Origin of the sequence: Flavobacterium restrictum, from assembly GCF_007097245.1 — a bacterium.
In the GTDB taxonomy this organism is placed as follows: Bacteria; Bacteroidota; Bacteroidia; order Flavobacteriales; family Flavobacteriaceae; genus Flavobacterium; species Flavobacterium restrictum.
In genome coordinates, this window is the sequence record NZ_VJZT01000006.1 from 1 (window position 1) to 57671 (window position 57671).

The following is a 57671-nucleotide window of genomic DNA, read 5'->3' on the forward strand; positions in this document are numbered from 1 at the left end:
CTAATCATCCCAAAAAAATATCCCGAAAATTTATTGTGCAAGAAACTCCGTAGTCTAATGCCAATTGCGCCCAACGTCTTGGCACTACAGCGGGTTTGGGACTAAATTAAGCTCTATTTTCGGATTTGCTAAATTATCCAAATACAAAACCATATTTCCATTAAGCTCAATGCCCAAATCCGTTGTAGTGGCTGTTATGCGGGGGTTATTTTGTCGGAATTACAATTAAACCGCCAATTTTCACGCTTGTGCTTTTCGTTAGCAATTTTCAATTGTTGTTTTAATTTTTCGTTTCAATTTCTCCTAAAAGCTTATTAAGTTTGCTTCGCCTGTTCGCTGTCTCTCGAGTCTGTCGGCAGATTTTAACTTTCACGCTTTTGCTTTTCAAGTTTCTACTTTTCACACTTCAGTTTTTCGTTTGTCAATTGTCAGATTCCAACTTTCCAACTTCTTTTGGCGATTCCAACTTTCACGCTTTCGCTTTTCAAGTTTCTACTTTTCACACTTCAGTTTTTCTTCTGTCAATTGTCAGATTCCAACTTTCTGACTTCTCTTGGCGATTCCAATTTTCACGCTTCTGCTTTGTATACTTCTTGCGGAAACAAATATTTTTTCAAATTGGATTTACTTGCGTAATTTCGGCATAACTCCCGCATAACTAGTTTATACCCCTGACAACATCCGACTTATCAACCCAAAATTGGGTTGCTTTGTCTGACAAGTGTCAGTGTTTATTTCTTTTCAAATATAAGATATTTATTTCATAAATCAACATAATGACTTTTATTAAAACAACAACTTAAAGACTCATTTTCAATTGCTCGGGTAACAACCGGAAACTCATTCTATGGTATTTGGTGACCCCATATTTCTGTATGGCTTGGCGATGTTCATGAGTAGGATAACCTTTGTTTTTTTTCCAATTGTACATGGGGTATTCCTCATGAATGGCGTTCATGTACTCATCCCGATAGGTCTTGGCCAGTACCGAAGCGGCTGCAATACTCAAGTAAGTAGCATCTCCTTTTATGATGCTTTGATTGGGAATGGATTGTAGTAATGTGATCTCGGCTTTCGAAAATTGTTTGCCATAAGTGTGTGGCAAACCCAGTTTTGCGTTCAAGGCTCGATTGCCGTCTACGATAATAAATTCTGGTGTTGGGCGTAATTTTAAGATACTTTCCTGCATGGCTTTCATGGATGCGTTTAGGATATTGATTTCGTCAATTTCTTGGGGATACACATGGGTTACGGCAAACGAAAGTGCTTTTTGCTCAATTAGGGGGCGTAATTTCTCTCTGATTTTCTCGGATAATTGCTTGCTGTCGTTTAGGATTTCATTCTCGAAATCCGGCGGGAGGAGCACGGCAGCTGCGGTTACTGGGCCAGCGAGACAGCCACGACCTGCTTCATCGGTGCCTGTTTCTAGGAGGTAATGCGAAAAATGGGTTAGCAACATATTCTGGTGGTTTGTGGAGGCAAATATTGTGATTTTTTTTGGATGTGGCGATTTTTTTGGGATACTGTTTTGCGTTAGGGATGGAAGCGGCATCCTTTTGTGCAGCGGTAGCGGAATAAAAGATATAGCGTACAGCCCGACCCGTAGTTTTTACGGAGGGTAACGCCCAAGGAATTCTCATTGTTTTTTTAATTATATGGTTTTATCATTTACCTTTGCTTTCTTGAAACTGTATCTAAATGCCTAATCATATACTACTCCAAATGAGGATTTTCTTTTATTTAATTTGTTTGTCGTTTTCGGCTACCCTTTTTTCGCAAAATAGAAGTGCCAAAGAAATGGATTACAATACCAAATACAATAGCTCCGATTCGATAAAAAAGAAAAATCAGCCCATTGCTACGTATGATATGTATCGCTTTATTACTTTGGATCGGGATACGACGTATATTGATACTTCATTGACTATAAAAAAGGAGTACAGCCATAACTTTTTGCGCAAAGATACCTTTGGACTCTTGGCTTTTCCTAACGAAGGGCAAACCTACAACACGTTGCAATACAGCTTGACCGATTTTTCGCCCTTGCCAGAAATTGGGTTTCAAGCCAAGCATTTTAATTTCCTAGAAGCCAATCAAATTAGGTACAGCTCTGTGGCTACACCTGTTACCGAGTTGTATTTTAAATCGACCCTAAAGCAAGGGCAATCCGTTGATTCGTTTTTTGCCATAAATATTACCGAAAACCTTAATTTTTCTATAGCTTACCGGGGTTTGCGTTCCTTGGGGCAATACATTAATCAGCTTTCGAGCACTGGAAATTTTAGATTTACAACGAGTTATAACACCAAGAATAAACGCTATTTTGCCAATATGCATTACACGTATCAAGATATTTTGAATGAAGAAAACGGCGGTATTACCACAATTGATGATTTTGAGAGTCAAGATCCTAATTATGATAATCGGGCGCGATTTGAAGTGTATTTAACGGATGCCAAGTCTTTTTTGAAAGGAAAAAGAGTGTTTCTAGACCATTCGTTTCGAGTAAATCCAACCAAAGGCAGTAATAATTTATATGTTACCCACCAGTTTAATTACGAAAATAAATTCTTTGAATACAACCAAGCCACAGTAGCTTCTAGTGTAGGTGGCAACTCGATATATCGTTTTGGGGATTCGTACCTCACCTCTGGTATTAATGATCAAACACATTATAACAAAATGTACAATAAAGTGGGGTTGGAGTATGAAAATACGACTTTGGGGAAATTTCAGTTTTTTGTAGATGATTTTAGAAGCAATTATTACTACAACCAAATATTGATTTTTGATGATAAAATCATTCCAAGTGCCTTGAATTTAAAAATCAATAGCGCGGGTGGTCAATATGAATATCAACAAAACAAATGGAACGGTAAATTTCTCTATGCTAGATCCCTAACCAATCAATCCTTGTCGAATTTAGACGCCAGACTAAAGTACGATTTCAACAACGATAATCAAGTCTCTTTTGAGTACCAAAACATCAATAAGTTGCCTAATAATAATTATAATTTGTACCAAAGTAGTTATGTAAACTACAACTGGTCAAACGATTTTAAGAACGAAAAAATAAATTCTCTGGCGGTTAATGCCACTACACAATGGGTAACGGCATCGATGCAATACACTATTTTGAAGGATCATTTGTATTTTTCGGATGAAGCAAATGCCACCCAAAAGCTAAATTTGCAGCAAATAATTGCGCCAAAACAGTATGGTAACGCCATTAATTATTTGTCGGTTAAAGTGGGTAGGGAATTTAGGTTTGGCAAATTTGGATTGGATAATACTTTCCTGTATCAAAAAGTAACGCAAAGCGAATTGGTCTTGAATGTGCCGGAACTTGTAGCGAGAAACTCGGTGTATTATACCAATTATTTTTTCAAAAAAGCCTTGTATTTGCAAACAGGATTCGTGTTTAATTATTTCACAAAATTTTATGCCAACGATTACAATCCCGTAATTGGAGAGTTTTTTGTACAAAAAGAAAAAGAAATAGGTGGTTTCCCGAATTTAGATTTTTTTATAAATGCTAAAATTCAGCGCACCCGAATCTATTTCAAAGTAGAACATTTCAACTCCTCGTTTTCGGGGAACACATTCTACTCGGCTCCTAATACGCCGTATCGCGATTTTACATTGCGTTTTGGATTGATTTGGAATTTCTTTAATTAAATCCAAAAGGTGAGAAATAGTGACAATGAATTGATTTAGACTTTTTGCATTTAAGCGAAAATTTAGGATTTTGTGCCCAATTTTAGTCTTTTTCAAGATGCATAGCTGGGCTACGGAACGAAAAAAAGGCTGAAATTGGGTGCAAAAGACAAATTTTTTAGCAAATGAAAAAGTCTAAATCACTTCAATTAGAGTGAAACTATTTGTCTCCTTGATTTTGGGAATAATCTATAATTTAGGGGATTAATAAGTGGAGTGGTTTATCAAATGAATGTGTCTTATCCTAATTTCTAGTATTAATAAATTCCGACGGAGACATTGCAAAACTCTTTTGAAAATTTCTACTGAAGCTGGATTGCGAGTTGTAGCCTACAATTTCGGAAATTTCATATACTTTGTATTTGCCTGAAAGCAACAATTCGGCTGCTTTTTTTAAACGGGCATTATTGATGAGTTCATTAGGACTAAGATTGGATATGTCTTTTATTTTGCGATATAAAGTGGAACGACTCATACTCAAAATATCGGCTAATGATTCCACACTTAAATTGGTATCTGCCATATTTTGATCTATAATTTCATCTAGTTTTTTTATAAATTCTTCGTCAATTTTATTGTGAGCAATGGTTTTCAAGTGCGATAATGGCGAACTTGCATAATATTCCATAACATGGCGTCTGTTGGACAATAAATTATCGATTTGCGCCAATATAAAATCCATCGAAAATGGTTTGGATACATAGGCGTCGGCACCTGATTCCAATCCCTGAATTCTGGATTGAATGGCACTTAAGGCGGTTAACAAAATTACTGGAATATGACTCGATTCGATATTTGATTTGATACGGTCGCATAATTCGATTCCGTCCATAATGGGCATCGTAATATCGCTAATGACAAGTTGTATGCTTTGGTTGTGAATTACTTTTAAGGCCTCTTCTCCATTAGTAGCTTTAAAAACTTTATATTCTTTTGCAAGTTCTTTGCTCATAAAGTTAAGTAACTCCAAGTTGTCCTCTACAACAAGCAATTGTGTTTTGGTGTTTTTGGCTACAATCTCATTTTCAAATTCTTCATTACTTTCTTTTTCAGTTGTTTCGGAGGTGTTTTTATACAAGTGGAATTCACTTTCCTGACGCAATGGTAACTGCAAAACAAAAGTATTTAGGGTATCGTCCAGAAATTGCAATTTTAAAGTCCCCTTATGCAATTCGGTCAATGAGTGTGCGAGAGACAAGCCAATTCCAGTACCTGTTTGCGTCTCGGAGCTTACTATTCTGAAAAAAGGTTCAAAAATTTTGTTTTTAAGAGCTTTCGGAATCAAATTTCCATCATTCTTAACTATAAATTCCAACGAATTTTCGTCTCTAAACATTGTAATTATCACTTCGCTTTTGGCGTATTTTATAGCATTACTAATTAAATTACTTAAAATTTTTCTAAAAGCCTCTTCGTCTACAAAAGCATAAATGTCTTTTTCGCCTAATTCTAATTCCAAATGAATGTTTTTTTCTTCAATTAGCGGCGTAAATTGTGACTGCAAATGTCTAACCAACACGGATAGGTTTGTTTCTACAAAAGTCAATCTCAAGTCTTCCATTTCGGTCTTTCTAAAATCAAGTAACTCATTGACCAAATTCAATAAACGAGAGGTATTTTTTTCCATTATTGATAAATTCTCCAAAATTTCTGGTGACTCATACGTCCTTTTTAGTAAACTCTCTAACGGACTCTTGATTAAAGTCAATGGAGTTCGGATCTCATGAGCAACATTGGTAAAAAATTCAATTTTTGCGTGATAAATTTCTTTCTCTTTCTCGTTATTAAGATGGGTAATCTTTCGATTATTTTCCTTAATATTCATATTATGATACCTGCGTAAAAGCCAATAGAGAACACCCGTTATTAGTAAAAAATAGCAAAAAAAGGCATAACTACTAGCCCAAAAAGGCGGTAAAATGGTAATAGCAATACTAGCTTCTTGGCTCCAAATTCCATTTACACTTACTGATTTTACTCTGAATTTATAGTTTCCAGAAGGAAGCTCCGTAAAAAAAACTTTATTGTTTTTGTTCAAAGAAACCCAATCATCGTTGATGCCATCTAGTTTATACCAGTATTGCGTGAGTTCTGGAGCTGTGTAACTTAATGATGCAAAATCAATATTAAAATTGGATTGATGATTATTTAAAGTTATTTTCTCGATGTATGAAATAGATTCGTCCAATGGGGAGTCCTCATCATTGACTACTACATCTTGATTGTTTATTTGAAGCCCAGTAATAAATATGGGAGGATTGTATTTATTTGTACTGAAATTTTTAGGGTTAAAACTAATCATACCATTAAGGTTCCCAAAATACATATCGCCATTGGAATCCTTAAAAGCCGAATTGTAATTAAACTGATCACTCAATAAGCCGTTAGCGGTAGTGAAAATTTTAACTGATTTTGTTTTATAATTAAACCTGACTAATCCTTTTGAAGTTGTAATACATAAATTCTGGTTTGCATCCTGCAAAATAGAATATATTACGTTACTAGGAAACCCATCCTTGGTGGTAAATTTACGGAACTCTTTTTTTCGGGTGTCCAATACATTCAAGCCATTTTCGGTTGCAATCCACAAATTATTTTGTTGGTCTTGAAAAATAGAAGTTATAAAGTCGTTACTGATAGTGTTATCATTTTTAAAATCATGCCTGTAAACAATTTTTTCTTTCGTTTTTGAATTGTAGTAAAACAAGCCGTCACGATACGATCCAGCCCATAAATTTCCGACCTTATCTTTGAACATACAGGTATAATGCGTAGTTTCCGAAAAACTATCACAAATTTTAAAACTATCATTTTCTTCGTCATATAAATAGATTCCCAAAGAAGTCACTACATATAATTTTTTTTCGGGAGTTTCATAAAAAGTAACAATAAAATCACTTTTCAAGTTGCTCGAAGTATGGTCATAATGTTTTACAACTTTCCCCGAGGTAGCATCCATGATGTCCAATCCGTGCTCAAAAGTTCCTATCCAAATTTTATTCCCTCTTGGCAAAACGGCGTGTATATTATAGAACGAAAGCCCCGATTTTGTTCCGTTGGGCTGGTAGTTTACAAACTTTTTTGTTTGTAAATTGAATTTATTAATCCCAGCATCTTCGGTGCCAATCCAGAGATTGCCCTGATTGTCTTTATGAATTTCACGAACCGCACTTCCAACAATTGCATTTTCGCTCTTGCGAGGAAAGTATTTTTTGAACTGATCGTATTGTTTTTGATGGTAATTTACGCCCCCAAAATAAGTGCCAATCCAGACACCATTTTCCTTGTCTATGGTTATACAATAGGCGGCATTATCCGAAATAGCATAAGGGTCACTTGGGCTCTTACGGAGGTTTTTGATGGTTTTATTTTTTAAATTATAAATCGAAACTCCTGATTCGCTGGCAATCCACAATTCATTTCGATTGTTTTTTCTGAATTGTCTAACAAAAATAGGGCGTTCAGCACCATTTATAAAAGGTGCTGTTTTTCCAGTTAAAACATCATATTTGTAAACGCCATGGTCTTTGGTACCTATTAAAACCGAATTGCTATCCAATGCGTAAATGACGGAAATAGAAAAAGTACTACTAGGTAACTGGACTTTAATTTTATCAAAACTTTGAGTAGCCTCGGAATAGCGATATAAATCATCATAGGATGATGCCCAAATTACTCCATTTTTGTCACAAGTAATAGAGGTGGCATAAAAGGAATTGCTGCCTTCAAACAATTTAGTCTCTTTGGTGTCCACATTATATTTGACCAATGTTCCAATAGAAATAAACCATAAATTGTTCTTCAAATCATTTTCAATAGCATTGATACGGTTATTAATTGCTTCGTTCAAAAAAGTAAATTTCTCTAACTTTTTGTCATACCAATACAATCCTTTGTCCGTCCCTACCCAGATATAATTTTTGAATTCATGTAACGATTGAATGTAGTTGATTCCTAATGACGTTTTAGGATTTGCCCCACTGCGAAATGTTTTGAAATGATACCCATCAAAACGATTCAATCCATCCTTGGTACCAAACCACAAAAATCCATCTTTGTCTTGAATGGAAGCCAAAACAGAATTGTTGGACATCCCATTTTCTACCTTATAATGTTTAAAATAATATTCCTGACTAAAAATGGTAGTTGACAAAAATAAGAGACAAACTAATGCCCCTTTTTTGATAAAACTTTGCATGGTACTGTTTTTATTAATTTTTTTATAAAAATAACTTTTTCAATTGTGTCATAAGCATTCATTTTGATTCGAAATGCATATTTTCAAAGTTTTTATAGATCAAATGAATCATTTGAGCATAATTGTGAAACAAAATGGGCTTAAAATTAGGCTATCAATGCCTTAATTTCGTCAGGAAATAAAATGATATTTTTTTGACGTATAAATTATGGTATTCGTAAAAAAAATCATAAATATATCAACAAGCTTTAAAATAAGTACCTTTGAATCGTTGCAATAGTACTCATATTTTTATAAATACAATATGAAATCATCAAAATTTGACTTTATTAATCTTGATGTAGTTAGTTTCTAAATTTTAATTCTCAAAATCTTTTATAATGAAAAATAAGAATAAATTAATAGCGATTGCTTTATTTTCGCTACTAACAATTGGCTGTAACAAAATCAAAAACGAAGCAAAAATCGAGCAAATTCCAACAGGAATTTCAGCTGCCAAAAGAACTATTTGGACTAAAGAAAAAGCGAATGAATGGTATGTAAAACAACCTTGGTTAGTAGGAGCCAATTTTACGCCCAGCAACGCCATTAACCAGCTAGAAATGTGGCAAGCAGACACCTTTGACCCTAAAAAAATAGATCAAGAATTGGGTTGGGCAGAGGGTATAGGTATGAATGTAATGCGTGTTTATCTGCATGATTTGTTGCACAAAGAGGATCCAAAGGGATTTTACAAAAGAATGGATGATTATTTGACCATTGCAAATAAGCACCATATCAAAACATTGTTTGTGTTATTTGATTCGTGTTGGGATCCGTTTCCTGTATCTGGAAAACAAAGAACTCCCCAGCCTTTTGTTCACAATTCGGGTTGGGTGCAGTCGCCAGGGCAAAAAGCACTTTTGGATGAAAAACAAACGCCACGGTTAGAGAAATACATCAAAGAAACGGTGGCACACTTTAAAGATGACAATCGAATTTTGGGTTGGGATGTTTGGAATGAGCCAGATAATACAAACAGACCTGCTTATGACAAAGTAGAAACTACCAATAAAGAAGCACTGGTGTACAAACTCTTGGCAAAAACCTTTGAATGGGCACGTTCCAGCAACCCTTCGCAACCGTTGACCTCGGGAGTTTGGGCTGGCGATTGGTCAGAAAAAGGTATGAAACCTATCCTGAAATTACAATTAGAAAAATCCGACGTGATTTCGTTTCACTGTTATGACAAACCAGCAGATTTTATAAATCGTATAAAAGAACTCCAACGCTATGGCAAACCCATGTTGTGCACCGAATATATGGCAAGACCCAACGGTAGCACCTTTGAAGGTTTTTTGCCAATTGCCAAAGAATACAAAATTGCAATTATCAATTGGGGATTGGTTGACGGAAAAACACAAACCAAATTTCCTTGGGACAGTTGGACCAAAAAATATACGGCCGCACCGCTGGTATGGTTTCATGAAGTATTCAACGCCGATGGAACACCTTATATAAAATCTGAAACCGATTTTATCACAAAAATCACTGCCCAATAAATACCCTTATTCGTATCATTTGGGCGTGGCGCTCCCAAAAAGGTCGGGTCGGGCTGTACGTTTCCGCTTTTTTTCTTTTCAATTGCCACGGGTTTAAACCCGTGGCAATTGAAAAGAAAAAAGAGCTCCACTGCCATCCCTCACGCGAAACAACTGCACCAAAAAAACATTGAAATGAAAAACACACCATTAGTAATCCTTCTTTTTTTAGGATTGTTACTTCAGACTTCTTGTCAAAAAAGACAGCAAAACAACATTCAGACCTCAAGTAAAACCCTAACAGAAACTAAAAAAATGCAATCAAAAGTTCTTGATTCAAGCAATTTTGCAACAGAAATCGGAGGTAAAAAAGTAAGCCTTTATTGGATAAAAAACGAAAACATACAGGTCGCTTTTACCAATTACGGAGGTCGTTTAGTTAGTTTATTAGTACGAAACAAAAACAACGAATTTGTAGATGTAGTGGTGGGTTTAGGAAGCATCAAAGACTATCAAAATTCAACAGAACCTTATTTTGGAGCTACAATAGGTCGTGTAGGCAACAGATTTGCCAAAGGAAAATTTAGTTTGAACGGCAAACAGTATAGTATTCCCGTTAACAACGGCGAGAATGCTTTGCACGGTGGCACAAATGGATATCAAAATGTGGTTTGGGATGCCAAAAAAACAAACGATCAAACTTTGGTTTTTACCTATCTATCGCCAGATATGGAAATGGGATTTCCTGGAAACTTGAACGTAAAAGTTACGTATAGCGTAATGACCGACAACGAAGTACGAATGGAATACGAAGCTACAACCGACAAAACAACGATTGTCAATTTGACCAATCATGCCTTTTTTAATTTGAATGGAGAAGGAAATGGGACAATATTGAATCATCTTGCACAATTCAATGCCAAAGAATATACGCCTGTTGACAAAGGTTTGATTCCAACAGGAAAAATTGAAACAGTTGTGGGTACGCCATTCGATTTCACGTCACCTCACACCCTTGGGGAACGCATCAATTCCAAAAACATTCAATTAGAAAATGGAGGCGGATACGATCATAATTTTGTGTTATCGAATACAAAAGTAAACGGTATGATTCACGTAGGCTCCATAACAGGCGATTTATCGGGAGTGGTAATGAATGTATATACCCAAGAACCCGGTTTTCAGTTTTATAGTGGCAATTTTATGCAGGGCAAAAACACATTCAAATCGGGTGCAAAAGACGATTATAGAACAGCCTTTGCACTAGAAACACAACATTTTCCGGATGCTCCAAATCAAGCCAATTTTCCATCAATAATAGTAGAACCAAAAGCCGTTTATCATACGGTTTCGGTGTATAAATTTTCAAAATAGTTGTACCAATTCTAATGGGTTGAATCGGGATTGTTTATTTTTTTGTAAAACCTAAAATCTAAAAATGATGAAGAACGTTTTGTTTTTTCTTATTCTTATTGTTTGCTCAAAAACAACTGCACAAACAGTAGTTTCGGGTAGTACAAAAAACAATAACCCTATATTCAGTGGTTGGTACGCCGATCCCGAGGGAACTATTTTTGACAAAACCTATTGGGTTTACCCCACTTTTTCGGCGATTTATGATAAACAGGTTTTTCTAGACGCATTTTCTTCAAGAGATTTAACACACTGGACAAAGCACCCCAGAATTTTGGACACTATCGCTATCAAATGGGCAAAGAGAGCGATTTGGTCTCCTTCCATCATAAAAAACAAAAACAATTATTTCTTATTTTTTGGAGCAAATGATATTCAGAATGACAATGAAATAGGAGGAATTGGTATTGCAATAGCATCCAAACCCGAAGGGCCCTACAAAGATTATTTGGGAAAACCATTGGTAGATAAATTTTATAATGGTGCGCAACCCATTGATCAGTTTGTGTTTAGAGACAAAGATGGACAGCATTATTTGATATATGGAGGATGGAAACATTGTAATATTGGAAAATTAAAGCCTGATTTTACAGGATTTGTTCCTTTTGAAGACCAAACCGTTTTTAAAGAAATTACACCCGAAAACTATGTAGAAGGGCCTTTTATGTTTATTAGAAACAACAAATATTACTTTATGTGGTCCGAAGGCGGTTGGGGTGGACCCGATTATTGCGTGGCTTACGCTATTGCAGATTCTCCATTGGGACCTTTCAAAAGAATTGGAAAAATTCTAGAACAAGACCCTGAAATTGCTACTGGAGCGGGTCATCATTCAGTTATAAAAGTACCCAATTCTGACACGTATTACATTGTTTACCACAGAAGACCACTCACTCAAACCGATGCAAACTCTAGAGAAACTTGTATTGAAGAAATGAATTTTGATGAAAAGGGTTTTATAAAACCAATTGTTATAACCAACGAAGGCGTTAAAGAACATTGGATTAAATGATTTGAACATTAGTCAAATCAATAAATTATAGTATTAAGGGCCGTTTCAAAATGTATTTGAAACAGCCTTTTTTTTTGGAAACAATTGGATTTAAGGCGATCGCAACAATCATCAGTACCTTAAAAATAGGTACACCAAACATAGATTTAGTGTAACCCAATAGCTCATCTCGACTTCCAAGCGAGGCAAGTGGTTAGGTCAAAACAATTCGACTATGGAACTGTGTTTGGTATTATTTTATAAACCATCTTCACTTTGAACTATTTAAAATAGTATTCTCGTCCAAGAATAGTTGAGGTTTGAGCAAATGAACAAACCAATGTCTTTGCGTTGAAAACACTTGCTTATTAATCGTTTTAGAAAAAATATTTTTCATTTATGACCGGTCACGTATTTATTTGGTTCACATTAGGCAATTACAACGATTTAGTTGGTGTTTTGAATCATTTGAACATAATTATGAAACAAAATGAGACTAAAATCAGGTCTTCAATATCCTAATTTTGACAAAGATTAAAATATCTTTTTAAGATTTAAATTATAGTATTGATAAAAAAAAGGGCTACTATTTAAACTAGCTTTAAAAATGAGTCGGTATTTGTAAACTATTACTATCTAAAAGCAAAAAATCCTCAAACAATATATTTTAATTAAAGTAACCAGCCAATTAATCAAAAAACAAAAAATGAAAACTAAAATGACTTGGACGATGTCGTCAAAACGACAGGATTTATTTACCTTAAGTAGATTAAAGTGTAGCATATCTGGGTTAATTTGTTTGTTATTTCTAATGCCTAGCATTGGAAAAGGATATGCAAAAACCAGCAATTTTCAGCAAGTTATACATCAGGCTCTGACCATCTCTGGAAAAGTAACGGATAGCAAAGGAAGTCCGCTTGCTGGAGTAAATGTATATGAAAAGGACACAAAAAATTATGCTACAACGGATTTTGATGGCACCTTCTCAATTACAGTTACCTCAACACAATCGGTTCTGGTGTTTGAGTTTATTGGAATGAAAAAAGTCGAAAGACTCGTAAACGATTCGAAAACCATGACCATAACCATGCAAGACGAAGCTGGCGAACTTAAAGAAGTTGTAGTTGTGGGATATGGCACCCAAAAAAAAGCCTCGGTGGTGGGGGCAATCAGCACTTTGAAACCTTCCTTGTTACGGGTAGGAACCTCTCGTACACTTGGAAACAACTTGGGAGGGCAAATTGCAGGAGTTATTGCAGTACAAAGATCTGGAGAACCAGGATATGATGCCTCGGATATAAAAATTCGCGGTATCTCTACTTTTGCTGGAGGAACCAATCCACTGGTATTGGTGGATGGAATTGAAAGAAACCTAAACGACCTTGATGCAGCAGAAATAGAATCATTCTCTGTTTTGAAAGATGCAGCGGCTAGTGCAGTTTATGGAGTGAGAGGAGCAAATGGGGTTATTTTGATAAATACCAAAAGAGGTTTTGTGGGCGCACCAAGAATACAAATAAGAACCGAGCAATCAATACAACATCCCACTAAATTGCCTGAATTTATTGGTGCGGTGCCGTATATGAATTTGATTAATGAATTGACAGATGATGCGCAAAGTGCCACTCCAAGACCGTTTTCAGAAGACCGTATTGCTAAAACAGCTAGTGGCTATGATCGTGATTTATATCCCGATGTCAACTGGCTCGATGCTATAACCAAAGATTATGCTACGACCTCAAGAACCAATTTGAATGTAGCTGGTGGGTCAGAAATTTTGAGATACGCATTGACTGCTTCGCATTATAGTGAACGAGGTATTTTGGCAAGAGATCCAGAACAATCGTATAACTCGGAAACACGACTAAACAGAGCTAATGTTAGAACCAATGTGGATATCAACGTGTCTAAAACAACCTTATTACGAGTAAATATTGGAGGCTTCTTGCAAAAACTCCAAAAAGGGAATAGTAGTACCGATGACTTATTTAACAAAGCTTTTGAAACAACTCCTTATGCACATCCTGCAATTTATTCGGACGGAACTATTCCAAGGGTTATTGAACGAATAAATCCATGGGCGATGAGTACGCAACAAGGTTATTACATAGAAGGAGATAGTAAGATAGAAAGTTTGGTTTCATTGGAACAAGACTTTAAAGCAATTACCCCTGGTTTAAAAGCAAAATTCATGTACTCCTTTGATTCTTTTTCTAGAAACAGAATTACTCGTGGCAAATCACCTGATTATTATAATGTAGCTACCAGTAGGGATCTCGAAGGAAATTTAATACACACTCTTGATAGGTCTGGTCAAGAGTTTCTGGGTCATAACTATGGTGGAGAGTTTGGTGAGCGACGTACTTATCTAGAAGCAAGCACAACATACAATAGAACCTTTGGCAAACATGATGTTACGGGTTTGTTATTGTATAATCAAAACAGCCTAGACATTGGTGATGTTCAGCCTTATAGACACCAAGGATTTGCAGGGAGAACCTCTTATAGTTTTGATCGAAGATATGTAGGAGAGTTTAATTTTGGCTACAATGGTTCCGAAAATTTTCAAAAAGGAAGACGTTTTGGGTTTTTTCCCTCTGTCGCTTTAGGCTGGATTGTAACCGAGGAAAAATTTATGGAGCCCTATAAAGACATTGTTAATAAACTCAAATTTCGCGGTTCCTATGGTTTGGTAGGAAGTGATGAACTCGAAGGATATAAAAATTTAAGAGACAGAAGACGGTTTGCTTATCTAACAACAATTGACACAAATGGAGGAGGTTATAGTTGGGGTACTGGAACAGGTAATGGAGTTGGAGGCATTCAAGAAGGTCAAATAGGAGTAGCTGATTTGACTTGGGAAAAAGCAGCAAAAGCTGATATTGGTCTAGAATTAGGGTTATTGAATATGATTGATTTGACAGTAGATATCTTCAAAGAAAAAAGAAAAGATATTCTTATTCAACGAACCATTATTCCAACTCAAGCGGGTATTATTAATCCTCCTTTTGCCAATTTTGGAAAAATGGAAAACAAAGGAATTGAAATTGGGTTAGCCATAAACAAACAAATAACCTCTGATTTCTTTATGAACTGGCGTGCCAATTTTACGTACGTTGAAAATAAAGTAACCGAAAGAGACGAAGCGCCAGGTAAAATAGGAACGTATCGTTCTGCAACAGGTATTTCAAATAATACCATGTGGGGGTACACCGCAACAGGCTTATACACCGATGCTGATTTTGACGGTACAGGTGTATTACTAACGAGTTTACCAATACCTCAATTTGGCACAAAAGTACGTCCAGGAGATATCAAGTATGTAGATAGAAATGCTGATGGTATTATAAATGGATTAGACCAAGGAAGTCTTGGTGGGACAAGAGACCCTCAAATTATTTTTGGTTTTGGAAGCACTTCAAAATACAAACAATTCGATTTAAGCTTTTTCTTTCAAGGTGTAGGCAAAACATACGAAATGATAGGACAAGGCGGCGACACATCTCGATTTATACCAGGAAGCGGACAAGGTACGCTAGGAAACATTTATACTAATTACACTGATCGTTGGACACCAGAAAACCCAAGTCAAGATGTGTTTTGGCCAAGATTGAGTTATGGCACGAATATAAACAATTCGCAAGCTTCAAGTTGGTGGGTAAAGGACATGAGCTTTATGCGTTTGAAATCACTTGAAGTGGGATACTCCTTGAAAAAAAGTATAACAGATAAAATCAAATTAGGAGGGTTAAGAGTCTATGCTAGTGGGAATAATTTATTTTATATCTCCAAATTTAAACTTTGGGATCCAGAATTGGACACTAGAACTGGATTGAAATACCCAGGTACAAAATCAATCCTTTTTGGTTTAGAAATCAGTTTGTAATTTAAAAAAAATGAAAATGAAAAATGTATATATTAGGTCAATATTCCTTTTTTTAGGATTAACATTGTCGTATTCCTGTTCTGATTATTTAGATAAAGAATCGGATACTGAACTTTCTTTGGATGGTGTTTTTCAGAGTAAAGCCAGAACCGAGCAATGGTTGGCAGGTTGCTACTCGATGATTCCTGACCCCATTTGGGGAACTACTCGTAATCTGGGATGGGAAATTTTAGGTGACGATATCACTCCATCGGAGAGATGGCGAAACTATGGTTGGGATGTAATACCACTTGCTTTGGGCAACTGGACTACAAACACGCCATGGAGCCCTGGTTATTGGTCAGGACTCCCTCAAAAAATACGACAATGCAACATACTGATGAAAAATGTTAAAGCACTGCCTGACCAACAATTTTCACAAGATGAAGTAAACACTATGATTGCTGAATGTCGTTTTTTGAGAGCCTACTACTACGCACTGTTAGTAAACACCTATGGACCAGTACCATTTAACCCAGAAGAAATTACACCAACAGATTTCAATCTTCCAGATTTGTTAGTAGGGCAAACTCCGTTTGATGAAATTGTAAGTTGGATTGATAAAGAGTTGGATGATGTGTCCAAAATTTTGCCTGCATCTTATCCAGATGCTAGAAAATATGGTCGTGCTACTTCTATTATGTGTAAGGCCGTTCGGGCTAGAATGTTGCTTTTTGCCGCAAGCCCATTGGTCAATGGGAATACAGATTACGCAAATCACAAAACCAGAGACGGCAAAAATTTATTTAGCACTACCTATGATGTCAATAAATGGAAAATTGCATCCGATGCTAGCAAAGACTTGATTCAAAGTGCAGAAGCTGTGGGGCATAAGTTGTATGTAGAATACAATGCTGCTGGAAAAATAGATCCTTTTATGTCATGTCAAAACTTATTTCTTCGAGAAGCAGATAAAGGAAATACCGAAGTATTATTTGCCCGACCAAGTTCTGATTATAGTGCCTACGATAGGCATTCGGCTCCCAGCGGAAGTGGAGGAAATGGAGGACTGGGTGTTACACAGTCTTTAGTAGATGCTTTTTTTACAGCAAACGGGTTGCCGATAAATGCAACAGGATCAGGATATGTAGAGAATGGTTTTTCTAGCGAAGAAGGGTATTGGACTACTAATGGTGGAACAAAATGGAAAGAAGTAGCAAATCATGAAGGACAAGTTACTTTGGCAGGTACTTATAATATGTATTGCAATAGAGAACCAAGATTTTATCTAGCTGTTAATTTTAATGGGCAATGGTATGGCAAAGCCGAAAAAGCTAGAAAATTAGAGTTCTTTAACGGTCAAAAAGACAACAACAACACACACGATGCTCCTCAAAATGGCTATTTGGTACGAAAAAGAACAGATCCAGCACGTGACCCAGTTACGGGTTTCTACACGCCACGTCCCGGAATGGTATATCGATTAGGTGAGGTGTATCTCAACTATGCCGAAGCCCTTAACGAATCGGATCCAGGCAATGTGGATATTTTGATTTATCTCAATAAAATCAGGGAACGTGCAGGAGTGAGAACATATACAACAGCAGGAACAGATGCTAACAATATACATGTAGACAACAACCAATCCAAAATAAGAGAAATCATTAGGATGGAACGAAGAGTAGAATTGTGTACGGAAGGGATTCGTTATGATGATTTAAGAAGATGGAAGTTAGCAGAAACTACGTTAAACGGTTCTGCTTATGGGATGAATTTTTTCGGTAAAAATGCCACCGATTTTTATAAAAGAACCGCTTATCAAACTAGGGTATATCGAAAAGCATTTTATTGGTTTCCAGTATATCTCGATGAAATTGATAAAAATCCAAATTTAATACAAGCTCCTTTTTGGTAGAATACTAACAAGGAATAAAAAAGTGAAATTGTTTTTGAATTTGTTTGTGAAAGCAAATCTCAACAAGCGATAGCATATATGATTACTAACAAATAAAATTCACATATATGAAAAAGTTAAAAAAAATAATCTCATTTATTACAATGAGTATCGTGCTAGTATCTTGTTCAGACACAGCACTCGAAAATCGAGATTGGCTGCAAAAACCAAGTTTCGAAACCCCGATGACTTTAACCCCATCTAGTGAGAATATTGAAATGATAGCTGGCAATGATACCACAACAGCTATAACATTTACTTGGTCTCCAGGAAATGATCGAGGAGCAGGAACTACCCTGAAATATTTCCTTCGTATGGATATTTTAGGAAATAATTTTAAAGGTAAAACAGAATTAGGAGAGCCAACTGTACTTGTAGAAGAAATTCCAGCAGGGGTATTTACCAAATCCTATACCGTAGGAGCGTTAAATGATTTGTTGATAGAAAGATGGGGATACCCCGGTAGCTCTATTCCAAAATTAGAAGTTGAAATAATTGCTCAAGTAGAGGGAGGGGCTCAATTTCAAACGCCCGAATACGCTAGAACTTCATTTTCAGCCAAAATTTTTAGTCCAGGACCACTGCCATTATTTATGGTTGGTGATGCCGTAGGAAGTGGTTGGAATTATAACGCGGGTGTAAAACTAAATGAGGTAATTGAAAGATCACAATATACCTATTCTGGAGAGTTTTCTGCGGGATCATTCAAAATCATTGATTCCCCAGGTAGCGAATGGCCTTCTTACAACCCTAAAGATGCTAGCACACTCGTTTATAACAAAACAGACCCTGGAACAGTTAGCAATTTTGAAATAACCAAGGCAGGTCGTTATTCTTTGTACATCAATAGGAAAAAATTGATTTATGCCCTTGCCTACACTCCTTACGAAAAAGTGTTTATGGTTGGGAATGCAACACCAGCAGGATGGGATGCGGGTAAAGCCGTACCGATGATATGGGATCCTAAAAATCCAGAAGTATTCACTTATACCGGAATCCTGAAAGTTGGTGAGATGAAACTGCATCTTGATTTTGGTAACTGGAATGGTAGAAATTTGATGCCTGAAGTGGGTGGCACCAAAATTAGTGGTAATACAACTGATGATACAAGAGTCAAACTTACGCACGGTCAGCCAGATGATAAATGGGTTATTCAAACGGAGGGGAATTATGAAATCACTCTTAATCCAGCAAAAATGACAATTGTATTCAAAAAACTGTAGTAGTTAGGGCATTCGCTTTTAAACCAATTGTAAATAAAAAAAGAAAGTACACCACTGATTGCTTCGCCTGTTCGCTTCGCTCGGGTCACAGATTTTAAAACCAAAATAATGCTGTTTGATTGCACAAATTCAAAAATCAGTGTCAATTTAATTCATTTTAAGTTATTGAAATCTGTGAATCTGTGGCAGTTTTTTTAAATGCGAATGCCCTGAATCTAGTTGAGGTTTTTTTACTTTTTGAATTAAAGTTTTTGAACACTATTAAATTAAATAAGACTATGGATTATTTCTACTCCAAAAAAATAGGGAAAACAAAGCAATACCAACTACTAACCAAAAGAGATAAGTTGAAAATCGTATTGATAAGTTTCTTTGGTATGCTTTGTTTCAACACAATTACGGCACAGCAAAATGTTGTAATTGATGGCAATGCCAAATTTATAGTACTTAGCCCAATTCTTATTAGAACAGAATATGCTGGAGATGGCGTGTTTGAAACCAAAAAAAGTTTCAATATTACCAATCTAGATTTGCCAGTACCTACTTATACTTCTCAAGTCAATAATGGCTGGCTCGAAATTCAAACCGATAAGATTCTTTTGCGTTACAAACAAAATTCGGGACGCTTCGACCCGTCTAATCTCAAAATCAGTCTAAATCTCAACGGTCAATCTATAGAAGCTACACCGTGGTCATTGAACCTTTCTGGCTATAAAACCGAAACCGAAGAAATGGCCTTATTTGGAGGAGCCAATCTGGCTACCGACCACGTAAACTATACAGGGACTGGGTTTGTGGCAGGTCTTACAAATATTGGAGCAGGGATGGAGTGGAATTTGAACACAAATGTTTTGGTCGGCGATTATGTATTATCCTTAAAATATGCCAACGGAATGGGCAATGCCCGAACCATCAGTTTGTATATAGACAATGTAAAAACACAGATAACATTGCCCCAAACAACAAATTGGGATTCGTGGAATGTTTTCAACAAAAACATCTCTTTGACAACAGGTGCTCATATTCTAAAAGTGGTTTGCGAAACGGGAGATACTTATAATGTAAATGTAGATTGGCTTTCATTGAGTCCTGTGTCGAAATTTAATGAAATTTGCGAAGCCGAAAACGCAACGCTAGCAGGAAATGCCATTTCTCTTTCGGATCATATAGGTTATACAGGAACGGGTTTTGTTTCTGGATTGGATAATGTAGGTACTCGTATTAGTTGGGGGCTCAACAATACCGTTGCTAGTGGTACTTACACGGTTTCGTTGCGGTATGCCAATGGTTATGGTGGCGATGGTCAACAAATTAACCGTACTGTAAGTTTGTATATCGATGGTGTAAAAACACAAATAGCCTTGCCAGCAACTGCCAATTGGGACACTTGGAACGTTTTTCAAAAAGATGTTTCGCTGGCTATGGGGTTTCATACCATTCAAGTTTCGTGTGATTCTGGAGATACTTTTAATGTAAATGTAGATTGGCTTGCCGTGAGTCCTGTTGGTGCGTCTGTACCCAATCCTATCCCAAAAACACCAAACAAAAATTTGGGGGGTGGTGCACGTTCATTAGATACCAAAGGAGGTAAAATACCCTTATGGGATGGGCTTATGAGTCAAGACGGATGGTATCTAATAGAGGATAGTAAAACCGCATTGAGAGAAGCTGATGGGTGGGTTTCTAATCGACCTGTGCATCAAGGCGGATACCAAGATGGGTACTTCTTTGGGTATGGAACCGATTATCAAACCGCTTTGAAAGACTTTTATAAAATAACAGGAAACCCTCCCTTATTGCCCAAATGGGCGTTTGGTGTTTGGTATTCAAAATACGAAAAATATACTAGTTCTTATTATCAAAACACCTTGTTGCCTAAATTTCGATTAGAAAAAGTGCCAATAGATGCTTTGGTAGTTGATACCGATTGGAAATCACCAAACCAATGGAATGGTTGGAACTGGAACAATACCTTGTTTCCAGATCCACAAAGTTTTATTGATTGGGGAAAACAAGAAGGGCTAGCCATTGGTCTGAATATACATCCTTCTATACAAACCAATGACCCTAAATATGCCACTGCAAACGCAACCGCAGGAGGATTGCAGGGTACGGGTTGGCGACTTTTTGATTTCAGTAATAAAAATCACGCACAGGCATATTTTGATTTGCACACCCCTTTTAATGCACAAGGAATTCGTTTTTGGTGGTTGGATTGGGTCGATGGAAACATAAGTATGGCCGTAAAAGGGTTGCCACAAGAAGCTTGGTTGAGTCATCTTTATACTCAAAATAGGATAGAACGTGGCTTGAGAGGTTTTGCTTTCTCCCGTATTGGAGGAGGGTATAACGGTTATGGCAATACTGGTGTGCCCGATTTGGCTTGGTCAGATCACCGCTACACGCTTCACTTTACAGGAGATACATTTGATGAATGGGATTTGCTCAAATTTGCATCAACCTTTACTATTTCTGAGGGAAACCTTGGGATACCGTATGTGTCACATGACCTAGGTAGTTTCAAGGGCAGAACCTTAACGGATGACAAATACATGCGTTGGTTGCAGTTTGGAACCTTTCAACCCATTTTTCGTTTGCATTCAGACGACAATACCGATAGTTATCGTTTGCCTTGGCAGTACCCCAATGTGGTACAACAAGCCAAAGACTTTATTCGGTTGCGTCACGCCTTGGTGCCTTATACGTATTCTTTGGCTTACGAATCCTCAACGGGCGGTTTGCCTATAGTGAGGGGAATGTATTTTTATAATCCCGAAGCTCCCGAAGCCTACACCTTTGACAAGCAATATTTTTTTGGAAAAAACATACTCGTTTCGCCAATTGTATCAGGAGGTCAAGTTGCCTCTACGCAAGTTTGGTTTCCAGAGGGCAAATGGATCAATTATTTTACCAACGAAATTGTAACTGGGCCTACTACAAAAACAGTATCTGCCAATTATAATACCATGCCAGCGTATGTCAAAGCGGGAGGAATTATTCCATTAAAACCCTATTCTGATTATGTGAGTCAAAAAACAGATGATATGCTGACTATAAAAGTGTATGCTGGTGCCGATGGTGATTTTGCATTATATGAAGATGAAGGAGAGAATTTGAACTACCAACAGGGAAGCCATGCGATAACGAATATCTCGTATCTCGAAAATCAAAGAAAACTTACAATAACAGCACAACAAGGCAATTATACTGGAGCACCACAAACACGTACTTATGATATTGTGTTGTACAATGCCACAACGCCTGTTCAGGCCCTTTTGAACGGTGTTGCTCTCAACAACATTGCTCCCAATTCTGGTCAAGGTTGGTGGGTTGCAAACACTATTGTTTATGTTCACCTCAACGAGTCTTCGGTTCTAGAAGATAAAGTAATCTCTTTTGACGGAACACTATCGGTTGCAGACCAATCTAACAAACAAGGTATAAATGTATATCCAAACCCAGTAACAAACACACTTTTCTTTAGCACCGAAATGAAAGGGTCTAATGTGAGTGTTTATTCGCTAACAGGAAGTTTGGTTTTAAAACAAAAGATGGAAAACAATAATGGTCTGGATGTTTCTAAATTAAAAACAGGAACCTATCTGGTAAGCATAACCAAAGGAGGAGAAAAAACGGTTAAAAAAATTGTTAAAAAATAAACAATGAAAACTGGATACATAAAATGGATTCTATTTTTTATGCTGTGTGTCAGTAATTTGTTTTCACAAACAGCAGATCAAAGAGCAGAAAAGATACAAAACGGAACTAATGAAAGTTTCATGTTTGCAGATGGGAGTTATTATAAGCTTAACAATGCTTCTGATAATAACCCATACGGCTATGGATACTGGATACAAGCACACACGCTCGAAACACTTGCCGATGCGTATCAAAGAACTCGTAATGTGATTTATAAAACTCGAATGAAAAGTATTCTTGCAGGAATTCGAAAATACAACAATTATGGTGCAGGAACGTATCATAACGATTACTACGATGATTTGGATTGGTTGTGTTTAGCCAGTTTTAATTGCTACAATGCTACCAAAGACATGGAGTTTCTAGACGCCGTACACGATATATGGACCGAAATAAAAACAGGATATACAAATGGATCAATGTCGTGGAAAAAAGGGTGTAACACTCCTTGCAGAAATTCTATAGCGAATAGTCCAGCAATTGTTATCGCTGTCAAATTGTATCAATTAGAAGGGGATAATACCAACTTACAAATGGCAAAGGATATTCATGCTTGGATGAAAAACAACGTGTTCAATACAGATGGAGGTATCTGGGATAGTCCAATTAATTTCAATCCAGATTGGCAATTTTCATACAACTCGGGTATGTTTATCGCAGCTTGTTTGGAACTCAATCTGGTTACAGGAGAACAGTCTTATTTAGATGATGGGGTCAAAGCTTGTGATTTTATGATGAATTTTACAAGAAATGGCGGTGGGGCATTTTATCTGAATGAAACTGGACAAGGTGATGGGGGTTTGTTTAAAGGAATATTTGCAAAATGGTTCATTGAGTTTGTCCGTATTGCCAATTTACCTAAAGCCAAAAAAGAGCATTACTTGCAAACGATTAATTATACTGCCGATTATGTATGGAACCACGCAGTAGATAAAACTACTTTTTTGACGAATTCGGATTGGAAAAAATTGCCAACAGGAGCGATAGATTTATCTACCCAAACCTCGAGTCTCCATTTGTTCGAATCGGTAGCTAGTCTAAACAAGGTGCATATTTATCAAGACAGCAATTATGCTGGATCTTATGCGCAACTTTCACCAGGCAAATATACAACAGCACAACTTTTTTCAAGTGGTATTCCAGACAATTATATTACTTCTATAACTATTCCTCAAGGGTATGAAGTTACTGTTTATGAAAATGACAATTTCATAGGAGTTTCCAAAACGTTTTCAACAAACACAGCTTGGCTAGCCGATTGGAACGATCGAATTTCTTCTATACAAATAGCAGATACCAATAGTCCAGCTGTTACTCCTGTGTCTGCTGACACATCGGTAATAAATGTTTTTCAAGAAATAAACTATACGGGTTACAATGTAGCACTTGATATTGGAGATTATACTTTAACACAATTGCAAGCCAAAGGTATATTGGATAACGATATTAGTTCTTTTAAGATTTTAAAAGGTTTTAAAATGACACTCTACGATGGGGATAATTTTTCAGGACAATCCATAGACTTAACTTCCAACGGTGCTTGGCTTGCTGATTGGAATGACAAAACAACTTCATTGCGTGTTCGTGCCAATGGCGATCCTACTTTGGGAGGTGTGTACAGTATCCAAAATAAAAACAGTAGCTTGAATATGGATGTTTGGGGTTCTAGCCAAGCATACGGTGGTAATATAGTACAAGGAACGGTTGGGACAGGAGACAATCAAAAATTTATCTTGACTCATTTGGGGGATGGTTTGTATCAAATTATTGCCAAGCACAGCGGTCAGGCAGTAACCGTTGCCGATTGCAACTCAGACAATGGTGTCAATATGATTCAATCCCCCTATACTGGTGCGTCAAATCAACAGTTTGTGTTGGCATCAATTGGCGAATATTACAAAATTATACCTAGAATTAGTGGTAAACTAGTTGAAGTTTCCAACTTTAGTAGTGCCAATGGTGCCAATGTACAACAATGGACAGATGTGGGTAGTCAAGCCAGCGGACAATGGAAATTAATTTCAGTAGCATCTTTGGGACTAGAAAAAAAAGAATTAGCCTCAACTGTATACGTTTATCCAAATCCAGTGGATAACACTGTATTTTTTAATACAGAAATGGAAGGAAAAAATATAAGTATTTTTTCTTCAACAGGAAGTTTGGTTTCGGAACAAAAAGTAAGTAGCAATAATAGTGTTGATGTTTCCAAATTAAGTACGGGTACCTATTTTATTGGTACGACGAAAAGTGGCGACCCAACTGTAAAATTCTTAAAAAAATAATAACACTTAACAAATAACCTTAAAAATTAACAATTATGAAAAATCGTTTTAAATTACTCGTAACCGCTCTAATCATGACATTAAGTCTGTCATCATGGAGCCAATTCAACTCAATTGGTGTTGTAGGTAATGCCACTGCTAGAGGATGGCAGTCTTGGGGAAACCCAATGGTTCAATCTCCGGATAATCCCAATATTTTTACTTGGATAGGTAACTTATATGCAGGAGAATTAAAATTTCATGCTGATCGTGATGGTGACTGGAATGCTAATAAATGGCTATATGCACCTGCTGCAAATAGTGCTATACTCACAGCATCAACCGACAAAATAGGTATAAACAATGACCCTAATCAACCTGATGATAAATGGGTAGTACAAGCTGGAGAAGAAGGGCTGTATAAAATTACTATAAATGTTTTAGAAAACACAATCCAAGTAGTGCCAACTGCACCAATAGCTACTATAGTAGGCGACGCATGTACAGCTGGTTGGAATCCTACAGAGGGACTTCCATTTACACCTACAACAGATCCAAACATTTTGACTTGGACTGGAGCCTTGGGTGCAGGACAATTCAAAATCAATTTAGGTACAGGAGAATGGGTTGATAATGAATGGTTTGGTTCAGTACTAGACGGTACTTCTATAATGAACGGTGGTCAAATATTGACTAATGATCCAGCTTTAAAATCAAGAGGAGGTAACCCTGATAACAAATGGAAGGTGTCAGCTACAGAAGCCGGGACATACAAAATAAGTATCAACCTAACGGATAATACAATTACGATACTAGACAGTGCGCATTTGGGGCTTGTTAACCTAGCTGTAGAAAAAGTAGCTGTTTATCCAAATCCGGTAACCAACACACTTTTCTTTAACACAGAGATGAAAGGAACCAATGCGAGTATTTATTCTATATCAGGAAAATCGGTTTCTAAACAAAAAATTACTGGAAATTCCATAGATGTTTCGTGTCTAAATTCGGGAGTTTACATCATAGTTTTTGATAAAGATGGTGAAAAAATAACAAAACGATTTATTAAAAAATAATAGCAAACACTATTTTCTTGTTTTTTTAAACCAAGAATTAATTTAATTGGCATTTCTAAAAACTCACTTTTTTTTGCGGGTTAAAAATTATAAATAATTGTAAAAAATATAGTTTTTAGAAATGTTTTAAAAATAGAAATCATGATGCGAATTACAAAAAGCAGTTATACAATATTTAACCCAACAAGATTTCGCTTTACATTATTTTTAGTATTGATGAGTTTTGCTTATTCCGTTCAAGCACAAACAAGTGGTAATCCTTTGTTTACTGGAGCAGACCCAGAGATTCACTATTTTAACAATAAATATTACATCTATACTACGGCCACCTACGGCACACAGTTTCATGCTTATTCCTCAATAGATTTGACCAACTGGAAAGACGAAGGTGTTATTATGGATCTTTATCCAGATTGTCTTTGGGCACAAAATAATGGTTGGGCACCAGCAGTTGTTTTCCGTAACAATAAATATTATTTTTATTATACTGCCGAAACCAAAATAGGAGTGGCAGTGGGCGATACTCCCATTGGTCCTTTTAAGGATTCTAATGCTGCACCGCTTATTGCAACAGACCCTGTAATGACAGATATAATTGATGCCATGGTATTTACAGATGACGATGGTCAAAACTACATGTATTATGGAGGATCGGGTCAAAGCAAATTGTCGGTACGCATATTGGGTGCCGATATGGTTTCAGTTGGTGCACCTACAGATATAACTCCTCAAAATTATACCGAAGGCCCCTTTATGATTAAGCGAAATGGTATTTATTACATGACTTATTCTAATGGCTATTGGGGTGATCAAAGTTATAACGTACAATATTCAACTTCCAATACGCCAATAGGGCCTTGGACATACAGAGGTTCTATACTTAGCTCAAATAGCGAAGACAAAGGGCCAGGACATCACTCGGTTATAAAAATAGGCGATTGTGATGAGTATTATATTGTATATCATCGATACGAAAACGCATCAAACGGAGACAGAAAAATTGCCATCGACCACCTTTATTTTAATGCGGCTGGATTGATAGATCCTGTAAACATGACCAATTATGGCGTAAAACCCAGAGTACCCGATAATTCTTGTTCTTCTACAGCCGTAGCCCCAATTGTTTCTGGAGGGGTTTTTAAAGTAACGCACAAAGGTACCAATCAATATTTGGAAGTTGCGGGCAGTAGTAGTCAAGCTAATGCCAATGTTCAACAAAATACCGATAGTGGCAATGATGCACAACGTTGGATTATTACCCTAGAATCGGATGGGTTTTATAAAATGACGCACAAGGGAACCAATCAGGTTTTGGATGTAGCAAATGCAAGCAACCTACCCGATGCCAATGTGCAACAAAACGCAGACAACGGTAGCGATGCACAACGTTGGAATTTGGAAGCTATGACTGATGGTTATTTTAAGATAACCCACAAAGGAACCCATCAATGTTTGGATGTAGATCAAAACAGTACTGCTCCTCTTGCCAATGTAAAACAATACACCGATAGTGGCAATGATGGACAGCGTTGGAAATTGGAATTGGTTCAAGCCCCAATTCTTTCAGGAGGATTGTATCGATTAACGCACAAAGGAACCAATCAGGTCATCAGTGTAAATGGCGATAGCACCACCGCAGGAGCCAATGTACATCAATGGACAGACAGTGGCAATGTTGATGCACAACGCTGGTATATTACGCTAGAAAGTGATGGGTTTTATCAATTGAAACACAAGGGAACCAACCAAGTTTTGGATGTGGATAATAATAGCAGTAACGATGGTGCCAATATACACCAATACAATGATACGGATAATGATGCCCAACGTTGGAAACTGGATTTGATGCCCGACGGCTATTATAAACTAACCCATAAAGGCACCAATAAATGCCTTGATGTCAACAATAATCTTGCAGAACCAGGTACTAATATTCAGCAATGGACAGATCTTGGCAACGATGCTCAGCGCTGGAAATTGGATTTAATGCCAGACGTAAATCCAGTAATTGGCAACGGAACAGGTGTTTATGGAAACTATTTCAACGGAATGAATTTTGAAACGTCTGTATTCAATAGAGTAGATCCAACTATTAATTTTGATTGGGCATTTGCTTCTCCAAACCCTAGCGTCAATGCCGATCAGTTCTCCATACGTTGGACAGGTCAAATACAACCCAAGTATAGTGGCGAATATACTTTTTATGCAACCAGTAATAACGGAAGACGATTATGGATCAATAACCAACTTATTATTGATGGGTGGATAGATGATTTAGGAGAATACAGGGGCAAAATTTTTCTTGTGGCGGGGCAAAAATACGATATCAAATTAGAATATTTTGACAACAGTAGTGCCGCTAATTGCAAACTAGAATGGTCTAATTTTCTACTAGGAAGAGAAATAATACCAATGACCCAATTGTATGCCAGTAGTTTGTCTATTAATGACAACCAACAATTAAGTAACAAAATCACTATACCAAATCCTGTTGATGAAATTTTGCATATTATGTCTGATATTAATCTCTCGTTTGCAGATATCAAAATATTTGATATTCAAGGCAGACTTTTGAGTAATCCAAAAAAATTTGGCAATGAATTGTATGTGGGAAATTTGACGAAAGGGATGTATGTGCTTCAAATTCAAATTGATGGTGCTAAATGTATTAAAAAATTTATTAAAAAATAAACTCAAAATAACAAATTCACTTCAAATAAAAGGGTTCAAATTTTAAAACAGCATTGTTTTGATGGTATTATTTGAAGTGTTTATTCAAGATTAATTTTAAAAATGAAAATGAAAACCAAACAATTTTTGATTATCCTTTTTTTTCTTGCTTCGGCAACTCTTTTTGCCCAAGAAAACAACCCTGTTGCCAATCCAGCGGCAATCGTAGTGTCTGGCAATGCACGCTTTACAGTGCTTTCGCCACGCGTTATCCGTATGGAATGGAGCGCTGATGCAAAATTTACAGACAATGCTTCTTTAACCATTGTAAATAGAAACCTTCCTGTACCTGCTTTTACTCAAAAAGAAACTAATGGTATGCTAGAAATTACTACCGATCTAGTAAAACTAAAATACAAAACGGGCTCTGGCAAGTTTACCCAAAACAACCTAAGTGTAGATTTTATGGCTAACGGAAAGTCAACTACTTGGACAATAGGATTGCAAAACAAAGGAAACCTTATGGGTACAACACGCACATTAGATAATGTTGATGGCGAAAGTAAAGAACTGGAACAAGGTATTATTTCCCGTGACGGCTGGTATGCGATAGACGACAGCGGACGTCCGCTTTTTGACAATTCCAATTGGGCTTGGGTAATGGCTCGTCCTGGATACAAGCCACAAGATATTTACCTTTTTGCGTATGATTCAGATTATAAGATGGCTCTTAAAGAGTACACCAACATTGCAGGCAAAATTGCGATGCCTCCCCGTTTTGCCTTTGGGGCATGGTGGTCAAAATACAGGGAATACACTGATACTGAATTTCGGGAACTGGTAGGCGAGTTCAAGACCCACGATGTGCCACTGGATGTGTTTGTAATAGATATAGACTGGCATATAAAATCGTTACCTAGCTTTTTTAAAAACGGTCAGCGACAACGTGATCAAGCAGGAGAAGATGCGGGATGGACTGGATTTACATGGAATAAAAATTTCTTCCCTTCGCCAGAAAAATTTTTAAAATGGACCGATGAGCAACATCTCAAAACCTGCTTGAATCTGCATCCAGCTTCTGGAATACAACCCTTTGAGGATGTATATCCCGAAATGGCAAAAGCCATGGGAATAGATCCTGCTACAAAAAAGTTTGTCCCTTTTGACATTACCGACAAAAAATTTGCAACCAATTATATGGATCTTGTGTTGCATCCTGTCGAAAAAATGGGGGTCGATTTTTGGTGGCTCGATTGGCAACAATGGGGCAATACCAAAATTCCGGGTGTAAACCCTACTTTCTATCTCAATTATGTACATTATAGCGATATGGAACGCCAAAACAAAGTGCGTCCATTAATATTTCACCGTTGGGGAGGATTAGGAAATCACAGATACCAAATAGGTTTTTCTGGCGATACTTATGTGACATGGAAAACACTAGACTATCAACCTTATTTCACGGCTACAGCCGCAAATGTTGGCTTTGGGTATTGGAGTCATGATATTGGAGGACACCAAGGAGGGGCAGGCACACCTGAACTTTATACCCGATGGATTCAGTGGGGTGTTTTTAGTCCTATATTTAGAACTCATGCTACGGCTATGCCTTGGCACGAACGTAGAATATGGGTATATCCGTTAGAAAATTTTGAAATCATGCGAGAAGCTTATAAGTTGCGATATTCGTTGGTGCCTTATCTGTATAACGAAGCACGTAATACTTATGAAACAGGTGTTTCTACAGTTCATCCTATGTATTATGAGTATCCCAAGAACGAAAACGCTTATACTATTGCCAACCAATATATGTTTGGTAGAGATATGATGGCACACCCTATTACCAAACCTATTGAAGAGGGAAGTCTTTTTCTTTCGCACGAAACGTGGTTGCCAGAAGGCAAGTGGTATGAGACCAGTAAAGGAAGTATTGTTGACGGAAACAAAAAAGTTACAATGCCATTTACATTAGGAGATATTCCTGTTTTTGTAAAAGAAGGTGCTATTATCCCGATGCAACCAAAGGTAGAAAGAACCGATGAGAAACCATTGAACCCGCTTATTCTTTCTTTTTATCCTGGTAAAAAAGGTGCATTAAGGCTGTATGAAGACGAAGGAAATAACAACAATTTCAAAAAAGGAGCTTTTACCTACACCCCAGTAACTTCAGAACGCATTGGAAACACTATGAATATTACCATAGCACCTGTTGAAGGTTCATTTCCTGGAATGTTGTCTTCAAGAGGATACGAACTTCGTTTTCCTTGTTCTTTTCCTCCAGTAACGGTAACGGTTAACGGTCAAAATAGCATTTATAATGCAGCCGCTAAAGTGGGTAGTTGGTCTTATACCGGAAACGATTTTGAAACGCATATTTACTTACCAGAATTGCCAACAAACAAAGCCGTTGCTATCAAAGTACAATTTCCTGATTATGACCAACAGCTTCTTTCTGGTAAGAAAGCACAGCTTAAATATTTGAAGAAATTTGAAACATTTAGGGTTCTAAATGACTGGAATAATAGCTTGTATGATGCTTCTGGAATCATATCACTTTCGCAATTTGGTCAAAACCTAGAGTACAATCTGGGAGATATAAAATCGGAAATTAATACGTTTAATGATAGATGGAACAACGCACTTTTGACAATTCAAACCGTTAGCGCAACCAATAAAGCCTTCAAGCCATACTACGAATTGCTCAAACAATACGGGAGTATTGCCGAAAGACCAGAATTTAAAACCGCATCAAGCAACCTAGACCTTGAAACCAAAACAAAGGTGGAGTTTGTAACAAAAGGAACCGACAAAATATATTGTACCACCAATGGAACTACGCCAACACGCAGTTCACAATTGTACGCAAAAGCGATAGAAGTAACCCTGCCTGCACGTGTAAACGCAATTGCCTGTCCTGCGGCAAATGGTGTTTGTAGTGCTGTTGCTTCCAAAGTATTTTATAATAACAAAACAGGATTAAAGTATAGTTTATACAAAGGAACTTGGGAAAAAATGCCCGATTTCAAAACGCTTACTCCCGTTGACAAAGGAGCTGTTCCTGATTTTGATTTGAGTAAAATCAAACATGATGATACCAATTATGGCATAGTATATAACGGATTTATAACCATTCCTGCTGACGGAAAATACACTTTTTATATCACTTCAGACGATGGTAGCACCTTTTACATCAATAACCAATTGCTTATTGATAATGACGGACTGCATGCTTTTGATGAAAAAAGTGGCGAAACAACCTTAAAGAAAGGGCAATATCCAATTCGGGTAGAATTTTTTCAAGGCAATTATGGGCAAGGGCTTTCGGTTGATTTTTCGTCAGATAAAATGGCTAAAACCAGCCTTTTTCCATCACTTTAGAAGAGTTGTATTGATCCTCAATAATTCAAAAACGTCTAAAATAAAAATCCTTTAAATCATAAGATTTAAAGGATTTTTTTGTGGGCGATGAGGGGTTCGAACCCCCGACCCCCTCGGTGTAAACGAGGTGCTCTGAACCAGCTGAGCTAATCGCCCTTTCGGGCTGCAATGTCTTTCGTTATTGCGAGTGCAAATATAGACTACTTTTCTTGATTTGCAAGCGAATTATCAAAAATATTTATAAAATTTCTGCCACGACAAAGGTGCTGCCACCAATGTAAATAAAGTCGGTGGATTGTGCTTTTGCGCAAGCTTCTTGATAGGCATCTGAAACAGAGTGAAATATAGTGCCGTTTAAGTTGAATTCAGTAGCTTTTTTTGCTAAAACAGCAACATCTAATCCACGGAAAATACTGGGTCTGCAAAAATAATAAATGGCTTTTTTGGGAAATAAAGGTAGAATTTCGTCTAAATCTTTATCGTTTACCACACCCAAGACAATGTGTAGCGTATCGAATTTTTCTTTTTGAACTTGATTCATCACGATGGTTAAACCGTGTTTGTTGTGGGCTGTGTCACAAATTATTTTGGGAGATTTTCCTAATTGTTGCCATCTGCCTAACAAGCCGGTGTTTTTAACCACATGCAACAATCCCAAGTTAATATTGGTTGGAGCCACATTATATTGTTTTTGAGCCATCAAAACTGCAATTGTTTGAAGTACTGTTTTTTTGTTGTGTGCTTGATAATCGCCTTGTAAATCCGAGGGTGGTGTTTGGGCAATTAACTCGGATGCAAAATAAATGGGAGCTTGGTTTTCTTTGGCTTTGGCCAAAAAAATAGGTTTAGTTTCGGGGGTGTATTCGCCTATAACGACAGGAATATTCGGTTTGATAATTCCAGCTTTTTCACCAGCAATTGCCTCGAGCGTTGTGCCTAGAAACTGTGTGTGGTCAATGCCTATATTGGTAATGACAGAAATTAGGGGGGTGATAATATTTGTTGCGTCCAATCGTCCGCCTAAACCCACTTCGATTATATTGATATCCGTAGCTTCTTTGACAAAATAATCAAAAGCCAAACCAACCGTCATTTCAAAGAAACTCATCTCGTTCGCTTCAAGGAACGTTTTGTTTTTTTGGATAAAATCACAAACAAAGTCCTCCGAAATTGCAATGCCATTTATTTTGATACGTTCTCTAAAATCCTTGAGATGTGGAGAGGTATACAAACCCACTTTGTATCCTGCTTCTTGCAAAATAGAGGCGAGCATGTGTGAGGTCGAGCCTTTACCATTGGTGCCTGCTACATGAATGCACTTTATTTTTTGCTCGGGATGCTCTAAATGTTTGGCGAGTAATTGAGCATTGGTCAAATCCTCTTTATAGGCCGATGCGCCTTGCAATTGGTACATGGGGAGCTGGTTAAACATCCAATTGGTGGTTTCTTGGTAATTCATTTTTTTAATTATGCGATCGAAAAATAAAATATTTCTCTATTTTTTTTGTTTACTACTACACTGCAAAGTATCTTTAGTGCAAAATTGAAATATTTTTTATAAATAACACCCAAAATACACTGTTAATATATGTTTAGTTTTATACAATTACAAGCTGACACGCTTACAACCGCTGCTTCTAGCGTAGTTATTGAGAAAATTGCTCCCAATACTGAAATCTCTGTTCTTGGATTTATCTTAAAAGGGGGATTCTTTTTGATTCCAATTGCTATTTTATTGTTCTATACTTTTTATGTCATTATTGAGCGCTACAGGTACATTAACAAAGTTTCAAAAATTGATCCTCGCTTGATGGGTGACGTTCGGGACAATTTGGTTTCAGGTAATTTGGATATGGCGCGTGCTATAGCAGAGCGAAGCAACTCGGCATCGGGGAATATTATCAAAGAGGGAATTCTGGTTATTGGAAGACCAATTGCCGAGATTGAGTCGAATATGGATCGTGCTGCCGATATAGAAATTGGTGAAATGGAAAAACAGTTGAGCCACCTAGGACTCATTGCAGGAATTGCGCCCACATTAGGATTTATAGGTACAATATCAGGTGTTATAAAAATTTTTTATAGCATATCCGTAACCGAGGACATCAGTATTGGCAACATATCGGGTGGTTTGTACGAAAAAATGATTAGTAGTGGATCTGGATTATTAGTAGGCATAATTGCCTATAGTGCGTATCACTTATTGAACGGAAAAATAGATAATTTTGCCTTGAAAATCCAAAAACAAATTCTAGAATTCGTAAATATTATTCAAAGATCTTAAGTCATGTCTATCAAAAGAAAAAGAAGATTTCATGCCGAAGTGGCGACCTCGTCCTTGAGTGATATTATGTTTTTTTTGCTGTTGTTTTTTCTAATTATCTCAACTTTGGCAAATCCAAATGTTATCAAAATGACTTTGCCAAAAGCCAAAGCCAATGAAAAAACTAACAAGCAATTCATTAGTTTATCCGTAACCGAAGATAAAAAATTCTTTATTGATAAGGAACCAGTACCTTTTGAAGCTCTTGAAACCACATTAATGTCTAAAATGAATGCGCAAAAAGACCAAACCGTAGTGGTCCGAATTCCATTCAATTTACAAGTGCAAGATTTAGTCGATGTGTTGCAAATAGGAGTCAAGAACAACTTGAAATTTGTAATTGCTACAAGTCCCAAGTAAGGACAATAATCATCAAAAGCGGAAGAAAAATGATTAGATAATAATTTTATTTAATCATAAAAAAAGGCTTAAAGTATACACCACTTTAAGCCTTTTTTTTATGAAAAATTGTAGCGTATTTATTTTTTTAATTTGGCGGCAATCCCTTTGATTTCTTGCTCTTTACTTTTTGGGTAAATCAACAATACATCCTCTTTGTCGACTACTATAAAATCATTCAAACCATCAATAACGACTAGTTTTTTTCCTGCCGTTCGGATGATGTTATTAGAAGCGTTTTCTAAAATTACCGTTGCATTTACAACCGCGTTATCCTGACTGTCTTTGGGTAATTTATCATACAAAGAACCCCAAGTTCCCAAATCATTCCAATCGAAAGTTGCGGGAAGCACAAAGGTATTTTTTGCTTTTTCCATAATGGCATAATCGATAGAAATATTAGCTGCCAATGGATAATTTTCTTGAATAAATGCTTTTTCACTTTCGGAGTTGTAACTAGCGTAACCGTTCATAAAATGGGCAAACATCTCGGGTTGAAATTCTTCGAAAGCCTTCAAAATGGAGCGAACACTCCAAATAAAAATACCGGCATTCCATAAATAATTCCGACTCTGTATGAACTTTCTAGCAGTAGCATAATCCGGTTTTTCACGAAATTGAACAACCTTTTTTATAGGACGACTGTCTAATTTATCAAACTCGATGTAGCCGTAACCCGTATTAGGAAACGTAGGTAAAATCCCCAAAGTCATAAGTGTGTCCTCACGTTCGCACAAATCAAAAGAGCGTTGCAAATTAGCAATAAACTGCAATTCGTCTTCAATCCAGTGGTCGCTTGGTGCCACAACCATTACTGCGTCAGGGTTTTCTTTTTTTATTTTCAAGGAAGAAAATAAAATACACGGAGCCGTATTTCGCATGGCTGGCTCCAGGACAATTTGCTCTTGTTTCACCATTGGCAATTGCTCCAGAATGATGGCATTGTAGCTCTCATTGGTCAAAATCAAAATATTTTCTTGCGGAATTAATTGTGACAATCGGCTAAAAGTTTTTTGAATAAGTGTTTCGCCAGTTCCCAACATATCGTGAAATTGTTTTGGAAATTCGGTGGTACTTACTGGCCAAAATCGCGATCCTACGCCACCTGCCATTAAAATTGCATAATAATTTTTATTCATCTTTATCGTTTTTATAGCCCAAAAAGCTAGTTGTTATTTATTGATTTGAACTCGGTATCACTTCTACTTCTGCGTTGGGATTAAACAAATACAATCGGTTGGAACTCAATTCAAGGCATTCAAATCGTTTGGTTCTAATGGCTATTTTCTTGAAAATTTTTCCGTTTTGTATTCGAAAAACGCTTCCATACGGAATTTCAAAGATATAGTTTTTGTCGTTTTGTTGGTCAAATTGTTTTAAGGCCAATGCCAAAGTGGCATCGGTGTCGCTACTTGCCGTAGGATTTTTGAAATGTCTGGCCAGTAACGGCAGCAATTGATTGGGAAAAATTTCGGGACGTATAAACGGGATCATCAACCGTTGAAAGGAATATTTCCATTCGTTACCATGCGGTTTGATGTTGCGACCAAATTTTTCGAATGCGACCAAATGCGAAATTTCATGAATCAAAGTTATCAAAAACTTGTACTTATTAAGGTTCGAATTAACCGTAATTTCGTGTTTGCCGCTCAACCCTTTCCTGTAATCTCCATGACGGGTTTGCCGCTCGTTCACAATTTTAAGATGCACTTGATTAGCGACAATCAGTTCAAAAACTGGTTTCACGGCCTGTTCAGGGATATATTTTGATAAGGTTTCGGACAATAGTTATGAGTTATAGATTATGAGTTATGAGGCAATAGACACTTAACAAAGCACATTTACCTCTATCACTTTTGATTAAGGATTTGTAGAGGAAACCTCTAGCACTTTTCCGTTATAATAGGTGTTTCCTGTAAGGGTAAAATCGTAAATATAATGTGCCATTGCTGCTGCCGAAAGTGGTGCTTCATAACCAGGAAACGCTTCTTGCAGCATCTCGGTATTTACGGAACCAAGCGCCAAAACATTAAACGCTATTCCTTGTTCCTTATATTCTTCGGCTAATAATTCGGACAACGTAATTACTGCTCCTTTGCTGGAGCTATATGCCGCCAAACCAGAAAATTTAAGGCTTCCTTGTATGCCACCCATAGAACTAATCGTAACTACATGACTTCCTTTTTGCAAAAAGGGCAAACAAATTCGGGTGAGATTTGCTACGCCAAAAACGTTGACTTTATAAATAGTTTCGAAATCAATTTGGGTTGTTTCCTCAAATGGTTTGAGTAATAGAGCACCTGCATTATGAACAACTGCATCCACTTTTTGCCAAGATGTAGCGAGAAAATCAGTTACTTTTTGCAACTCTGATTCCTTGGATAAATCGACCGAAAGACAGCTTATGTTTTTGTTTTCTAAAAGGGTTTGCGGTATTTTTCGAGAAAGAGCCAGCACTTGATGACCAGCTGCAGCAAATTCTAATGCCAATTCGTATCCAATTCCTCTACTTGTTCCAGTAATAATGATGTTTTTCATAAAGCAAAAATAAACAAAAACCCCAAAACAAGCCGCTTTTAACGTAAAGGATTCTTTATCATTTGTCCTTAAACTTCCAGTATTTTATCTAATTTTACCCCAAAAAAATTCAAACCGCAAAAAATGATTCAAAATACACACTTTAAAGTTGCTGAAATCGAAGATATTCCGGGTGTTCTAGCACTTCAAGACCTTTATTTAGTGTCTAATTTATCTGATGAGGAAAAAAAAGAGGGTTTTGTAACCACTCCTTTCTCCATAGAACAACTCACCGAGGTGATTAGGCAAGAAGGATTGTTTCTGGCTATTGACAACAGTTGTATTGTTGCTTATATTTTTGGAGCGAGTTGGGAATTTTTTAGCCAATGGCCTATTTTCAATTATATGATCTCCCTTTTTCCAGAATTGAGTTTTAAAAATTTTGAAATCACGACAACCAATAGTTTTCAGTATGGTCCCATTTGCATTGCTAAAAAATACCGCGGTCAAGGTTTGATTCAGCCTTTTTTTGAATTTATGAGGATTCATTTGCTCAAAAAATATCCGTTGAGCATCACTTTTATCAATACCACCAATATGCCTTCGCAAAAAGCGCATATTAACAAATTAAAATGGGAGGTAATTACCGAATTTACGTTTAACAACAATACGTATCTGGCGTTGGCTTATGATATGAATGTACCCGTTATGGTTTAACGCAAGTATTTTTTATACACTTTGAACGCTTGAAAAATGGCCAAAACGATAAAAAATAGCGGCAACAGAATGGGCAAATAGTTAGAAAAAAATTGGGTTTGTTGCGATACGGAATGCAACAAAACTATGGCGGACAACATCCCTAAAAAAGTGCCTACCAAAGTTCCAGATAGGTAATAAAATTTTCCTTTTTGAACGAGCGAAACATAATTAGCATTCGTCAAATACATGTTCCAGCCCATCCAAAAAGGGATTTGAAGAAAATTTAAGGCACACAAAACCATACCAATCATAAACGGAGAATACTGGATATAATCGTGAAGATAATCCTGATTTTGAGTTGTAGAACCTGTATGGGCATAAAATAAATAAGCGACTAACAAAAGAAAAAATACCGCAAAAAAATCGATACTTTTCATTAATTTGGTATTGTTGGTCAAATAATTTACGAAAATAACGGTGCAATAAATCACAATAGATTCAACAGAAATTACGCCTAATAAATAAATAATCAAGGCTTTGGTTCCAAGTTGTGTAAAAATAGTTACCCCAATTAAATTCAAATATCCTACTGGCAACGAGCCCAAAAAGCTGACCAAAAACCCGAAGAATAAATTTTTTGATTGCTGCATGGATTAGAAATTTACAATTTTTTTGCTCTGCGCCAAATGCAATTTATATTCACTCATACCCGTTTTGTGGGACAAATATGGGAACCCTTTTTGATGATTTTCAACACTAATTTTGTACATATAGGTAATATGCCGCGCCAATTCTTTCCAAGCAAACCACAAGGAATGTTTGGGATCGTAAATATGTGTAGGTTCACTCGCAGCACCGTTTAACTCCACAACCAAAAAGTTTTTTCCGTTCTCTAATTCCTCCCAAGTATGGTACATCACGTCCAATCTTCCGAAATAAAATTCTGGAATTTGCAGGCACATTGCGTTCATTGTTTGGGTTAATTTGGGTGTAATCCAGTGGCTGGCATCTATAAATTTGGCTCCACGAGCATGATTGCCGTATGGGACTAGATTTACTCTTTGGCCTTGAGCCAAAATATCCTGCAATTGCAATCCATATTCTTGTTGTAAAACGGGTAATTGCAATTCATAACGAGGATTTTGTTTGATCAATTCGGCTATGGTTGCTGTACCATTTCCTTGAACAATCAAGAATTCTTTGGCAACGATTCCGGTTATTCGACCTGTTTTTTCGTGTGGGAAACGAACATAAAAAATGCCAATTTCGTTCTCATAAGGAATTAGGTTTTGCACCACATAATCAAAATTAGCTTGCTTGGCGTAAGTTATTAAATCTTCAATTCCATTTATTTTTTTTACCGCCGATCCGCGCAATCCAATGTCTGGCTTGGCTATAAATGGGTATTTTATTTTTGCTTTTTCGATAATTTTAACCACCTTATCAACGGATGTTGCTTCTAAAACTAATGCCGTTTCGGGATAAAACTGTTTTGGAATCAAATCGTAAATCGCCATTTTGGATTCCATTATAAAACCACCATTTTTGATAGACGGATTCGAAGCATTAAAGAAAAAAATCGATCTGGCTCGCAGTGCATAATACGCCCACAAAAAATAAATGGGAATATAAACAATCTGGAAAGGCCAATATTCCCAATGAAAAAGTTTGTGAAAAAATAATCGCATTTTTGCTTTTTAAACGGTTATGAAAGTGGTTGCAAAATCCTCTTTGGCAATCAAATCGCAATGCAAGATAGCGACTTTATTGTGTTGCATAACGGATTGGGTGATGCTCATGGTTTTTAATCCATTTTCTCTGTCAATAACCAATCCGTTTTGGGAATTTTGACTTTCGGTATTCCTATGAAAATGGAGCATTTCTGAAGCGGAAATAGTTGGGTTTTGTTCCAAAAAACGATAAAACCAATCCGAACGCTGATCCCGAATTGCAGCTGCATACAATGTGGCTGAAGACCAAATGTGTTTTTCGGTAACGGATAATACAGTGGTTTCTTTTTCAAATCCGTTCCAGCGCAACTGAAAAAGCTGCTTGTTTTGAAACAAAACTAGGGTAAAAGGGGCAATGTTTTCTAGGTCAATTTGTTTCCAAAAATCCTTTGGCGATGCGCTACTAATGATATCCAAAACAATTAATCCACGGCTTTTACGGTAGTGAAGTTGCTCTTCGTGTTTTTCGGCAGCACCGTTTAGCAAGACCAAAACTGTTCCGTCAGCCGTTATGGCATACCATGTTCCGCCTGCTTTGGGATCTTTAGGAAAAATAATATTTTTACCATTAATGGTATAATTTTGAGGAGGAATCGCACGCAACCGAATTGTTTTTTCGTCCCGATTGGAGGTAATAACTACGCCTTCACTAGTTGGAACAAAACTTACTGTACACATTGTTTTCTATATTCGATTGTAGAGCGGGCAACGCCAAAATTGACATCAATGCTAATGTTCTTGCATTGCAAAAGCGCCACTTTTATTAAGGCTTGGTGGTGTATGCAATGTTCTAAATTGTAAAGTAATTCTCGGTTATAATTGCTTTGAATTGTAATTTTTTCGCCATCAATTAGTTGTTGCAACTCAATATGTTTATTCTCTTTTACAAGATTTTGTTGAATTTCTAGCAGTTGTTGAACCGCATAATGCGTATTGGTTTGGATTTGAATGTTGCGCGCTCTAGCATCATAATTTACAATCCCCAATTCGTAATTAGTAGCTAAACATTGAAACATTTCGATGATATGTCTCGTGTGTTCTCCAATGGTGGCGTGACTCAACTCGGTACAAGGCCGCGCATAATCCTCGTTAGAAATTTGATTTAACAAGAGGGTCAATTCGGTAAGACTTTTATGGATAGACGGAATTAGCATATTAAAATTTTAAATGTAACAAATTGGGAATTCGCTTTTTATTCAAAAAAACTAAAATTGCACAACAAAGAAAGGTAATTACCGCTAAAATAAAAAGTTCTCCACCATCATTTTGCACTTCGATACCCAAAACAAATACATGCGATGCAATAGCCCCAATCATAACGCCACATCCCATGAGCGCACCGAGCAAAGTTGTTCGAGGAATCAAAATTAAAATTGCCGCAATTAATTCGCCAATTCCAGAGCCAATTCGGCCAAAAGGTTCGATGCCAAGTGTTGCAAATATATACACACTTTCTGGGGCAGCAGTAAATTTAAAATACAGTGTTTGCAGTAAAATTACAGCTGCTACAATTCGTAAAGACCAAGGTAAAATAGTTGTTTTCATGTTCGTTTTATTTATTAATTTTTTTCCAATTTAAGTCTGCTTTTGCTTTCAAACTCGTTTCGTCTTTGTTCCAAATTTTTAATGTATTGTTAAAAAAAGCATTGTAAAACAAATAGAGTTTACCGTTAACAATCTTGAAAGTTTCGGGATTTATTTCCACTTTTTCGCCAGCACTGCCCATGGCATAAGCACACCAGCCACCATATTCTGGTTCGAAATTGTCTGGACTTTTTATGAAAATATCCTTATTTATTTGCGACGAGAATTGATAAACAACGCCTTCAAAGGTTGTCGTTAAGGCCTCTTTTCCTTTTACAGCTTTATTTTGTTTGAAATAAGCCACGGGGTCATAGCCTTGAATGGCTACTTTTTTTTCTAAATTGAATGCTGCAACTCTTTTGCTAGCGTTTTGTCCAAAGGTTGTTGTTGCAAGAGCGACCAACAGGAGTAAAATTGTTTTTTTCATGATTTTTATTTTAAATTAGGATAACTGATTTTTTCTAATACAAAGATAGAACTACCCATAAAAACGGTTTGTCCGCTAGTTTACATTGCTTGCAAAAAAAATATTTATTTATGATTTGCTTTTATTTAAGTTTCTAAAATAAGATTTTATACTGTACCCCTAAAACGAAACTTCTAGTTAAACCGTCAGGGCGAATGTCTCTAACTACAAATGGAGTAGCCAACGAAATTTCGATGCTGTTCCTAGTATTTATAGCATATGACGAGATTAAATTTCCGTTAATGGTTAACCCATCAGAACCCAAAATAGTTTCACGTTGACCAAAAGTATTTTCGAAAGTATCTTCGCCAAGATGATAAATAAATAAGACATTAGGCTTGAATGTAAACTTCTGATTTGGCGTTTTTAAAGTATACGTAGCTCTCAACAAAGCATCCGATTTACGTTCGAATAAATTTGTTGACGGAAAATCATTGGTCCCAGAAAATTCCTTGAAATACGAATTCTTATTGTTGTTGAAAACTGGAATTTGAATCGCCGCATTAAAATTCCATTTTTTATAATTTAGATTCGTCCCCAAAAACAAATCAAATGTTCCTAAACTGGCTTGATAATCTAATGGCAGTGAATAGCCATTAATTTTTAAATTGGCAGTTGTAAAAGGAATTTTCCATCCAGAAGTAAGGCTCCATTGCGTATTTTTTTTGGCTCGAAAGCTGTAATTCCCAATCAAAAAAGCGTCGCCAAAACTAGCACGAGTACCAAAACTGCCATTTGCCGCAGAAAAGGATACTTTACTGCTCCAAGAAAAACGTTCATTTACTTTTCTGGCATAAGAAACGTAGGGCGAAAAATAGGTCACATCTGCTTCTCCAGCTCCAAAAACAGTGGCAATTTCTATACTGTTTTTAAGCTCTTTTTTGTTTGAATCAAAACCGTGATGTATAGAACATATTCCAGCGTCGCTGCACCCTTGAGCCGCAGCAATTGTAACACTAAAAACGGTCGTAAGTATAAAAAGTATCTTTTTCATAGGTAGTATTATTTAAGTTCCGCAACAGCAAACAAATGATTGTATTGCTGGCAATGGATTAATACATATTTATAGTTAGAAACCGCTACGTTTGCAGGAATAGCATAAACCTTTGAAGTGGTTAAATTGCCCAGATTTACAAAATCGCTTGGCGAATTGGTTTTGGATAAATAGACTTTTAAATCTGGACCACTAGAAATATTAAAATTGTCTAAAACCACTTTGAAACTAGTTCCGTCCTGAACCACTTTTGCAGTTCCCGAAACCGTAATCCCTGAAGTAGGTTGAAATTGTCCCTCAATAACCGTTGGCATAGTTATGGGATCAACAATTATTTTCATAGGATCTTTTGTGAGATTGCATTCCACTTCGCAGGAGCAAAATAAGGCTAGTAATGGAAGTAGTAAAAAATTTGTTTTCATAAAGATTACTTTTTTAATGAATCAAAAGTAAATCGATATAAAAAATGGAAATGTCGGGAAGTTTACATTTCGAGTAAAATAGTTGGAATTAACTCATTCCCCTAGCAAAACCTACCGTATCACGATACATTTGTGGAGAAACATTGGCATTGTTTTTAAAAAACCGACTGAAATAATGTTCGTCATCATACCCCAATTCGTAGGCGATTTCTTTTACGGCTTTGTTGGTTAAATACAACTCTCTTTTGGCTTCAATGATAATTCGCTCCAAGATTAAATCGGTTGGAGTTTTGGCTCGTCCTAAAATGGGTTGACTAAAAATTTTTGTCTGGATGAAACGATAAATTACTCGTCTAAAAGTCGTCTGTGGTAATTAATTTGTCCTAAATGATAGGCTAAATGCGTGGTTAAATGAATCAACAAAAATTCCGTAGTGGTTGGTTTTTCCCATACTAGCATTGGGAATTCGTTTTCTAAATCACTTGTTTCTAATTGCATCAAACTTGTTTGCACAACTTTTTGAGTTGCTTCTATTTTGGATAGTAATTCGGATTTAGAAATCCCTTTACTAGAAAACTCTACTTCCCGATTTCTAACATAATCCACCTTTCCTATACCTAATCCAACATACGTATTGAGATTTCCTATCAAATGCAAGCAAAGGTTACCAGCTGAATTGGCTATTCCTTTATCAATAACCCAAATAATATTTTCGTTTTTATAGGATTCCATTTCACTCTTTAATCTACTCAAATCGCGATCAAAAAGGAAAATGATGTTTTGAATATTCATATTGGTTTAATTCTAGTTGTTATAATCTTCTGTCTTTTTCGTCAATTGGCAAATCATTGATACTGGCAAAACGCTTGCGCATCAAACCGTTTTCGTCAAACTCCCAATTTTCGTTTCCGTAAGCACGAAACCATTGGCCTTGCGCATTTCTATATTCATATTCAAACCGAACCGCCATGCGATTTTCACGAAAACCCCACAACTCTTTTTTGAGTTTGTAGTCGAGTTCTTTTTCCCATTTGCCTTTTAAAAAAGCTATTACCGCTTCACGACCATTGATAAAATCAGTACGGTTACGCCATTCGGTATCAATGGTGTATGCCAAGGCTATGCGCTCGGGATCTTTACTGTTCCAAGCATCTTCGGCAAGTTGTACTTTTTGTAGAGCGGTTTCCAAAGTAAATGGAGGCAGAGGTAGTTTTTTTTCTATTGGATTCATAGTTTTAAAATTAAAATCCAAGTCGATTCAAGACGAATTGACTTGCTAGATTAGGAATTAATACGATGTATGATTTTTAAAGTGAATGCTATAATTTAGTAATATCATCAATCAAAATGAGTTTTCTGGAATAAAAAATCAGTTGGTTTTCCTCCATTTCATTGAGTAATTGCGTAGTAGTTTGCCGTGAAGTTCCTATGATTTGAGCAATATCAGCTTGGGTTAAATAGTTTTCAATGGTGACTTTATTGCCTTCTATTTTTCCTTCTTTTTCAGCCCATTCTTTGATAAAAGTATTCAAGCGGGTTTTGGCATCTTTTGACATCAAATTAGAATAATTGTTTTTGATGCGTTTCATTTTGAGTCCTACAAATTTAGTATAGGTCAAAGCCAAATTAGGATTTTGAAGCATTAAATTCTCAAAATCGGACATTAAGAAACTACAAATAGCTACTTCATCGGTCAAGGCTTTGGCATATTCATTAGAAGTGGTATCATTTTCCAATGTCAATTCGCCAAACAAATCCCCTTTTTGAATTATATCTTTAATGGTTTCGTTTCCATCTTCATCCATAGATACGATTTTGATATTTCCTTTTTTGAGCAAAAAAATTCGAGGCACATCGGACGACGAAAAATAGATAATTTCCCCTTTTTTGGCTTTTTTAAAACCTGTAATGATGCACAATTGCTTGATTTGTGACATGCTTAATGTCCAAAACAGCTTGTGATCCCGCAAGTACCAGTATTTTAATTCTTCAGACATGAAAGTAAAATGTTTTTGTAAATGTATAGAAATTTATGTTTGAAAATAAAAACAGGGCGTTCGCTTTTAAAAAGACTGCCACAGATTCACAGATTTCAATAACTTAAAAGGAATGAAATTGACACTGATTTTTGAATTTGTGCAATCAAAAAGCATTATTTTGGTTTTAAAATCTGTGACTCGAGCGAGAGTAAACAGGCGAAGCAATCAGTGGTGTATTTTCTTTTTTTATTTACAATTATTTTAAAAGCGAATGCCCTGAAATAAAAACCCTTTCAGAATTTAAAAACTGAAAGGGTCAATTGGTATGAAATAATTTATTTTACGAAACCAAAGTTCTCGAAATCACAATGCGTTGTATCTCCGATGTTCCTTCATAAATTTGGGTTATTTTGGCATCGCGCATCATTCGTTCCACATGATATTCAGCCACATAACCGTTGCCACCATGAATTTGAACGGCCTCGATTGTGGTATCCATAGCGACTTGCGACGCATACAATTTGGCCATAGCACCGGATTGCGAAATGTCTTTTCCCTCATCTTTTTCGGATGCTGCTTTCAAGCAAAGCATTTTGGCCGCCATAATACTCGTAGCCATATCAACTAATTTGAATGCAATAGCTTGATGTTTGAAAATTTCTTTGCCAAAAGCTTTGCGCTGTTGTGCGTAATTCAAAGCCAGTTCGTAAGCTCCTGTTGCAATACCTAGTGCTTGTGAGGCAATCCCAATGCGCCCACCATTGAGGACATTCATGGCAAAGGTAAAACCAAAGCCTTCCTCGCCAATTCTATTTTCTTTTGGGACAATCACATCCGTAAATAGTAGCGAATGGGTGTCGCTACCCCGAATACCCATTTTCTTTTCTTTAGGGCCAATAGCAAAACCAGCCCAGCCTTTTTCGACAATAAAAGCGCTGATGCCCTTGTGTCCTTTTTCGACATTGGTTTGCGCTATTACCACATAAGTCGATGCCGATGATCCATTTGTAATCCAGTTTTTGGTGCCGTTCAACACATAATGATCGCCTTTGTCGATGGCGGTTGTTTTTTGCGAAGTCGCATCCGAGCCCGCTTCTGGTTCTGATAGGCAAAATGCGCCCAAAACTTCCCCTTTGGCCAAGGGCACTAAATATTTCATTTTTTGTTCCTCGTTGCAATATTTTTGCAATCCAGCACACACCAACGAATTATTTACGGACATAATTACGGCTGCCGAAGCATCAATTTTGGCAATTTCGGTCAAGGCCAAAACATACGAAATGCTGTCTAAACCCGCACCACCATATTTAGGATCGACCACCATGCCTAGAAAACCAAGATCGGCCATCATTTTTACTTGTTCGGTTGGAAATTTAGAGTGTTCATCACGTTCGATTACTCCGGGTAACAATTCGGTTTGAGCAAAATCTCTTGCCGCTTGTTGAATCATTAGATGTTCTTCGGTTAGGTTAAAATCCATATTTATATAAAATAAAAGTTGCTTTTTGTTTAAAAATTAAAGCCAAAGGTACTTTTTTATACGCAAATTATCCATTTTGAATCGTAAATTTGGCACATGAAAAAAGAGTACTACAACGTTATCGGAGTTATGTCAGGAACGTCTCTTGATGGAGTCGATTTAGCGCACATTTTGTTCAGTATAAAAAACGGCAAATGGACTTTTGAAATGCTTGAAAGTGAAACCATTGGCTATAGTCAAAGCTGGATTATAATTTTGAAAACAGCTGTTGATTTTTCTAAAAAACAACTGCAAGAAGTTAACGAATCCTACACAGTGCTACTGGCTGGGATTATTGATGCTTTTATTCAAAAATACAATATCAAGAATTTAGATGCCGTTTGCTCTCACGGACATACCATTTTGCACCAACCTCAAAACGGATTTACGTTACAAATTGGTAATTTACCTCAAATAGCTATTTTGCTGCGACAAAAAGTGGTTTGCGATTTTAGAGTTCATGACGTGCAACTGGGTGGTCAAGGCGCGCCATTGGTACCTATAGGCGATCGGATTTTGTTTTCGGATTATGATTATTGTATGAATCTTGGCGGATTTTCTAACGTTTCTTTCGAAAAAAATAATCAACGAGTGGCTTTTGATATTTCGCCTGTCAATACCGTTCTTAATTTTTATGCCAATCAATTGGGTTTGGATTATGATGATAAAGGAGCCATTTCGAGTACAGGAAGTTGCAACCAAACGCTTTTGACGCAATTAAACGCTTTGGATTTCTATACCCAATTACCCCCTAAATCATTGGGTTTTGAGTATGTAAAAGAAACTGTTTTGCCACTCATCGAAAATTTTGAAATCCCCATTAACGATAAATTAAATACCTTTACCGAGCATGTTGCCATCCAAATTGCTTTGGCTTTGCCTACCCAAACAGGGAATCTTTTCATTACTGGTGGCGGCGCTTACAATGATTTTCTAATCGCCCGAATCCAATTTTATTTGCCTAAAATGACACTTATTATCCCCGAAAAAAAGATACTTGAATTCAAAGAAGCGTTGATTTTTGCCCTATTGGGTGTTTTGAAATTGCGAGGAGAAATTAATGTTTTAAGTAGTGTTACGGGAGTAAAATGGGATCATAGCTCGGGGAATATTTATCTATAAAAGGAATGCCTCTTCCTTTCAACTCTTAACAATTTTTAGTACTTTTCAGCGTTTTCTACTAACAGCTTTTTTAATTCAAAAAAACCAAATGAATGCTACTTTTTCATCTGACCAAAAAAAATCAATTGGATACGCTTTGCTTTTGTATACCATACTGTTATTGATTTTATTCTTCGTTCGCTTTTGGCCACCGTCTAATTTGGTCGAATTAACTGGTGGCGGAGGTGGTGGCGGTGTGACCGTAAATTTTGGAGACAGTGAGCTAGGTTCTGGCGATAATTATAAAAGTGAAGTACTCGAAGTAAAAAATCAAGCCCAACAAACGCCTTCTAAAGTTGCTCCCGAAGAAGCCATCCTAACGCAAGAAAACACCACCGAGGAAAGTGTGGTTGTAGCACCAAAAGAAAAACCAAAAAAGCCAGTAGTTGTAATCAAAGAAGAACTAAAACCTACTGTAACCAAACCCAAAGTGGCTACAAATACGAATGATGCCTTATCCAGTATCCTAAAAGGTTCCAACAAAGGAGGCGATGGCGATGATAAAATAGCAGGCAATAAAGGAAAATCGAACGGAAGCTTAACAGCAACTGGTTATTACGGAACTGGTGGTTCTGGAGGTGGCACAGGTGGCGGTAATGGAACTGGAAACGGCATAGGAACTGGCAGCGGTTATGGCGCAGGAAGTGGCGGTGGGTCAGGGAATGGCTCGGGTGGTGGGTACTCGTTAGGAAATCGAAAAGCGCTCTCCAAACCCGCACCAAAATACACTTGCAACGAACAAGGAAAAGTAGTTGTAGAAGTTACAGTTGATCGAAACGGGAATACAACTAGCGCAATTCCAGGTATAAAAGGTTCTACCAATACTGCAAAATGCCTTTTGGATCAAGCCAAAATAGCCGCAATGAGCACTAAATGGGATGCTAGCAGCGATGCTCCCGAAAAACAAGTAGGTAAAATTGTATATAACTTCAACTTGAATTGAAATTTTAGGGTCTAAAATTGTGTAGCTATTTATCCAAAGCCTTCTTTATCCCTTTAAATAGGCTTCTCGGACTTTTTTGAATAAATTGGAGGAATATACAAATTCGATGATTGCTTCATTGTCAGTTCTAAAAATTTCTTCCTTGGTGCCTTCCCAAGCTTTCACACCGTTTTTTAGAAATAAAATTCGCTCGCCAATTTCCATTACCGAGTTCATATCGTGGGTATTGATTACCGTTGTAATGTTGTATTCTTCGGTGATTTCTTCGATGAGGTTGTCAATTAAAGTCGCCGTGTTTGGGTCTAAACCAGAGTTGGGTTCGTCACAAAATAAGTATTTTGGATTGTTTACAATGGCACGAGCAATGGCAACCCTTTTTTGCATTCCACCTGAAATTTCCGAAGGTAATTTTGTATGAGCTCCCACAAGATTGACTCTTTGTAATACAAAATCAACGCGATCTTTTATTTCTGATCGGTTGTTTTTGGTGAACATTTTTAGCGGAAACGCAACATTCTCGGCAACTGTCATCGAGTCAAATAAAGCACTTCCTTGAAATACCATACCAATTTCGGTGCGTAATTCTCTTTTTTGATCGGGATCCAAATCGGCATAAATGCGTCCGTCAAAGGAAATTGTTCCTACTTCAGGCGTATGAATTCCGAGTAACGATTTCAATAAAACCGTTTTTCCAGAACCAGATTGTCCAATTATCAGATTGGTTTTACCTGTTTCAAAAACCGTAGATACGCCTTTGAGCACTTTGCTATCACCAAATGATTTTTCTATGTTTTTTACTTCTATCATTAGGTCAAAAGCAATTGAGTTAATATATAATTGGTCAAAATAATCATAACCGAAGTCCAAACAAAAGCCACGGTACTCGCTTTTCCTACCTCAAGCGCGCCGCCTTTCATGTAATACCCGTGAAACGATGGGATAGAAGCCAGCAAAATACCGAATATAAACGTTTTGATAAATGCATAGGCAATGTGATAGGGAATAAACTCTTGTTGTACACCTACTATAAAGTCAACGCTACTCCCAAAACCGCCGTAAACACAAGCTACATAGCCTCCCATAATGCCTAAAAACATACTGATGCCTATGATAAAAGGATACAACATAATGGCTATTATTTTGGGAAATACCAAGTAATTTAAGGAGTTAACACCCATAACTTCGAGTGCGTCTATTTGTTCGGTAACACGCATGGTGCCTATGCTTGAGGTAATAAATGAGCCCATTTTACCCGCCATAATTACCGATATAAAGGTAGGTGCAAACTCTAATATCACGGATTGTCTTGTGGCAAAGCCAATAAGGTATTTGGGAATCAAAGGATTGGATAAGTTCAAAGCCGTTTGTATGGCTACTACACCGCCAACAAAAAACGAGATAAATGCTACAATTCCAAGAGAATTAATAATTATATCATCGATTTCCTTAAAGATAAGACCTTTCATAACCGACCATTTAGTTGGCTTGTTGAAAATTTCTTTCCACATCAAAAAATATTTTCCAATTTGAGATATATAGCGAATGAGCATCATAGATTTAAAATATTGTCAAAAATAGGTATAAGTTATGAGTTATGGCGTATGAGTGGCGTCTTTTTCGAATGGCCAAATTACCCAAAGAGCTTTTCCTTCATCTTCATCAAACGATAATTTTTAATAAATTTTGCTTGTTCTGGTGTAACTAATAAAGGTGTTTTAGCCTTTTTTGCGTTCCAAAATCCTTTTATGTAATCAAAAAACAGGAATGGTTTTTTTTTCATCATCGCTAGTTTTGCCGATGAAATCAAAGTGATGAAAAACCCGTAACCCAAGGTATAAAACGATTCGCCTTGTTTGTAACGAGCCGCTTTGTTGTAATTAGCCCCAGTTGGTTTTAAATGTTTGATAATTAAGGACGCATCTGTAACTACTTTCCATCCATTAAATTTAGCGAGTAATTCGTCAACGGTGTCCCAACCCATAGCGGGTTTTAGATTACCTATTTGTAGGAAACAGGATTTTCTGTAGGCTTTAAAGGCGCCTCGAATGTGGTCTTTGTCGGTTAAATTTTCCAAAATCCATTCGCCATTTTTTTCAACATAAGCAAATCCGCCTGCCATCCCAACTTTTGGGTCGTTCTTAAAAATGGTTGCAATAGTTTCAAAATAATGGTTTGGAATAATTAAATCCCCGTCTAGTTTTACAATTACATCGTAGTTGTCATCGATGGTTTCGAATCCTTTATGAAATGCTTGTATGACTTTACTTCCCGGCATGTGAATGGTTTGGGAGGTTTTGTTGACTAAAGTGATAAACGGATTTTCTTTGGCAAAAGCCAATACAATTTGAGCCGTTGCATCCGTTGAATTATCATTTACAACGACTACCTTTTTGGGCAAAAGTGTTTGAGAAACCAGGGATTGCAAGGTCAATGCAATATAGGCTTCTTCGTTATATGCGGGGATGATGATGGAGTAGTTCATTGAAAAATTTTAGATTTTAGATTTTCTCTTGGTGTTGTCCAATAAATTTAAAATCGGTACACTTAAATCTTAATTTTCTCTGCAAAAACAATATAATATCTTGGCGTAAAATAGCGCAATAAGGGTCTGAAACCAATTTTTTTAACAGGATGTGTGAATTTTTCACGAGCGGTAATTTTCCAGCCTGTTTTTTCGAGTAGCCAGTCGAGTTGCCAATCCTCGAATTCGTGATAATGCCTGTCCCACATATCGGTTTTGCTGCGGTATGCTGGGGAAAACCATAGTCGCAACGGAATGGATATGAGTAATTTATCGCATTTTACGTTTTCCAGAATGGTATAGGGATTTAATAAATGTTCGAAAATTTCAAAAGCCGTAAAAACAGTATATTCTTGGGTTTGTAACGCGGTTTGGTTGTTGTCTAAATCTTCGCCAGTAGTGTTTTTTACGGCATATCCATTGGCTTCCATGATTTTGGAAAACGGATTGGGAACTCCTAAATCAAAAATTGTTTCGGATGTGGGAATGTGTTTTTGTAAAAATTCTAAAGTGTGTTTGAAGCGTTTATTTGGAAAGGTTTTCTCGTACATTTTTTTTGTTTTTGCCTTAAGCTACTAAAGTGCAAATTTATAAATAAAATGGTAGGATTGGTATATTTTAAAGGGCATTCGCTTTAAAAAAGGAGTTTACACGAATTTTAAAACTTGTTTTCAATTTTTTTTTGAAAAGAACAAAATCGAAATTTATTGTTTTATTACTATTAGCATTGTTAAATTGAACTTCTGCGATTAAGGATTTCAGGGTCATTTGCGTCGTGAAAAACGCAAGAAATGAAAATTGTATTGTTGGGTTGGTCAAAATAATAATGAATTGTATAAGGAAAAGTACGTACTACGGCTACTCTTATGGCGTCGTATTTTACAGGAAAAGCCAATAGAAAATCACTAATATAATTGACTGTTTTTCGAATCTCAACAGCAAATTCTTTGCCTAAACCTTTTCGTTTAGTGTTGTACCATAATGTGTTTTCGATAATATCTAATTTGGCAGACTCTGAAATGACTTTTTTGCATTTCATAAACCTTGATCAATTTTATCCATAACTTGATCAAAATCTAATGCAGAATCAGGATTGTTTTTATAGATCTCTAATCTGCGTAAAGCTTCTATTTTTTGCCATTGCGGGACATCATCAAGTTCTGAAGGTATGACAATAACTTCAACTCTATTTGCTTTAAAATCATCGGGTAATAAAACATTAAACGAGTTGTTTTTTACGTCAATAAATTGTCTGATGGCGTTCATAATAAGTTGATTTTAAAGTGTATTCGCCTGTTTTACTTAACAACGCTCTACAAAGATAGGTGAAAAAGCCACATTCTCAAGAAAAATAATTGCAAAAAAAACGTGCTTACTAGTAGAAGAAAGTAGCTATATTTCATAAAAAAAAGTGTGCTTTAATAGGCTTATGAATTTAGTTCCCTGGTTTTAAATCTAAATCTTTTTTGAAAACCGATGCTTTAGCCCTGATAGGTATGGAAAGCCCGGACTGAAAAAAACTAATTTTTTCTTGTCCTAAAAGAGCGACCAAAGGAAGCTCCTTTTAGGGCATAGAAAAATAGTTTTTTGAGGGAGGACTTGTAATGTATAGCTGGATTAGCTCCTGAAAATACAATTAATAGCGGTAAACAAATGCGTTGACATTCATTCCTGCTCCCACGGAGGCAAAGAGTAAAATATCGCCTTTTGAGATTTCTTGGTCTTCGATTTTGCCTTGAATCAGGAGGTCAAAAAGGGTTGGAACCGTGGCTACACTGCTGTTGCCAAGGTCGTGAATGCTCATGGGCATGACGTTTTTGGGCGGTGTTTTGCCGTATAATTTATAAAAACGATGCACGATGGCTTCGTCCATTTTTTCGTTGGCTTGATGAATCAGGATTTTCTTGACGTCATCGATGGCGATTCCGCTTTGATCGAGACAGCTTTTCATGGCAGCTGGTACTTGACTTAAGGCGAATTCGTAGATTTTGCGACCGTGCATTTTGATGTAACTGGTGTTGGGATCTAACTCGGGATTGTACGATTTACCGTAGAATAAATAGCCCGCTTCGTCGATGGCAAAAGTGGCGTTCTCGTAGGACAGCATTCCAGCATTGTCAGTGGAGGCCTCAATGATGGATGCGCCAGCTCCGTCCGAATAAATCATGGAATCCCTATCGTGTGGATCCACAACTCTCGAAAGGGTTTCGGCACCTATGACTAGGCATTTTTTGGCCATGCCGGATTTGATAAACGCATTGGCTTGCAACACGCCTTCGATCCAACCAGGACATCCAAAAAGGATATCATAGGCGACACATTTTGGATTTTTTATGCCTAAATTATGCTTCACTCGAGTGGCAAGACTAGGTATCATATCCGATTGGGAATGACCATATTTTACATCGCCAAAATTATGGGCAAATATGATGTAATCAAGGGTTTCAGGATCTATTGCGGCATTTTCTATGGCGCGTTGAGAGGCAAAAAGTGCCAAATCCGATGCGGTATAATTATCCTCGGCGTAGCGTCTATTTTCGATGCCTGTGATGCCTTTAAATTTGTTGATTACGACTTCATTTGGGTAATGAAAAAGAGATCCATCTTCGTTTAAGAATACATGTTTATCGAAGTCTGTATTGCTTATTGTTTTCTCGGGAATATAACTTCCTATTCCAGTTATTTTTATTTTCATCGGGCTGTTTTCCAAAAAATTTCTGCTAATTTAAAGATAAAAAAAATAGTAAAGCGCTACAATTTGCTATGCGTGCATATAATTATCGAATTTTATCTTTTTGGCTAAATTACTGATAATTTTTTAATGAATTGTCAAAATGATTGCGTTTTTAATTTAGTAATTGTAGGGATTGATAATCAGCTGTTTTTTGATTGACATCGAATTGGAAAGTATTGTCCAAAAAAAATGCCTCGAAACTAGCGAGGCATTTTTAGGTATTTTAAAGCAAACTAGTTTTCCATATACGCTTCAATTGGAGCGCAACTGCAAACTAAATTTCTATCACCATACGCTTCATCGGCACGACGAACGGTAGGCCAAAATTTGTTTTCGGCAATGTAATCCAACGGAAATGCGGCTTGTTCACGAGTGTATGGATAGACCCAATTGTCAGTCGTAACCATCATTAAAGTATGTGGTGCGTTTTTCAAAACATTGTTAGAATCGTCAGCTGTAGCTGCTTCAATTTCTTTTCTAATAGCAATCATAGCATCACAAAAACGATCTAATTCTTCCAAGTTTTCACTTTCGGTAGGTTCAATCATGAGCGTTCCAGCTACTGGAAATGATACTGTTGGGGCATGAAATCCATAATCCATTAATCGTTTGGCGATATCCGTTACTTCAATTCCTTTTTCTTTAAAGGGACGGCATTCTAAAATCATTTCGTGTGCTGCGCGACCCATTTCGCCAGAATACAACGTATCGTAATGTCCGTTTAATTTTTCTTTGATGTAATTGGCATTCAAAATCGCATATTCAGTCGATTTTTTCAAACCTTCGGCACCCAACATGCAAATATATCCGTAAGAAATCAAGCAAACTAAAGCCGAACCCCAAGGTGCAGCAGAAATTGCCGTAATAGCATTTGAACCACCAGTAGGAATCACAGGATTGGTTGGTAAAAATGGAACCAATTGTGGTGCAACGCAAATAGGCCCAACTCCTGGACCACCGCCTCCATGAGGAATAGCGAAGGTTTTGTGTAAGTTCAAGTGACACACATCTGCTCCAATTGTTGCTGGATTTGTTAATCCAACTTGAGCATTCATATTGGCACCATCCATGTAAACTTGTCCACCATTATCGTGAATAAGTTGCGTTATTTCTTTAATGGCACTTTCAAAAACACCGTGTGTTGATGGATAAGTCACCATTAAACAAGAAAGATTATCCTTGTGAAGAATTGCTTTCTCTCGCAAATCTTCTACATCAATATTTCCGTTTTCCAATGTTTTGGTAACGATAACTTTCATCCCTGCCATCGCTGCCGAAGCTGGATTAGTTCCGTGAGCCGATGACGGAATCAAAGCAATATTCCTATGATAATCGCCGCGAGATTGGTGATAGGCACGAATAACCATTAATCCGGCATATTCCCCTTGCGCACCAGAATTGGGTTGTAATGTTGTTCCTGCAAAACCAGTAATTACGTTTAATTGTTGCTCTAATTTAGACAACATTTCTTGGTATCCTTGTGCTTGATCTAGCGGAGCAAATGGGTGAATGTTGTTCCATTGTGCCATACTTAAAGGTAACATTTCTGAAGCTGCATTCAATTTCATCGTGCAAGAACCCAATGAAATCATCGAGTGATTTAACGCTAAATCTTTACGTTCTAACATTTTGATATAGCGCATCAAAGCCGTTTCTGAATGGTATTTATTGAAAACATCATGTTGTAAAAAGGGGGATGTTCTAATCCCCTCCCCAGCCCTCCCCGAAGTGGAGGGAGCTGAAACTGGAAAAAATTCTTTATTACTTGCTTCTGCAAAAATTCCTGTTATTTTGTTTACATCCCCAATGCTTGTGGTTTCGTTCAACGAAATAGAAATCGTATTTTCATCTATATAATAAAAATTAACTTCGTTTTGTTCGGCAATTTCTTTTACTTTTTGAGCATTAGCTTTAATCACAATGGTGTCAAAAAAAGCGGTATTGGTTTGTTCGAAACCTAATTTTTTTAATGCCTCTTCCAACGTTACAGCCATTGCATGCACTTTGTTAGCAATGTATTTTAAACCTTTTGAACCATGATATACGCCATACATTCCCGCCATTACGGACAATAAAACTTGTGCCGTACAAATATTTGAAGTCGCTTTATCTCGCTTAATGTGTTGTTCCCGTGTTTGTAACGCCATACGAAGTGCTCGGTTGCCATTGGTATCAACCGTTACACCAATAATACGTCCTGGCATCGAACGTTTGTAGTCGTTTTTGGTTGCAAAATAAGCGGCATGGGGTCCACCGTATCCTAACGGAATTCCAAAACGTTGTGTGGTTCCAAGTACTACTGCCGCTCCCATTTCTCCTGGAGGTGTCAGTTTGGTTAAACTCAAAATATCGGCAGCAACGGCAACTTTTATCTCATTTGCGGCAGCTTTTGCGATAAAATCCGTATAGTCATTTACCTGCCCGTATTTGCCTGGATATTGTAGGATTGCTCCATAAAAATCTTTTGAGAAATCAAATGTTTCGTGGTTTCCTAGTACTAATTCCACACCAATTGGTGTAGCCCGTGTTTGTAAAACAGATAGCGTTTGTGGTAAAATTTCTTCGGAAACGAAGAATTTATTTATATTATTTTTCTTTTGGTCACGAGAACGAACGTCAAATAATAGTGCCATTGCTTCGGCAGCTGCGGTTCCTTCGTCAAGAAGTGATGCATTGGCAATTTCCATTCCGGTTAACTCAATAACCATGGTTTGGAAATTCAAAATTGCTTCCAAACGCCCTTGTGCAATTTCGGCTTGATAAGGCGTGTAAGCCGTGTACCAACCCGGATTTTCGAATACATTGCGTTGAATTACAGCGGGAATAATGGCTTGATTGTAGCCTAAACCGATGTAGGATTGAAACATTTTGTTTTTATTTCCTAATTTTTGAATGTGATTGGCAAACTCATATTCGGTCATGGCGGGATCTAGATCCAAATCAGATTTTAAGCGGATATCATTCGGAATCGTTTCGGAAATTAATTGGTCAAGTGTTGCTGCACCAATTGTTTGCAACATGTGTTGTAGGTCATTTTCTCTTGGCCCAATGTGTCTTAAAGCAAAAGCATCTGTTCTCATGGCAATGTAAAAGTATTGTTTTTTGAGGTGCAAAAATAAATATTAATCTTCTAATAAAGGTGTTTTTTGGCTTCATTTTATATGAATTTTTCAACTAAATCGCTGATTTGTTCACAATTGATTAATTTTGTCTAATGAAGATTTTTAAACATATTCTCGATTTTTACATCAATAGCAGCATTCATGTGGGTTTGTCTTGTTATGCCTTGGTGCGAATCACGCAAATGAAGTTCCACATTTTGGGGGATGAGTCGGTAGCTTATTTTGCTTTTTTTGGTACAATTGTGGGGTATAATTTTGTGAAGTACGATGCTTTGGCAAGAGCCAAAAAATTTGAAATGCGAAACCAATTAAAATTGATTGCCGTTTTTAGTTTTTGCGCGTTGTTGCTTGTGTGCTACTATTTTTGGGAGTTGCAACGAGCCACGCAACTAGTTTCTGTAGCTGTATTGGGAATTACGTTGTTGTACACGCTTTCTTTTTTTCCGAACAAAAAAAATGCCCGCAATTGGGCTGGTGTAAAAATTTATATCGTGGCGGTATGTTGGGCTGGGGTTACAGTAGTTTTGCCTTTTTTGAATTCCAAAAGCACGCTTTCGTATGGTTTTTATCTCGAATGTGTGCAACGCTTTGTCTTG

Annotated in this window: 46 protein-coding genes and 1 tRNA gene (1 of these 47 running past the window's edge); 19 read left to right on the forward strand and 28 right to left on the reverse strand. The window is 36.9% G+C overall.

Going from position 1 to position 57671, the window contains the following annotated elements; all coding sequences use genetic code 11:
• Positions 1-799: 799 nt before the first annotated feature.
• Positions 800-1459 carry a ribonuclease HII gene (locus FNW21_RS07200; RefSeq protein ID WP_144256222.1) on the reverse strand — a complete coding sequence of 220 codons (660 nt, stop codon included), beginning with the start codon at positions 1457-1459 and terminating at the stop codon, positions 800-802.
• Positions 1460-1698: 239 nt separating this feature from the next.
• Here FNW21_RS07200 and FNW21_RS07205 point away from each other — a divergent pair, with 239 nt between their 5' ends.
• Positions 1699-3678, forward strand: a complete 1980-nt coding sequence (locus FNW21_RS07205; protein ID WP_235889602.1) for a putative porin — start codon at positions 1699-1701, stop codon at positions 3676-3678.
• Positions 3679-3961: 283 nt separating this feature from the next.
• Here the strand turns inward: FNW21_RS07205 and FNW21_RS07210 are convergent, their stop codons facing one another.
• Positions 3962-7915, reverse strand: a complete 3954-nt coding sequence (locus FNW21_RS07210; protein ID WP_144256072.1) for a hybrid sensor histidine kinase/response regulator transcription factor — start codon at positions 7913-7915, stop codon at positions 3962-3964.
• Positions 7916-8295: 380 nt separating this feature from the next.
• Between FNW21_RS07210 and FNW21_RS07215 the strand changes: the two genes are divergently transcribed.
• From FNW21_RS07215 to FNW21_RS07265, 12 genes are all read left to right on the forward strand, one after another.
• Positions 8296-9456 (forward strand): cellulase family glycosylhydrolase, encoded by a 1161-nt coding sequence (locus FNW21_RS07215; RefSeq protein ID WP_144256073.1) that lies wholly within the window; start codon positions 8296-8298, stop codon positions 9454-9456.
• A gap of 174 nt (positions 9457-9630) precedes the next feature.
• Positions 9631-10809 carry an aldose epimerase family protein gene (locus FNW21_RS07220; RefSeq protein WP_144256074.1) on the forward strand — a complete coding sequence of 393 codons (1179 nt, stop codon included), beginning with the start codon at positions 9631-9633 and terminating at the stop codon, positions 10807-10809.
• Positions 10810-10873: 64 nt separating this feature from the next.
• Entirely contained in the window at positions 10874-11860 is a 987-nt protein-coding gene (locus tag FNW21_RS07225) for a glycoside hydrolase family 43 protein (RefSeq protein ID WP_235889603.1), read from the forward strand.
• A gap of 378 nt (positions 11861-12238) precedes the next feature.
• Positions 12239-12361 carry a hypothetical protein gene (locus tag FNW21_RS16690; protein WP_262710619.1) on the forward strand — a complete coding sequence of 41 codons (123 nt, stop codon included), beginning with the start codon at positions 12239-12241 and terminating at the stop codon, positions 12359-12361.
• 184 nt (positions 12362-12545) lie between these two features.
• The gene (locus FNW21_RS07230) at positions 12546-15725 is read left to right on the forward strand and encodes a SusC/RagA family TonB-linked outer membrane protein (RefSeq protein WP_144256075.1); all 3180 of its coding nucleotides are present in this window, start codon (positions 12546-12548) and stop codon (positions 15723-15725) included.
• A gap of 16 nt (positions 15726-15741) precedes the next feature.
• On the forward strand, positions 15742-17619 hold the full coding sequence (locus FNW21_RS07235; RefSeq protein ID WP_144256076.1) for a RagB/SusD family nutrient uptake outer membrane protein: 1878 nt from the start codon (positions 15742-15744) through the stop codon (positions 17617-17619).
• Between the two features lie 107 nt (positions 17620-17726).
• The gene (locus FNW21_RS07240) at positions 17727-18881 is read left to right on the forward strand and encodes a SusF/SusE family outer membrane protein (protein ID WP_144256077.1); all 1155 of its coding nucleotides are present in this window, start codon (positions 17727-17729) and stop codon (positions 18879-18881) included.
• A gap of 278 nt (positions 18882-19159) precedes the next feature.
• On the forward strand, positions 19160-22540 hold the full coding sequence (locus FNW21_RS07245; RefSeq protein WP_144256078.1) for a TIM-barrel domain-containing protein: 3381 nt from the start codon (positions 19160-19162) through the stop codon (positions 22538-22540).
• 3 nt (positions 22541-22543) lie between these two features.
• Positions 22544-24862, forward strand: a complete 2319-nt coding sequence (locus FNW21_RS07250) for an RICIN domain-containing protein (protein ID WP_144256079.1) — start codon at positions 22544-22546, stop codon at positions 24860-24862.
• 35 nt (positions 24863-24897) lie between these two features.
• Positions 24898-25914, forward strand: a complete 1017-nt coding sequence (locus FNW21_RS07255) for a SusF/SusE family outer membrane protein (RefSeq protein ID WP_144256080.1) — start codon at positions 24898-24900, stop codon at positions 25912-25914.
• Between the two features lie 141 nt (positions 25915-26055).
• On the forward strand, positions 26056-28605 hold the full coding sequence (locus tag FNW21_RS07260; protein ID WP_144256081.1) for an RICIN domain-containing protein: 2550 nt from the start codon (positions 26056-26058) through the stop codon (positions 28603-28605).
• Positions 28606-28713: 108 nt separating this feature from the next.
• Complete coding sequence (locus FNW21_RS07265) at positions 28714-31962, forward strand: TIM-barrel domain-containing protein (protein WP_185963897.1); 3249 nt, start codon at positions 28714-28716, stop codon at positions 31960-31962.
• Positions 31963-32043: 81 nt separating this feature from the next.
• On the opposite strand, the gene FNW21_RS07270 is transcribed toward FNW21_RS07265, so the two are convergent.
• Positions 32044-32118: transfer RNA gene (locus FNW21_RS07270), tRNA-Val, on the reverse strand.
• Positions 32119-32200: 82 nt separating this feature from the next.
• Positions 32201-33421, reverse strand: coding sequence for a bifunctional folylpolyglutamate synthase/dihydrofolate synthase (locus tag FNW21_RS07275; protein WP_144256083.1), 1221 nt, complete (start codon positions 33419-33421; stop codon positions 32201-32203).
• A 129-nt stretch (positions 33422-33550) separates the two neighbouring features.
• Between FNW21_RS07275 and FNW21_RS07280 the strand changes: the two genes are divergently transcribed.
• Complete coding sequence (locus tag FNW21_RS07280) at positions 33551-34246, forward strand: MotA/TolQ/ExbB proton channel family protein (protein WP_144256084.1); 696 nt, start codon at positions 33551-33553, stop codon at positions 34244-34246.
• Between the two features lie 3 nt (positions 34247-34249).
• Positions 34250-34645, forward strand: a complete 396-nt coding sequence (locus FNW21_RS07285; protein ID WP_144256085.1) for an ExbD/TolR family protein — start codon at positions 34250-34252, stop codon at positions 34643-34645.
• Positions 34646-34764: 119 nt separating this feature from the next.
• Here the strand turns inward: FNW21_RS07285 and FNW21_RS07290 are convergent, their stop codons facing one another.
• The 3 genes from FNW21_RS07290 to FNW21_RS07300 form a co-directional block, all read right to left on the reverse strand.
• Positions 34765-35823 carry a mannose-1-phosphate guanylyltransferase gene (locus FNW21_RS07290; RefSeq protein ID WP_144256086.1) on the reverse strand — a complete coding sequence of 353 codons (1059 nt, stop codon included), beginning with the start codon at positions 35821-35823 and terminating at the stop codon, positions 34765-34767.
• Between the two features lie 37 nt (positions 35824-35860).
• The gene (locus tag FNW21_RS07295; RefSeq protein ID WP_144256087.1) at positions 35861-36469 is read right to left on the reverse strand and encodes a SprT-like domain-containing protein; all 609 of its coding nucleotides are present in this window, start codon (positions 36467-36469) and stop codon (positions 35861-35863) included.
• Between the two features lie 75 nt (positions 36470-36544).
• Complete coding sequence (locus FNW21_RS07300) at positions 36545-37222, reverse strand: SDR family NAD(P)-dependent oxidoreductase (protein WP_144256088.1); 678 nt, start codon at positions 37220-37222, stop codon at positions 36545-36547.
• Positions 37223-37345: 123 nt separating this feature from the next.
• On the opposite strand from FNW21_RS07300, the gene FNW21_RS07305 reads away from it, so the two are divergent.
• A complete protein-coding gene (locus FNW21_RS07305) occupies positions 37346-37918 on the forward strand; it encodes a GNAT family acetyltransferase (RefSeq protein ID WP_144256089.1) in 573 nt (190 codons plus the stop codon).
• Here the strand turns inward: FNW21_RS07305 and FNW21_RS07310 are convergent.
• The 13 genes from FNW21_RS07310 to FNW21_RS07370 all read right to left on the reverse strand — a co-directional run bounded on the left by FNW21_RS07310 (position 37915) and on the right by FNW21_RS07370 (position 46555).
• A complete protein-coding gene (locus FNW21_RS07310; protein WP_144256090.1) occupies positions 37915-38550 on the reverse strand; it encodes a hypothetical protein in 636 nt (211 codons plus the stop codon). The genes FNW21_RS07305 and FNW21_RS07310 overlap by 4 nt on opposite strands.
• Positions 38551-38553: 3 nt before the next feature.
• Positions 38554-39588, reverse strand: a complete 1035-nt coding sequence (locus FNW21_RS07315) for an ATP-grasp domain-containing protein (protein ID WP_144256091.1) — start codon at positions 39586-39588, stop codon at positions 38554-38556.
• Between the two features lie 9 nt (positions 39589-39597).
• A complete protein-coding gene (locus tag FNW21_RS07320; protein WP_144256092.1) occupies positions 39598-40308 on the reverse strand; it encodes an NRDE family protein in 711 nt (236 codons plus the stop codon).
• Entirely contained in the window at positions 40296-40784 is a 489-nt protein-coding gene (locus FNW21_RS07325) for a DinB family protein (protein ID WP_144256093.1), read from the reverse strand. The genes FNW21_RS07320 and FNW21_RS07325 overlap by 13 nt, the downstream gene beginning before the upstream one ends.
• Position 40785: 1 nt before the next feature.
• Positions 40786-41175, reverse strand: coding sequence for a DoxX family protein (locus FNW21_RS07330; RefSeq protein ID WP_144256094.1), 390 nt, complete (start codon positions 41173-41175; stop codon positions 40786-40788).
• A gap of 7 nt (positions 41176-41182) precedes the next feature.
• Entirely contained in the window at positions 41183-41641 is a 459-nt protein-coding gene (locus FNW21_RS07335; protein WP_144256095.1) for a YHS domain-containing (seleno)protein, read from the reverse strand.
• Positions 41642-41774: 133 nt separating this feature from the next.
• A complete protein-coding gene (locus FNW21_RS07340; protein ID WP_144256096.1) occupies positions 41775-42674 on the reverse strand; it encodes a hypothetical protein in 900 nt (299 codons plus the stop codon).
• An 8-nt stretch (positions 42675-42682) separates the two neighbouring features.
• Complete coding sequence (locus tag FNW21_RS07345) at positions 42683-43096, reverse strand: DM13 domain-containing protein (protein WP_144256097.1); 414 nt, start codon at positions 43094-43096, stop codon at positions 42683-42685.
• Between the two features lie 88 nt (positions 43097-43184).
• On the reverse strand, positions 43185-43442 hold the full coding sequence (locus FNW21_RS07350; protein ID WP_221932059.1) for a helix-turn-helix domain-containing protein: 258 nt from the start codon (positions 43440-43442) through the stop codon (positions 43185-43187).
• Positions 43442-43888 (reverse strand): DUF1572 family protein, encoded by a 447-nt coding sequence (locus FNW21_RS07355; RefSeq protein WP_144256098.1) that lies wholly within the window; start codon positions 43886-43888, stop codon positions 43442-43444. Before FNW21_RS07355 ends, FNW21_RS07350 begins: the two co-directional genes overlap by 1 nt.
• Before the next feature lie 19 nt (positions 43889-43907).
• The gene (locus FNW21_RS07360; protein ID WP_144256225.1) at positions 43908-44318 is read right to left on the reverse strand and encodes a nuclear transport factor 2 family protein; all 411 of its coding nucleotides are present in this window, start codon (positions 44316-44318) and stop codon (positions 43908-43910) included.
• Between the two features lie 97 nt (positions 44319-44415).
• The gene (locus tag FNW21_RS07365) at positions 44416-45093 is read right to left on the reverse strand and encodes a Crp/Fnr family transcriptional regulator (protein ID WP_144256099.1); all 678 of its coding nucleotides are present in this window, start codon (positions 45091-45093) and stop codon (positions 44416-44418) included.
• Positions 45094-45415: 322 nt separating this feature from the next.
• Positions 45416-46555: an acyl-CoA dehydrogenase family protein gene (locus FNW21_RS07370; RefSeq protein ID WP_144256100.1), complete on the reverse strand. Its 1140-nt coding sequence runs from the start codon at positions 46553-46555 to the stop codon at positions 45416-45418.
• Between the two features lie 96 nt (positions 46556-46651).
• Here FNW21_RS07370 and FNW21_RS07375 point away from each other — a divergent pair, with 96 nt between their 5' ends.
• Complete coding sequence (locus FNW21_RS07375) at positions 46652-47716, forward strand: anhydro-N-acetylmuramic acid kinase (protein WP_144256101.1); 1065 nt, start codon at positions 46652-46654, stop codon at positions 47714-47716.
• 88 nt (positions 47717-47804) lie between these two features.
• A complete protein-coding gene (locus FNW21_RS07380; RefSeq protein WP_144256102.1) occupies positions 47805-48698 on the forward strand; it encodes an energy transducer TonB in 894 nt (297 codons plus the stop codon).
• A 45-nt stretch (positions 48699-48743) separates the two neighbouring features.
• On the opposite strand, the gene FNW21_RS07385 is transcribed toward FNW21_RS07380, so the two are convergent.
• The 8 genes from FNW21_RS07385 to gcvP all read right to left on the reverse strand — a co-directional run bounded on the left by FNW21_RS07385 (position 48744) and on the right by gcvP (position 57033).
• On the reverse strand, positions 48744-49505 hold the full coding sequence (locus FNW21_RS07385; protein WP_144256103.1) for an ABC transporter ATP-binding protein: 762 nt from the start codon (positions 49503-49505) through the stop codon (positions 48744-48746).
• Positions 49505-50251, reverse strand: a complete 747-nt coding sequence (locus tag FNW21_RS07390) for an MlaE family ABC transporter permease (RefSeq protein ID WP_144256104.1) — start codon at positions 50249-50251, stop codon at positions 49505-49507. Before FNW21_RS07390 ends, FNW21_RS07385 begins: the two co-directional genes overlap by 1 nt.
• A gap of 77 nt (positions 50252-50328) precedes the next feature.
• Positions 50329-51180 carry a glycosyltransferase family 2 protein gene (locus FNW21_RS07395; RefSeq protein ID WP_144256105.1) on the reverse strand — a complete coding sequence of 284 codons (852 nt, stop codon included), beginning with the start codon at positions 51178-51180 and terminating at the stop codon, positions 50329-50331.
• A 62-nt stretch (positions 51181-51242) separates the two neighbouring features.
• Positions 51243-51770 carry a methyltransferase gene (locus FNW21_RS07400; RefSeq protein WP_144256106.1) on the reverse strand — a complete coding sequence of 176 codons (528 nt, stop codon included), beginning with the start codon at positions 51768-51770 and terminating at the stop codon, positions 51243-51245.
• Between the two features lie 179 nt (positions 51771-51949).
• On the reverse strand, positions 51950-52258 hold the full coding sequence (locus tag FNW21_RS07405) for a type II toxin-antitoxin system RelE/ParE family toxin (protein ID WP_144256107.1): 309 nt from the start codon (positions 52256-52258) through the stop codon (positions 51950-51952).
• Positions 52255-52485 carry an addiction module protein gene (locus FNW21_RS07410; protein WP_144256108.1) on the reverse strand — a complete coding sequence of 77 codons (231 nt, stop codon included), beginning with the start codon at positions 52483-52485 and terminating at the stop codon, positions 52255-52257. Before FNW21_RS07410 ends, FNW21_RS07405 begins: the two co-directional genes overlap by 4 nt.
• Positions 52486-52855: 370 nt before the next feature.
• Positions 52856-53914, reverse strand: a complete 1059-nt coding sequence (locus FNW21_RS07415) for a 3-oxoacyl-ACP synthase III family protein (protein ID WP_144256109.1) — start codon at positions 53912-53914, stop codon at positions 52856-52858.
• Positions 53915-54186: 272 nt separating this feature from the next.
• Positions 54187-57033, reverse strand: a complete 2847-nt coding sequence (gcvP, locus tag FNW21_RS07420) for an aminomethyl-transferring glycine dehydrogenase (protein WP_144256226.1) — start codon at positions 57031-57033, stop codon at positions 54187-54189.
• A gap of 134 nt (positions 57034-57167) precedes the next feature.
• Here gcvP and FNW21_RS07425 point away from each other — a divergent pair, with 134 nt between their 5' ends.
• A protein-coding gene (locus FNW21_RS07425) for a UbiA prenyltransferase family protein (RefSeq protein WP_144256110.1) crosses the window boundary here: on the forward strand, positions 57168-57671 show its 5' portion. 342 nt of this gene lie beyond the right edge of the window; only the first 504 of its 846 coding nucleotides appear in the window; its start codon is at positions 57168-57170; its stop codon lies beyond the right edge, outside the window.

Coding starts and splice junctions, on each gene's coding strand:
- FNW21_RS07380 (WP_144256102.1), top strand. CDS start 47,805: ATGAATGCTACTTTTTCATCTGACCAAAAAAAATCAATTGGATACGCT.
- FNW21_RS07245 (WP_144256078.1), top strand. CDS start 19,160: ATGGATTATTTCTACTCCAAAAAAATAGGGAAAACAAAGCAATACCAA.
- FNW21_RS07290 (WP_144256086.1), bottom strand. CDS start 35,823: ATGAATAAAAATTATTATGCAATTTTAATGGCAGGTGGCGTAGGATCG.
- FNW21_RS07335 (WP_144256095.1), bottom strand. CDS start 41,641: ATGAAAAAAACAATTTTACTCCTGTTGGTCGCTCTTGCAACAACAACC.
- FNW21_RS16690 (WP_262710619.1), top strand. CDS start 12,239: ATGACCGGTCACGTATTTATTTGGTTCACATTAGGCAATTACAACGAT.
- FNW21_RS07315 (WP_144256091.1), bottom strand. CDS start 39,588: ATGCGATTATTTTTTCACAAACTTTTTCATTGGGAATATTGGCCTTTC.
- FNW21_RS07285 (WP_144256085.1), top strand. CDS start 34,250: ATGTCTATCAAAAGAAAAAGAAGATTTCATGCCGAAGTGGCGACCTCG.
- FNW21_RS07365 (WP_144256099.1), bottom strand. CDS start 45,093: ATGTCTGAAGAATTAAAATACTGGTACTTGCGGGATCACAAGCTGTTT.
- FNW21_RS07225 (WP_235889603.1), top strand. CDS start 10,874: ATGATGAAGAACGTTTTGTTTTTTCTTATTCTTATTGTTTGCTCAAAA.
- FNW21_RS07250 (WP_144256079.1), top strand. CDS start 22,544: ATGAAAACTGGATACATAAAATGGATTCTATTTTTTATGCTGTGTGTC.
- FNW21_RS07200 (WP_144256222.1), bottom strand. CDS start 1,459: ATGTTGCTAACCCATTTTTCGCATTACCTCCTAGAAACAGGCACCGAT.
- FNW21_RS07235 (WP_144256076.1), top strand. CDS start 15,742: ATGAAAAATGTATATATTAGGTCAATATTCCTTTTTTTAGGATTAACA.
- FNW21_RS07390 (WP_144256104.1), bottom strand. CDS start 50,251: ATGATGCTCATTCGCTATATATCTCAAATTGGAAAATATTTTTTGATG.
- FNW21_RS07215 (WP_144256073.1), top strand. CDS start 8,296: ATGAAAAATAAGAATAAATTAATAGCGATTGCTTTATTTTCGCTACTA.
- FNW21_RS07325 (WP_144256093.1), bottom strand. CDS start 40,784: ATGCTAATTCCGTCTATCCATAAAAGTCTTACCGAATTGACCCTCTTG.
- FNW21_RS07255 (WP_144256080.1), top strand. CDS start 24,898: ATGAAAAATCGTTTTAAATTACTCGTAACCGCTCTAATCATGACATTA.
- FNW21_RS07300 (WP_144256088.1), bottom strand. CDS start 37,222: ATGAAAAACATCATTATTACTGGAACAAGTAGAGGAATTGGATACGAA.
- FNW21_RS07355 (WP_144256098.1), bottom strand. CDS start 43,888: ATGAATATTCAAAACATCATTTTCCTTTTTGATCGCGATTTGAGTAGA.
- FNW21_RS07260 (WP_144256081.1), top strand. CDS start 26,056: ATGATGCGAATTACAAAAAGCAGTTATACAATATTTAACCCAACAAGA.
- FNW21_RS07405 (WP_144256107.1), bottom strand. CDS start 52,258: ATGAAATGCAAAAAAGTCATTTCAGAGTCTGCCAAATTAGATATTATC.
- FNW21_RS07330 (WP_144256094.1), bottom strand. CDS start 41,175: ATGAAAACAACTATTTTACCTTGGTCTTTACGAATTGTAGCAGCTGTA.
- FNW21_RS07340 (WP_144256096.1), bottom strand. CDS start 42,674: ATGAAAAAGATACTTTTTATACTTACGACCGTTTTTAGTGTTACAATT.
- FNW21_RS07320 (WP_144256092.1), bottom strand. CDS start 40,308: ATGTGTACAGTAAGTTTTGTTCCAACTAGTGAAGGCGTAGTTATTACC.
- FNW21_RS07415 (WP_144256109.1), bottom strand. CDS start 53,914: ATGAAAATAAAAATAACTGGAATAGGAAGTTATATTCCCGAGAAAACA.
- gcvP (WP_144256226.1), bottom strand. CDS start 57,033: ATGAGAACAGATGCTTTTGCTTTAAGACACATTGGGCCAAGAGAAAAT.
- FNW21_RS07305 (WP_144256089.1), top strand. CDS start 37,346: ATGATTCAAAATACACACTTTAAAGTTGCTGAAATCGAAGATATTCCG.
- FNW21_RS07275 (WP_144256083.1), bottom strand. CDS start 33,421: ATGAATTACCAAGAAACCACCAATTGGATGTTTAACCAGCTCCCCATG.
- FNW21_RS07410 (WP_144256108.1), bottom strand. CDS start 52,485: ATGAACGCCATCAGACAATTTATTGACGTAAAAAACAACTCGTTTAAT.
- FNW21_RS07265 (WP_185963897.1), top strand. CDS start 28,714: ATGAAAACCAAACAATTTTTGATTATCCTTTTTTTTCTTGCTTCGGCA.
- FNW21_RS07205 (WP_235889602.1), top strand. CDS start 1,699: ATGCCTAATCATATACTACTCCAAATGAGGATTTTCTTTTATTTAATT.
- FNW21_RS07395 (WP_144256105.1), bottom strand. CDS start 51,180: ATGAACTACTCCATCATCATCCCCGCATATAACGAAGAAGCCTATATT.
- FNW21_RS07375 (WP_144256101.1), top strand. CDS start 46,652: ATGAAAAAAGAGTACTACAACGTTATCGGAGTTATGTCAGGAACGTCT.
- FNW21_RS07345 (WP_144256097.1), bottom strand. CDS start 43,096: ATGAAAACAAATTTTTTACTACTTCCATTACTAGCCTTATTTTGCTCC.
- FNW21_RS07385 (WP_144256103.1), bottom strand. CDS start 49,505: ATGATAGAAGTAAAAAACATAGAAAAATCATTTGGTGATAGCAAAGTG.
- FNW21_RS07240 (WP_144256077.1), top strand. CDS start 17,727: ATGAAAAAGTTAAAAAAAATAATCTCATTTATTACAATGAGTATCGTG.
- FNW21_RS07400 (WP_144256106.1), bottom strand. CDS start 51,770: ATGTACGAGAAAACCTTTCCAAATAAACGCTTCAAACACACTTTAGAA.
- FNW21_RS07280 (WP_144256084.1), top strand. CDS start 33,551: ATGTTTAGTTTTATACAATTACAAGCTGACACGCTTACAACCGCTGCT.
- FNW21_RS07220 (WP_144256074.1), top strand. CDS start 9,631: ATGAAAAACACACCATTAGTAATCCTTCTTTTTTTAGGATTGTTACTT.
- FNW21_RS07210 (WP_144256072.1), bottom strand. CDS start 7,915: ATGCAAAGTTTTATCAAAAAAGGGGCATTAGTTTGTCTCTTATTTTTG.
- FNW21_RS07370 (WP_144256100.1), bottom strand. CDS start 46,555: ATGGATTTTAACCTAACCGAAGAACATCTAATGATTCAACAAGCGGCA.
- FNW21_RS07230 (WP_144256075.1), top strand. CDS start 12,546: ATGAAAACTAAAATGACTTGGACGATGTCGTCAAAACGACAGGATTTA.
- FNW21_RS07310 (WP_144256090.1), bottom strand. CDS start 38,550: ATGCAGCAATCAAAAAATTTATTCTTCGGGTTTTTGGTCAGCTTTTTG.